This window comes from Nitrosopumilus sp. b1 (assembly GCF_014078545.1).
In the GTDB taxonomy this organism is placed as follows: Archaea; Thermoproteota; Nitrososphaeria; order Nitrososphaerales; family Nitrosopumilaceae; genus PXYB01.
This window is the reverse complement of record NZ_MU078719.1, coordinates 56,535-114,205: the sequence shown is the minus strand read 5'-3', so window position 1 is coordinate 114,205 and position 57,671 is coordinate 56,535. Positions and strand designations below refer to the sequence as shown.

Annotated in this window: 57 protein-coding genes (2 of these 57 cut by a window edge); 14 read left to right on the top strand and 43 right to left on the bottom strand. The window is 36.0% G+C overall.

From position 1 onward, the window contains the following. From C6988_RS05490 to C6988_RS05420, 16 genes are all read right to left on the bottom strand, one after another. On the bottom strand, positions 1-726 hold the 5' portion of the coding sequence (locus tag C6988_RS05490; RefSeq protein WP_182134054.1) for a peptidase. 630 nt of this gene lie to the left of the window's left edge; 726 of the gene's 1,356 nt are visible here — the first part of the coding sequence; the start codon lies at positions 724-726; its stop codon lies off the left edge, out of view. 1 nt (position 727) lies between these two features. Continuing rightward, positions 728-1,435: an LON peptidase substrate-binding domain-containing protein gene (locus tag C6988_RS05485; protein ID WP_182134053.1), complete on the bottom strand. Its 708-nt coding sequence runs from the start codon at positions 1,433-1,435 to the stop codon at positions 728-730. A gap of 40 nt (positions 1,436-1,475) precedes the next feature. Continuing rightward, a complete protein-coding gene (locus C6988_RS05480; protein WP_182134052.1) occupies positions 1,476-3,323 on the bottom strand; it encodes a YncE family protein in 1,848 nt (615 codons plus the stop codon). Positions 3,324-3,546: 223 nt separating this feature from the next. Then, positions 3,547-3,927 (bottom strand): response regulator, encoded by a 381-nt coding sequence (locus C6988_RS05475; protein ID WP_182134051.1) that lies wholly within the window; start codon positions 3,925-3,927, stop codon positions 3,547-3,549. Beyond that, positions 3,920-4,051 (bottom strand): hypothetical protein, encoded by a 132-nt coding sequence (locus C6988_RS11180; RefSeq protein WP_255464273.1) that lies wholly within the window; start codon positions 4,049-4,051, stop codon positions 3,920-3,922. Before C6988_RS11180 ends, C6988_RS05475 begins: the two co-directional genes overlap by 8 nt. A 2-nt stretch (positions 4,052-4,053) precedes the next feature. Continuing rightward, the gene (locus tag C6988_RS05470) at positions 4,054-4,887 is read right to left on the bottom strand and encodes a CheR family methyltransferase (RefSeq protein WP_182134050.1); all 834 of its coding nucleotides are present in this window, start codon (positions 4,885-4,887) and stop codon (positions 4,054-4,056) included. Next, on the bottom strand, positions 4,881-5,588 hold the full coding sequence (locus C6988_RS05465; protein WP_182134049.1) for a chemotaxis protein CheC: 708 nt from the start codon (positions 5,586-5,588) through the stop codon (positions 4,881-4,883). The genes C6988_RS05470 and C6988_RS05465 overlap by 7 nt, the downstream gene beginning before the upstream one ends. Positions 5,589-5,598: 10 nt before the next feature. Next, entirely contained in the window at positions 5,599-7,146 is a 1,548-nt protein-coding gene (locus C6988_RS05460) for a chemotaxis protein CheA (RefSeq protein WP_182134048.1), read from the bottom strand. Next, positions 7,133-8,215, bottom strand: a complete 1,083-nt coding sequence (gene cheB, locus C6988_RS05455; protein WP_255464271.1) for a chemotaxis-specific protein-glutamate methyltransferase CheB — start codon at positions 8,213-8,215, stop codon at positions 7,133-7,135. The genes C6988_RS05460 and cheB overlap by 14 nt, the downstream gene beginning before the upstream one ends. A 166-nt stretch (positions 8,216-8,381) precedes the next feature. Beyond that, complete coding sequence (locus tag C6988_RS05450) at positions 8,382-9,101, bottom strand: chemotaxis protein CheW (RefSeq protein ID WP_182134046.1); 720 nt, start codon at positions 9,099-9,101, stop codon at positions 8,382-8,384. Beyond that, a complete protein-coding gene (locus C6988_RS05445; protein ID WP_182134045.1) occupies positions 9,098-10,465 on the bottom strand; it encodes a methyl-accepting chemotaxis protein in 1,368 nt (455 codons plus the stop codon). Before C6988_RS05445 ends, C6988_RS05450 begins: the two co-directional genes overlap by 4 nt. A gap of 87 nt (positions 10,466-10,552) precedes the next feature. After that, positions 10,553-11,620, bottom strand: coding sequence for a cache domain-containing protein (locus C6988_RS05440; RefSeq protein ID WP_182134044.1), 1,068 nt, complete (start codon positions 11,618-11,620; stop codon positions 10,553-10,555). An 84-nt stretch (positions 11,621-11,704) separates the two neighbouring features. After that, positions 11,705-12,838, bottom strand: coding sequence for a methyl-accepting chemotaxis protein (locus C6988_RS05435; protein WP_182134043.1), 1,134 nt, complete (start codon positions 12,836-12,838; stop codon positions 11,705-11,707). Between the two features lie 71 nt (positions 12,839-12,909). Next, positions 12,910-14,406 (bottom strand): flagellar assembly protein FlaJ, encoded by a 1,497-nt coding sequence (locus tag C6988_RS05430; RefSeq protein WP_255464270.1) that lies wholly within the window; start codon positions 14,404-14,406, stop codon positions 12,910-12,912. Beyond that, complete coding sequence (locus C6988_RS05425) at positions 14,406-16,079, bottom strand: type II/IV secretion system ATPase subunit (RefSeq protein WP_182134042.1); 1,674 nt, start codon at positions 16,077-16,079, stop codon at positions 14,406-14,408. Before C6988_RS05425 ends, C6988_RS05430 begins: the two co-directional genes overlap by 1 nt. A gap of 32 nt (positions 16,080-16,111) precedes the next feature. After that, a complete protein-coding gene (locus C6988_RS05420; RefSeq protein ID WP_182134041.1) occupies positions 16,112-16,813 on the bottom strand; it encodes an ATPase domain-containing protein in 702 nt (233 codons plus the stop codon). A gap of 199 nt (positions 16,814-17,012) precedes the next feature. Between C6988_RS05420 and C6988_RS05415 the strand changes: the two genes are divergently transcribed. After that, positions 17,013-19,214, top strand: coding sequence for a hypothetical protein (locus C6988_RS05415; RefSeq protein WP_182134040.1), 2,202 nt, complete (start codon positions 17,013-17,015; stop codon positions 19,212-19,214). A 23-nt stretch (positions 19,215-19,237) separates the two neighbouring features. On the opposite strand, the gene C6988_RS05410 is transcribed toward C6988_RS05415, so the two are convergent. From C6988_RS05410 to C6988_RS05375, 8 genes are all read right to left on the bottom strand, one after another. After that, positions 19,238-19,753: a hypothetical protein gene (locus tag C6988_RS05410; protein WP_182134039.1), complete on the bottom strand. Its 516-nt coding sequence runs from the start codon at positions 19,751-19,753 to the stop codon at positions 19,238-19,240. Between the two features lie 18 nt (positions 19,754-19,771). After that, positions 19,772-20,251 (bottom strand): flagellin, encoded by a 480-nt coding sequence (locus C6988_RS05405; RefSeq protein WP_182134038.1) that lies wholly within the window; start codon positions 20,249-20,251, stop codon positions 19,772-19,774. Next, on the bottom strand, positions 20,252-21,550 hold the full coding sequence (locus tag C6988_RS05400; RefSeq protein WP_182134037.1) for a hypothetical protein: 1,299 nt from the start codon (positions 21,548-21,550) through the stop codon (positions 20,252-20,254). Positions 21,551-21,567: 17 nt separating this feature from the next. After that, positions 21,568-22,287 carry an archaellin/type IV pilin N-terminal domain-containing protein gene (locus C6988_RS05395; protein ID WP_182134036.1) on the bottom strand — a complete coding sequence of 240 codons (720 nt, stop codon included), beginning with the start codon at positions 22,285-22,287 and terminating at the stop codon, positions 21,568-21,570. Positions 22,288-22,358: 71 nt separating this feature from the next. Next, on the bottom strand, positions 22,359-23,108 hold the full coding sequence (locus C6988_RS05390; protein WP_182134035.1) for a hypothetical protein: 750 nt from the start codon (positions 23,106-23,108) through the stop codon (positions 22,359-22,361). An 82-nt stretch (positions 23,109-23,190) separates the two neighbouring features. Beyond that, positions 23,191-23,874, bottom strand: a complete 684-nt coding sequence (locus C6988_RS05385) for an archaellin/type IV pilin N-terminal domain-containing protein (protein WP_182134034.1) — start codon at positions 23,872-23,874, stop codon at positions 23,191-23,193. Positions 23,875-24,014: 140 nt separating this feature from the next. After that, positions 24,015-24,737, bottom strand: coding sequence for an archaellin/type IV pilin N-terminal domain-containing protein (locus C6988_RS05380; RefSeq protein ID WP_182134033.1), 723 nt, complete (start codon positions 24,735-24,737; stop codon positions 24,015-24,017). 159 nt (positions 24,738-24,896) lie between these two features. Then, entirely contained in the window at positions 24,897-25,592 is a 696-nt protein-coding gene (locus C6988_RS05375) for an archaellin/type IV pilin N-terminal domain-containing protein (protein WP_182134032.1), read from the bottom strand. Between the two features lie 249 nt (positions 25,593-25,841). Here C6988_RS05375 and C6988_RS05370 point away from each other — a divergent pair, with 249 nt between their 5' ends. After that, positions 25,842-26,651 (top strand): TrmB family transcriptional regulator, encoded by an 810-nt coding sequence (locus C6988_RS05370; RefSeq protein ID WP_182134031.1) that lies wholly within the window; start codon positions 25,842-25,844, stop codon positions 26,649-26,651. Positions 26,652-26,654: 3 nt separating this feature from the next. On the opposite strand, the gene C6988_RS05365 is transcribed toward C6988_RS05370, so the two are convergent. Beyond that, positions 26,655-30,314, bottom strand: a complete 3,660-nt coding sequence (locus C6988_RS05365; RefSeq protein ID WP_182134030.1) for a tetratricopeptide repeat protein — start codon at positions 30,312-30,314, stop codon at positions 26,655-26,657. Between the two features lie 99 nt (positions 30,315-30,413). On the opposite strand from C6988_RS05365, the gene C6988_RS05360 reads away from it, so the two are divergent. The 3 genes from C6988_RS05360 (at position 30,414) to C6988_RS05350 (ending at position 34,846) form a co-directional block, all read left to right on the top strand. After that, entirely contained in the window at positions 30,414-32,783 is a 2,370-nt protein-coding gene (locus C6988_RS05360; RefSeq protein WP_182134029.1) for an Ig-like domain-containing protein, read from the top strand. 153 nt (positions 32,784-32,936) lie between these two features. Then, entirely contained in the window at positions 32,937-33,839 is a 903-nt protein-coding gene (locus tag C6988_RS05355; RefSeq protein WP_182134028.1) for a hypothetical protein, read from the top strand. Continuing rightward, positions 33,839-34,846 (top strand): matrixin family metalloprotease, encoded by a 1,008-nt coding sequence (locus C6988_RS05350; protein WP_255464268.1) that lies wholly within the window; start codon positions 33,839-33,841, stop codon positions 34,844-34,846. The genes C6988_RS05355 and C6988_RS05350 overlap by 1 nt, the downstream gene beginning before the upstream one ends. A 1-nt stretch (position 34,847) precedes the next feature. Here C6988_RS05350 and pyrB read toward each other — a convergent pair whose 3' ends face one another. After that, positions 34,848-35,777 carry an aspartate carbamoyltransferase gene (gene pyrB / locus C6988_RS05345; protein ID WP_182134027.1) on the bottom strand — a complete coding sequence of 310 codons (930 nt, stop codon included), beginning with the start codon at positions 35,775-35,777 and terminating at the stop codon, positions 34,848-34,850. Positions 35,778-35,818: 41 nt separating this feature from the next. Between pyrB and pyrI the strand changes: the two genes are divergently transcribed. Then, positions 35,819-36,280, top strand: a complete 462-nt coding sequence (gene pyrI / locus C6988_RS05340) for an aspartate carbamoyltransferase regulatory subunit (RefSeq protein WP_182134026.1) — start codon at positions 35,819-35,821, stop codon at positions 36,278-36,280. Positions 36,281-36,312: 32 nt separating this feature from the next. On the opposite strand, the gene C6988_RS05335 is transcribed toward pyrI, so the two are convergent. From C6988_RS05335 to C6988_RS05315, 6 genes are read right to left on the bottom strand one after another with little or no spacing between them, the layout of a single operon-like run. Next, positions 36,313-36,624 (bottom strand): ATP synthase subunit C, encoded by a 312-nt coding sequence (locus C6988_RS05335; RefSeq protein ID WP_182134025.1) that lies wholly within the window; start codon positions 36,622-36,624, stop codon positions 36,313-36,315. Between the two features lie 52 nt (positions 36,625-36,676). After that, a complete protein-coding gene (locus C6988_RS11175) occupies positions 36,677-36,808 on the bottom strand; it encodes a hypothetical protein (RefSeq protein ID WP_255464267.1) in 132 nt (43 codons plus the stop codon). Further along, complete coding sequence (locus C6988_RS05330; RefSeq protein ID WP_182134024.1) at positions 36,808-37,440, bottom strand: V-type ATP synthase subunit D; 633 nt, start codon at positions 37,438-37,440, stop codon at positions 36,808-36,810. Before C6988_RS05330 ends, C6988_RS11175 begins: the two co-directional genes overlap by 1 nt. A 2-nt stretch (positions 37,441-37,442) precedes the next feature. Further along, positions 37,443-38,828, bottom strand: a complete 1,386-nt coding sequence (locus C6988_RS05325) for a V-type ATP synthase subunit B (RefSeq protein WP_182134023.1) — start codon at positions 38,826-38,828, stop codon at positions 37,443-37,445. Continuing rightward, positions 38,825-40,603, bottom strand: a complete 1,779-nt coding sequence (locus tag C6988_RS05320; protein ID WP_182134022.1) for a V-type ATP synthase subunit A — start codon at positions 40,601-40,603, stop codon at positions 38,825-38,827. Before C6988_RS05320 ends, C6988_RS05325 begins: the two co-directional genes overlap by 4 nt. Position 40,604: 1 nt before the next feature. After that, positions 40,605-41,204, bottom strand: a complete 600-nt coding sequence (locus C6988_RS05315; protein ID WP_182134021.1) for a V-type ATP synthase subunit E — start codon at positions 41,202-41,204, stop codon at positions 40,605-40,607. On the opposite strand from C6988_RS05315, the gene C6988_RS05310 reads away from it, so the two are divergent. Further along, positions 41,198-43,399 carry a V-type ATP synthase subunit I gene (locus C6988_RS05310; RefSeq protein ID WP_255464264.1) on the top strand — a complete coding sequence of 734 codons (2,202 nt, stop codon included), beginning with the start codon at positions 41,198-41,200 and terminating at the stop codon, positions 43,397-43,399. The genes C6988_RS05315 and C6988_RS05310 overlap by 7 nt on opposite strands. Here C6988_RS05310 and C6988_RS05305 read toward each other — a convergent pair. Together C6988_RS05305 and C6988_RS05300 are read right to left on the bottom strand one after the other, a co-directional pair. Next, a complete protein-coding gene (locus tag C6988_RS05305) occupies positions 43,396-44,175 on the bottom strand; it encodes a sulfurtransferase (RefSeq protein WP_342752366.1) in 780 nt (259 codons plus the stop codon). The two genes, C6988_RS05310 and C6988_RS05305, sit on opposite strands and share 4 nt — an antisense overlap. Before the next feature lie 62 nt (positions 44,176-44,237). Next, positions 44,238-45,800, bottom strand: a complete 1,563-nt coding sequence (locus tag C6988_RS05300; RefSeq protein ID WP_182134020.1) for an ammonium transporter — start codon at positions 45,798-45,800, stop codon at positions 44,238-44,240. A 131-nt stretch (positions 45,801-45,931) separates the two neighbouring features. Here C6988_RS05300 and C6988_RS05295 point away from each other — a divergent pair, with 131 nt between their 5' ends. Genes C6988_RS05295 through C6988_RS05280 form a run of 4 tightly spaced genes read left to right on the top strand, consistent with a single transcriptional unit; the run spans position 45,932 to position 48,609 of the window. Next, positions 45,932-46,591, top strand: coding sequence for a hypothetical protein (locus tag C6988_RS05295; protein WP_182134019.1), 660 nt, complete (start codon positions 45,932-45,934; stop codon positions 46,589-46,591). 51 nt (positions 46,592-46,642) lie between these two features. Then, the gene (locus C6988_RS05290; protein WP_182134018.1) at positions 46,643-47,680 is read left to right on the top strand and encodes a V0D/AC39 family V-type ATPase subunit; all 1,038 of its coding nucleotides are present in this window, start codon (positions 46,643-46,645) and stop codon (positions 47,678-47,680) included. 13 nt (positions 47,681-47,693) lie between these two features. Further along, complete coding sequence (locus tag C6988_RS05285; protein ID WP_182134017.1) at positions 47,694-47,930, top strand: hypothetical protein; 237 nt, start codon at positions 47,694-47,696, stop codon at positions 47,928-47,930. A gap of 34 nt (positions 47,931-47,964) precedes the next feature. After that, positions 47,965-48,609 carry a CRISPR-associated protein Cas4 gene (locus C6988_RS05280; RefSeq protein ID WP_182134016.1) on the top strand — a complete coding sequence of 215 codons (645 nt, stop codon included), beginning with the start codon at positions 47,965-47,967 and terminating at the stop codon, positions 48,607-48,609. A gap of 230 nt (positions 48,610-48,839) precedes the next feature. On the opposite strand, the gene C6988_RS05275 is transcribed toward C6988_RS05280, so the two are convergent. Beyond that, positions 48,840-49,415, bottom strand: a complete 576-nt coding sequence (locus tag C6988_RS05275; protein ID WP_182134015.1) for a V-type ATP synthase subunit I domain-containing protein — start codon at positions 49,413-49,415, stop codon at positions 48,840-48,842. A 99-nt stretch (positions 49,416-49,514) separates the two neighbouring features. Then, positions 49,515-50,060: a hypothetical protein gene (locus tag C6988_RS05270; protein WP_182134014.1), complete on the bottom strand. Its 546-nt coding sequence runs from the start codon at positions 50,058-50,060 to the stop codon at positions 49,515-49,517. Between the two features lie 71 nt (positions 50,061-50,131). Between C6988_RS05270 and C6988_RS05265 the strand changes: the two genes are divergently transcribed. Beyond that, complete coding sequence (locus C6988_RS05265) at positions 50,132-50,488, top strand: hypothetical protein (RefSeq protein WP_182134013.1); 357 nt, start codon at positions 50,132-50,134, stop codon at positions 50,486-50,488. On the opposite strand, the gene pyrH is transcribed toward C6988_RS05265, so the two are convergent. Genes pyrH through tmk form a run of 3 tightly spaced genes read right to left on the bottom strand, consistent with a single transcriptional unit; the run spans position 50,489 to position 52,994 of the window. Then, positions 50,489-51,175, bottom strand: a complete 687-nt coding sequence (pyrH, locus tag C6988_RS05260) for a UMP kinase (RefSeq protein WP_182134012.1) — start codon at positions 51,173-51,175, stop codon at positions 50,489-50,491. Further along, positions 51,172-52,416, bottom strand: a complete 1,245-nt coding sequence (locus C6988_RS05255; protein ID WP_182134011.1) for an HD domain-containing protein — start codon at positions 52,414-52,416, stop codon at positions 51,172-51,174. The genes pyrH and C6988_RS05255 overlap by 4 nt, the downstream gene beginning before the upstream one ends. After that, entirely contained in the window at positions 52,413-52,994 is a 582-nt protein-coding gene (gene tmk / locus C6988_RS05250; RefSeq protein ID WP_182134010.1) for a dTMP kinase, read from the bottom strand. Before tmk ends, C6988_RS05255 begins: the two co-directional genes overlap by 4 nt. 162 nt (positions 52,995-53,156) lie before the next feature. On the opposite strand from tmk, the gene C6988_RS05245 reads away from it, so the two are divergent. Together C6988_RS05245 and hsp14 are read left to right on the top strand one after the other, a co-directional pair. Further along, positions 53,157-53,501, top strand: coding sequence for a CxxC-x17-CxxC domain-containing protein (locus tag C6988_RS05245; RefSeq protein ID WP_182134009.1), 345 nt, complete (start codon positions 53,157-53,159; stop codon positions 53,499-53,501). 59 nt (positions 53,502-53,560) lie between these two features. Continuing rightward, complete coding sequence (gene hsp14 / locus C6988_RS05240; protein ID WP_220463411.1) at positions 53,561-53,950, top strand: archaeal heat shock protein Hsp14; 390 nt, start codon at positions 53,561-53,563, stop codon at positions 53,948-53,950. Position 53,951: 1 nt separating this feature from the next. Here hsp14 and C6988_RS05235 read toward each other — a convergent pair whose 3' ends face one another. The 4 genes in view from C6988_RS05235 to C6988_RS05220 are tightly spaced (at most 32 nt apart) and all read right to left on the bottom strand, a layout consistent with a single transcriptional unit that may run on beyond the window. After that, complete coding sequence (locus C6988_RS05235) at positions 53,952-55,511, bottom strand: ABC1 kinase family protein (RefSeq protein ID WP_182134008.1); 1,560 nt, start codon at positions 55,509-55,511, stop codon at positions 53,952-53,954. Next, positions 55,504-55,893, bottom strand: coding sequence for a hypothetical protein (locus C6988_RS05230; RefSeq protein ID WP_182134007.1), 390 nt, complete (start codon positions 55,891-55,893; stop codon positions 55,504-55,506). Before C6988_RS05230 ends, C6988_RS05235 begins: the two co-directional genes overlap by 8 nt. 32 nt (positions 55,894-55,925) lie before the next feature. Beyond that, positions 55,926-57,221: a COG1361 S-layer family protein gene (locus C6988_RS05225; protein WP_182134006.1), complete on the bottom strand. Its 1,296-nt coding sequence runs from the start codon at positions 57,219-57,221 to the stop codon at positions 55,926-55,928. After that, a protein-coding gene (locus C6988_RS05220; protein ID WP_182134005.1) for an ABC transporter ATP-binding protein crosses the window boundary here: on the bottom strand, positions 57,221-57,671 show its 3' portion. The gene runs 224 nt beyond the window's last position; only the last 451 of its 675 coding nucleotides appear in the window; the start codon falls outside the window, past its right edge — the gene reads right to left on this strand; the stop codon is at positions 57,221-57,223. Before C6988_RS05220 ends, C6988_RS05225 begins: the two co-directional genes overlap by 1 nt.

Genomic DNA, 57,671 nt, shown 5'->3' with positions numbered 1-57,671 from the left:
AAAATCCTTTGGAAAGTGAACTTCTTCATGAACTACAGGAATGTGTGAGATGGCACTATCACTCCAGTCAAAGGGCATCTCAAACTCTACTAGGTCGTTTTCAGGCTCGTATCTGAATTCAGTGATGCTATCAAAGTATGATTTCATCCTAAAATTTACGTCATTACCGTTACTGTCCTTTTGTGGATGAGTACTTACTTCTATGACACTAACATCTGCAGAATAGGTCTTTTCATTTTCAATGATATTTGTTGGCTCATCAATTGTTCTAATCTCAATCTCAAATTGGTATAATCCTCCTGACTCGAATACTGGACCGCTAATGGTGACAGGCTGTGAGTCTGTACCATGCCATGCACCCAAAAGAGAATCCTGGTTTCCAGTAATTTTGATATTTTCATCATCTGTAGGATTTAGAATTATAGTTGACACACCATTTGGTGCAAAGAAATAATTTCGAAAAATCATTTCATCGTCATGAAATAGTCCTACGAGAAACGTAACATTTTGAGCAGGTTCCTTACTTTTTTGATCGATTGCAGTGATTGTTAGTTGTGCATCTTTCTCAGGATCAAAATCAGTTGGCATTTCTATAGTAATTGATAATTTCTTGTCAGCAATTGTCACATCAGAGATTGTATCTAGTCCAAATCCATGACCAAACACTTGTGGTACTAGTGGAAAAAGTACTATTGACACTGCTAAAAGAGTAATGAATTGATTCAAGCTATCGCCTCTGGAATAGCTCTTTTACCTTTTGTATTAAATCATTCAGATTGTCTGTCTCAAGAAGCGGTTGTAATTCGTTGGGACTTGCAGCACCCAATGCGGCAAGTGAGTATACATAATCAATTGTCGGTATTTCAGATATCAAACTGTATTTTACCAAAATTTGATCAAGATCAAACGGGTTTAGAACACGTGGCAGTGCTTGCAAGATGATCTTTTCTTTCCACAACTCCACTAGTTCCTTCCACTGATCAAGCTTTATCGTTTCAGTTATCTCTGGAATCATTTGGATCTCAGCGCGGATGTAGAGTTTTTCATTGATTCCAATTTTTTCATGTAATTGTCCCATTCTCTCTAATCCTTCTTCGGAGTTTGGATCATAGTCATATGGTAGTGATACTGCAGGCTCGATTATCTTTCTAATCTTGAACTTGCCCCTTCCTACTGTCTCTATGGAAAGATGTCTTCCTGCAATGTCAATGTCTTGGCATTTTGTGATCTTTGCTATGGTTCCAATGCTATGTGGTGCCTGCCATCCCTGAATTTTTGCAGAGTCATCAATCAAGCATACGCCAAATTGACCATCGCCTAGCATGCAGTCATCTACTAGCTGCTTGTATCGCGGCTCAAAAATTCTAAGCGGTAATTCCTGACCAGGAAATAGTACTAGATCTAATGGAAATATCGGAATAGTCTTGATGCTCAATACTCACATTATCAATTCATTGGATATATGACTGTCAGTTTTAGGAGCCAGGATACCCCATGGCACACAGTGGCAGTGAAGACGCCCAGAGATTAAAGAGGTTATCCATGTTGTTAAAGTCTAAATTCTTCTTAAATGCATCAAGGCTGCAATCAATTGAGACATCTTTTAGATCAGACTCTGCAATGTCTCCACCTGAATAGTGAACGGCAATTATCTTTGGCCAGAGCGGCACCTCATCAGGGTTGAGCTGTCCTCCTGAATCATTTTCTTCAAACTCATTGAATAGCGCTATAGCCACTGCATCAATGTCTAGTTCTGCACCATTGAACATCTCATCATTATAGATCAAGCCGTTTAGTACATCCGCCAACACCAAGGAATCAACGCTTTGATTCAGCTCAAGATTATCTAGAATATTTTTTATTGTATCAGGTTTGATTTGATTGTTAATGTCAACTTTTTCCAAGATCACTCCAAGTGTAACAGGATCAATTTTTTCATAGCTAAGTAGGATCTCCTCTAATGAAGAAAAGATTGCCTCAGAGTCGATGTTTTCATTATTAGATAGATTTTGTAATATTGCGTCAATTTTTTCAGTATTGATGACATTTTGAGAATCAAGATTATCAAAGATTTCCTCAAATGCCTCTGCATCAATTTCAATACCAAAATCACGTTTTTCAATGATACGTGATAACGTCTGAGAGTCAATGTTACCAAATCCATTTGTTACTCCCCGTACTATTGATACCAGAGTTTGGTCATCTGTGTCATAATGTAAGGCAGTATTTTCAAGAATCTGATACAGTATATCTGAATCAAGATTATGGTTTGATTGTATTTGGTTTAAGATTCGAAGCAAGGCATCAACATCAATTGAGGTTGAAGGTCCTTCTACCATCGATATTGAATTTGAAAAGAGATTAGTCATGTAGACCTGATTTGTAAATGGGTTTACGGCAATTCCTCTAGGAGCAATATCTGTCTGAATTACATTGGATATCTTATTTGTTTGACCATCAATGACTGAAATTGTGCCAGTATTCTCATTTGCAACAAATATGGAATCTGTCAGTGGATTTACAGCAATTCCCCATATGCCTGAGCCAACTACAATAGAATTCTCAATTTTATTGAGGTTTCCATCGATTATGGTAACTTTATCGGAATCCCATCCGGTAACGTAAACTTTGTTTGTAAATGAGTTTACATCAACTCCCCATGGTCCCGTGTTAACCGTTATTTCTTGAATTTTTGTATTTGTATTTCCATCAATGACTGTCATAGTATTGGACAAACTGTTTGCAACATATACAATGTTGGTATTAGTATTGACTGTAATTCCCCATGAACCACTACCAACTGGAATTGTTTTTACAACTTGATTTGTACTTGCATCAATTACCGAGACAGTGTTTGAGAAGAGGTTTGTTGTGTAAACAAAGTTTGTGTTAGGATTAATCGTAATTGCCCACGGGCCACTTTGTACTGGAATGGTTGCCACAACATTGTTTGTTAGGCCATCAATTACTGATACAGAATCGGTAAATCTTTGTGTTACATAGACTAGATTGTTGTATGGGTTTACCGCTACTCTTGCGGCTCCTCCTGTAAGTAGTCCTCCATCTAATTCAACTGTATCTTGAACAGTGTTTGTTTGCCCATCAATTACTGAAATTGTATCTGAAACATAATTTGCAACATAAACTGTATTTGTGTAATGGTTGATTCCAAGACCACGCGGTCCTTCACCAACATTTACTCCAGCATTCTCACCAGATGCATCCATGAATACAAAGTAAGAACCAGAAATTGTTGCAGTGATTCCAGCGATAACTAAAAGAATTACAGTTCTTTCAGAAAAGCCACTAGTATTACTGGCCAAAAACTTTCCTCCAGTGCACGCTGGAAGAAAGTTTTACAGTGATTAGAAATTCTAAGACACAATAATGTGTCAATTCCATACTGCCTTCTCGATAAATAGAGTACCCCTCCATCATGCCCAATTGCCCTGAACGGGCTTATTCTATAAAATATCAGGCATATTTACCAAGTTTTTAGATCCAATTTGGCACATACAAAGGATTCAAGGGTCCTTTTGGTATTGATTATCTCTGTCTTAGAACTTTGTTTAGAACCAATGGTACTGCAGAACGATCAAATGGTTTTACAACATAATCCCTTGCCCCAAGACGCATAGCATCCTGGACAATGTCTTTTTGTTCAACAGAGGTCACCATGACTATTTTTGCTGCTGGATTTATCTTCATTATTGCACGCAAAGCTTGAATGCCGTCTGCTCTTGGCATGTTTACATCCATTGTAACAAGATCAGGTTTGTGTTGTTGGTATGCTTTGACACCTTCAACTCCATCACCTGCTTCTAAGATCTCCCCTGCCAAACCGTTCTTTTTTACAATATCTTTGAGTAATGTTCGCATAAATGATGCGTCATCAACTATGAGAAACTTAGGAGCACGGCTACTCATGGTACAATCCTCGCATTACTTTTGTTCCTGAATTAAAGTAATATCCCTGAGTATGTCCAGAGCGAACATACATTTTGAAAAAATTCATAAACGAATTTTTTGGAATTTTTGAAAACATAGTCAAGTTCAAGATAAATCCTCCTTTGCTTTGGTGTAAATTCGCTCCCTTGGATATAATGGAAGAAATAGACTAGTACCGATGGTCCCTAGCATAGATTCATCCATTCCTAAAATCAAATGCCCATCTTGTTTCAATGATTTATGGAATTTTTTGAATAATAATTCTTGAGCGTCGCGACTATAGTAGATTAGTAAATTTCTACACATAATAAGATCCATTGAATCAATGTCAACGGAACTTACATCCCCTACAATAAAATCAACATTTTGTTTTATAACATCTCTTACTTGGTAGAGTTCATCATCTAATTTTTGAAAGTATTTAGGAAATAGTTCAGTCGGAATGTTACTAAGACTTTTTGGATCATATTTTCCAGTCTCTGCAATACTAATTGAGACCCTATTCATATCAGTAGAGGTAATTTTGAAATGAATTTTTTTGGCTCCAATTGCTTCATTGAGCATTATTGCAAGGCTGTATGGTTCTTGACCTGTTGCACATCCTGCACTCCAAACTCGAATGGTTTCGTTGACACCAATTTTTTGAATCATTGATGGAAGAATGTTTGCGCGAAAAGTTTCCCATACGTTTGGATCTCTGAAGCATTTTGTTACATTGATTGATAAGGAGTTGTATAGGTTAAGTGGCTCTAGAGGATCCTCATCTAACAGTCTGGCATATTCTGAGCCTTCTCTAACTCCCTTGAGCTGCATTCTTGCATTAATTCTCCTTGATATGAAGGGTATTTTGAAATCAGAGAGATCAATGCCCACATTATCCTTCATGATATTCCTGATCAGAGAGATCTCTTTTTCAGAAAAAGTGACATTAGCTAACATGATTTTTCCTCCTTTAAGGCATCCTCTACAAGTGAATCAAGCTCAGAGTTTTGGCCTCCAATAAAATATTCTTCCTCGTGTTTTTCTACAGAATTTTTAGAATTTTGGTGTTTTAGTAATTCCCGTATATGAAGAATATCCTGCAAGATCATCATGTGAATTTTTATTCCGCTTTCTTCTCCCACAAACTCTGCATCGGTAATCACTACAGTATCAATTTGGTTTGCGATGTTTTTTGCACAGACGCTCACCAATGATGGAAGTTCTCCTTTTGCAAAATCAGGTGTGGATAACTCTACTCTAAATCCTGTGCAACTTGACATTGCATTAAAAAATGAGCCAGTCATGATGTTTGCCACCTCTTGTATTGCAGACGTACTTAGGTCATCTAGCTCATCGATTGGCTGATCAAGGAGTTTTGCGGCAATTTTTTTTGCATGTTTTATCTTGATTGTATAACAAATTTCAATGTGTGTGTCGCCCTTTCCGTTGAGGCTAATTCCGCACATCTTTATCTCATCACCAGGAATTTTAGTCTCTTTTATGTTACAAATTCCATCATCAAGTATCTTCACTTTGTGAAAAATTGATTCTGAAAATAAGGTGGATAATGCAGAAGAGGTCTTTGCTGTGATGTATTCATTGAATGTATTTTCTAGTTTTGTAATTTCATCTGGCTCTAGTTTTGTTAACTGCGTCAAGAAAAAGCTCCTATACTAATAATGCTGGATCTAAAATTAGTGCAACACGTCCATCAGGCAATATGGTAGCATTAGTAAATGAATCAGAAGAACTAGAAGTATCAGTTAAGCGCTTTACAACTATCTCTTGCTTTTTATCAAAGGAGTCAACTACCAAGCCGTATGGCTTTCCATTTTTGTTTATTATAACAACAGTAAGAGTTTCTTTAGTCGTGTTTTCATCATTTTGAATTCCTAATAATGTTGCAACGTTAACCAATGGTACCACATCATCTCGTAGCTGGAAGACATTCATTCCATGAACGCTTTGAATTTTCTCACGTGGAATTTTGACAGTGGTTGTAATGCTAGATAGTGGTAGAACATATTTTTGATTTGAGACATTTACAAGTAATCCTCCCATTATTGATACGCTCAGTGGAATGGTGAGTGTCATGCATGTGCCCTTTCCCTCCTCTGTCGTAATTTTCACACTGCCTCCAACCTCTTCTACCTGCCTAATCACAACATCCATGCCAACGCCCCTGCCTGAGATATCGGTGACTTCTTTTGCAGTTGATAGTCCAGGTGTTCCTAGTAACGCAATTGCCTCCTCCTTACTCATGGATTTTGCATCTTTAGCAGAAATCAGACCATTCTCTATGGCCTTATTTTTGAGACGCTCAAGATTAATTCCTCTACCGTCATCTTGTATCTTAATCTCAATCTGATCACCTACTCTGGATGCAGTCAATGAGATAGTCCCGGAAGGGGGTTTGCCAGCTGCGGTTCTTTCAGATGGGGTTTCAAGTCCGTGATCGACGCAGTTTCGAAGTATGTGCAATAGTGGATCAGTAATTGAATCCAAAATTGTTCTATCAAGCTCAATGCCTCCACTTTTCATGTCTAGCTCAATTTCTTTGCCTAGAGATTTTGAGGTGTCACGGACAAGTCTAGTAAAACGACTAAAGATTTGATCAATTGGTACTAATCTAATCTTCATCGATTGATATTGTAAATCAGTGATGAGCCTATCAAGCTCCATCATTATCTGTCGCGATTCTTCTGAGTGATTTTGGTTTACAATTTTCTCCATACGCATTTTTGATATGACTAGTTCACCAACTAGATTTACCAGCGAATCAAGATCTGACATTTTGACACGAATTGTAGGGGATTTGCTTGATACAGAATCTGTTGATGCTATGTTTTGTGCAGAGTCAGGATTTTCAAGCATGTTAAGATATGGAGCAAGATCTGCCTTTTTGTTCTCATCAGAGATGAATTGTTGAAGCAAATCAACACATTTGAAGAGTGCACTAGCAAGATTTTGAGTGAGTTTTGATTTTCCTTTTCTAATATTATCAAAAATATTTTCAATGTTTTTGCATAGTTCACGAGTTTGATCATACCCCATAGTAGCTGCCATTCCTTTGATAGTATGCGCTGAGCGAAAAATTAGATCTAAATGCTCTCTAACGTTAGGTTCTTCTTCAAGCTTTAGCAAGGCATCATTGATAATTTCCACATGCTCTAGTGCTTCAGATACATACATTTCACGATAGTTATTTTCTGACAAGTTTTTCCACTCCTTGACAAATTGCGTTAGGTATTTTTTCAGTAGAGAGTGATTGATCAACTGCATTAAGATCAGCTGCTGCTTTGGGCATTCCATAGACTACAGCAGAAGTACTATTTTGTGCGATAGTGTTTCCCCCACGTTTCTTTATCGCCTTCATCCCAAAACCTCCATCGTGTCCCATTCCTGTCAGTAAGACTCCAAGGGTGTTTGTACCAAATACTTCAGATGCTGAGACCATAGTCATATTCACCGAAGGTCGAACGCCAAACCTCTTTGGTCCCGTGATGAGCTTTACTCTCCTGCTTGGTTCAACAATCATGTGATAGTCGCCAGGTGCAACCAAAACTACTCCATTTCTAATCAAGTCATCATCTTTTGCTTCATATACAGATAGAGAGGAGCAATCATCCAGTCGCTTTGCAAATTGAGTAGTGAATCCCTTGGGCATGTGTTGAACAACAAGAATTCCTGCATTGATATCCTCAGGCAGTGCACTGATGATTGATTGGACTACTTTTGGACCTCCCGTAGAAGAGCCAATTACTATAACCCTTTCAGCAGCGTCTGCAGTGATAATTGCTTTTTGTTTTGGTTTGAGTTTAGTAATATTTTGAGAGATTAATTGAATTGGATCAGACTTTGAAGCAATCTCTATCTTAGAGATCAAAGAAGATTTTAGCTCATTCATGTTTAGTGATGGGGTTTGTGGAATGGGAACAAAATCCAGTGCCCCGTTTTCAAGTGCATCTAAAACTACCTTTGCTCCATCCTGTGAAAAACTGCTAACAATGATTATTGGAACCAATTTGTTTTGCTTAACAACTTCTTCGATGAAGGTAAGACCATCCATTTTTGGCATTTCCAAATCTAATAAGATTACATCTGGTTTGGATGAATCAAGTCTTCGTAGTGCTTCTGCGCCATCTTTGGAAGTATTTGTAACTTTAATTTTTTCATGAGATATTAAATCAATAAGAAGTTGCGTCATGTATCGTGAATCATTGACAACCCATACGTTGATCTGGTTTTCAACAGACTTTGTCATCATGATATCATTATCCCCCAAGTTGGTAATCCATAGGATTTGTTCAATAGATAGAATCTAGTATGCAGTTCTACGTGAACGCCTAACATCAATTATCTTTTGAATATTTTGATATATTGTCAAGTATGTTCGCCGTGATCATACATTTTAAAAAAATTCTTAATGTATAGAATGTTTTGGGAAATGTCTAGGAACGCAATGTGCCAGAAAAGATTTTTTCTGATTCTTGGTCAACTCGTGTCTGAAAATCAGCGGTTGTATCAGCTTCTTCATTACGGATAATTTCAGCAGGAGGTGTTCCACTGGCATCTTCCTCAAAAACAGATTTTAACTCATCTGGTATATCGTCAGCGATCTCTTCAGTTTTAGTTTCATTTTGAATGATTTCCTTTTTTACTTCGAGTTTTGGCTCTTTAGGCTCACTTTTTGGTATTTCTACATCAGCCGCATCCCGAATTAGAGGTATAACGTCAATTAATACGAGTAATTTCTGATTGGTTTTTGCAATTCCTTTCACATAGTTATACGAATCAAATGCTCCTGGGGGTGGTGCACCTATATCATTTGATGAAATTCTTAGAACTTGATCTACGTCATCAACAAGCAGTCCATAAAGCGAATCATGCACATCAGCTACCAAAATTCTTTGTTTGGATGATGATAAGATTTCAGTTGTTCCAAAGCCTAGTTTATTTTTTACATCAATAACTGGAATTATCAAACCACGTAAATTCATTATTCCTCTTACATAGGATTTGGCCTTTGGAATCTTTGTGATTTCTTCTAAGGTACGAATTTCTTTTACTTGTTCAATTGGAATTGCATAATCTTCTTTTTTATTATTAGTGCTATTGATTAGAGAAAATGTTACTACTTGAATGGAATCAGTAGTGATTTGCTGGGTCAATTCTCATCGTCTCCTAATGTATCACTTGCAAGTTGATCAAATTCACTTTTTGTGTTTGTCTTGTCTTTTTTCTTTGAGAAGAGTTTTGTCATCAAACCATTTTTAGTCTCAATAATTTGCTCTTGAGGAGCAAGATTTTGTGATTTTTCTAACTCGTGAATTGGTAAGTCAGATGGGGATTCCTCAAAATTACCAGACAGCTTGAATTTACTTACTTTATTTTCTAGCTCTTCTGCTAGTGTGGCTGTACTCTGACTAGAGTGTGATATCTCTGCAGTGGCAGTAGTTTGCTGATCAACAGCAGCGGAAGCCTGATCTGTGGCAGATGCATTCTCTTCAGCAACTGCAGCAACTTCTGCTACCTTATTTCCAATCTCTACAAGTGCCTTTAGTGACATATCAACTACTTCCCTTCCTTCCTCAATTTCTTGAGCACTGGAATCAATTCCTTTAACAGTATGCTGTATTTGTTCTTGAATTTCTCTAATTAGGTTATCAATCTCTTCTGAGGATTTTGCAGATCCTTCTGCTAGTCTTCTTACTTCATCTGCGACTACTGCAAATCCACGTCCAGACTCACCTGCTCTGGCAGCTTCAATTGCTGCATTTAATGCAAGAAGGTTGGTTTTCTCTGCAATGTCACGAATTGTTTCTACGACTGTAGTAATTTTTGCACTCTTATCAGCCAGACTTTTTACTTTTTCAGAAGATTGATTTGTTAGTTCTATAATTCTTGACATTTTATCTGCTGCAGAAGAACCATCTGCTGAATTTGTATTTCTAACATTCTCTACAATTGCTTTAGCGCTTGCTAATTCAAGTGCTTGTGTTTGTGAACCACTTGCAATTTGCTGTACAGTAGCTGCGACTTCTTCAACACTGGAATTTAGCTCCTCAGTGGCAGCAGCAGATTCTCTAGAATCAGAAGCAACCTTGATTGCAGTTTCACGTACGTCTGTAACAAGATTTCTCAAGTTCTCAGACATTGAGTGTAAAGCATTTGTTAATTCACCAAGCTCATCTTTGGATTTTGATTGTGAAATCATTACTGTAAGATCTCCTTCACTAATCTTTTTGACAGCATTAGCAGCTTCTATGATTGGATTAGTCAGTTTTCTAGCAAACAAAAATGAGTATCCATTTACTCCTACTGCAATTGATGCAAGACTAATTTGTATAATTATTACACTTTGAATTGTCTGCTCAATTTGAATTTGAGTGATTGCACCGTCATGTAGTTGCTGTCCCAAGTTTATGAATTGAGAAATTGCAAAACCGCTTGCCAATAGTGCAGCGGTAAGTAAAATACAGTTTATGATGAATAGTTTCTTTTTAACACTAAACTTGGTACTTCCTTTAGCCAACGTAATTTTAGATTTTTTTTCGTGCCAATAACCCTAGAGATGTTTGCATTGAACAAACATTTTGAAAAAAATTATTAATTTACTACTTTAAGCCATCTCTTGAATAATTAAAGAATGCCAGCCTGTTGAATATCCCTCAAATCCAGGAGAGATGGCATGACCCATACAGAATGTTTTACCATCAATTTTTTTAGTGATAAAATTTTTTTTCATCTTAAAGACTTCGTCTAATCCATCAAATTGTATTCGATCTTCAAGAATTTTATTTTGAGTATCAGCAAAAACTATTCCTTCCTTATTGACTATACACACACGTGTACGTGGTTTATCATCTTCATTGATTGTCGTATCATTGACAATTTTTTGAGCCAATCCTGTCCAGTTAAAGACAGTTCCCAGCACTCCAATGAATGGTTGATTGGTATCTCCATTTGAGTGAACTTTACAAGAGAAAGTAATAATATTTTGATTATTTATTGGAGGCGAGTTATGAACAGATTCAAAGCCAAATTCATCACCATTTTTAGTCTTTATTGCATTTTTGAACCATGGTCTTTCAGAAATATTTCGTCCCTTTAGATTAAACTGTGGATTGCCATTTGCGATAATGTTTCCATCTGCATCTGCTAGAATTAAGTCATGATAAATTGAATAATACTTTAAAATTGTATTTAGACGTCCTGATACAAAATTTATTGCTTCAGGAGTTTTATCAGTTAGTGCATTAACTACACTTTTTTCTGTAGCCCACCACCTAACATCGGCTGTTCGCTCATAGAGATTTCTATCAATTAGATCAATGTTTGTTAATGCAAGATTTGCAAGTCTATTGCCTCGTACACTAGCTGCTTGAGTTGTAAGAATTTCTTCAAGCTCTACAATATTTGTTTGACTGTTGTTATTCATTTTTTTTGTGATTCTTGCAGTTTCATTTGATAGCTCACCCATGTGTTCTGCTACAACACCAAATCCTTTTCCTGCATCACCAGCACTGCTTGCTTCAATTGCTGCATTAAGTGCCAAAATGTGTGTCTCTTCATTAATGTCTTGAATTTTTTTAATAGCATTATCCATCTCGCTTGACATTGTGTTTACAAGCTTGGATATGCTTTCCAAAGTAACATTCTTAGAGTTTTCATATACTGATTTTTGCACAATTTTTCAACTCTAAATTAAGTAATTTGCTTGTGTGCGTTTATGATGAACAGATTGATTTCATAAAATATGACTAAATTCTGATTAGTTATTTGATATATCCTGTATTATTACAGAATGCCATCCAGAGGCATACGTCTCATATCCATGAGATAACCCATGGCAGACTAGTTGTTCTTCTCCCCTTTGGGATATTTTTACGAATCCCTGTTTTTTAGCGAATAAATCATTCATTTTAGGAATGCTAAATTTATCAAGGATTCTATTTTGGGTATCTGCAAGAATTGTACCATTTTCATCAACTATACAAACACGGGTTTTTTCCTTTTCATCTTGGTTAATTGGAGTTCCATTTACTACTTGCTGGGCCAAACCATCCCAGTTGAATACGGCGGCCAACACACCTATTGCTGGCCTGTTTGGATCACCATTTTCATGTACCTTGCAGGAAAATGTCATGGTGTGGGATCCACTAGTTGATGATCTATGAACAGATTGGAATCCGTATTCACTACCATTTGAAGTCTTTAATGCAGTTTGAAACCATTGTTTTGAGGCAAAGTTTTGGTTTGAGATATCAAATTTGTCGGCTTGGGCATTTGTAATAACATTTCCTTCAAGATCAACTAGAACAAGATCATAGTATACAGTATAGGATTTTAGAATTGTACCCAGTCTATGTTGCGCTTCTTGAATGGATTCTTTGGTTTTACTCAGCAATGCAATTCCAAAGATGTTATCTGTAGCCCACCACCTAACATCGGCTGTTCTTTCATAGAGATTTCTATCAATTAAATCAATGTTTGTTAATGCAAGATCTGCTAATCTATTTCCTGTAATGTTTACTGATTGCTCTTCAATAATTTTTCCAAGCTCACTCATCTTTGAGATTGTCTCTTTTCGCATCTTTTCTACTGCCTCTTTTGTTTTTGTAGCTAAAACATCAATTGATTCAGCAACGACTTGAAATCCTTTTCCAGCATCACCTGTTCTGCTTGCTTCAATTAATGCATTAATTGCTAAAAATTCTGTTTTTTTGTTTATGGTGTTTATTGTGTCAAGTGCCTTTTCAGTATCATGACTCATCAGCTTTGTAATCTCAATAACTCTATCAAGTGATGTATTCTTTGTCTCAGAATTTGGACTCTCATCAATATTCTCATCCAGTGAGTCTATAGTGATTTTTTCTTCAGTGGTAGTTTTCTGTATAGAATCCACGTTTTTTATACAAAGAAATTACTATTCGTACATGTGGGTGTTCATATCATACGATCATATTATGAATTCTCTTACGGGACAGTCTCATCCACAAAGTCAAGAATGTGGGTCTCAAGAAAGTCAGCCAGCATAAAGTTCATCACAAATGATACTATGGCACCAAGTACTGCAAGTATTGCAATGTTGTAAAATACTGTCTTGTACAATCCTCCTTGTGCAACTTTGATTGCTACTGCGCTTAGAACTGATGTCATGATAATCATTACAGGCATCATTGCTGCCATAAATTCTGGATCAATTGGGGTTAATTGGAATGTGCTGTTTGATACATCAACTGTGTTGATTAGCTCAAAGAATATCTCAGTTAATTTGTTCATGAGTCCAAATACTGCAAGTGTCAAGATATGAAGTACCACTACAACTGTCTCAAATGTTTTAGCAGTCTGAGATCTCTTTGCACGAAGCTCATTCATCTTTAGTGTGATATCTGCAACAACGTTTCCTGTCTCATTCATGTCACCACCCTTATCCATTGCAGTGGATATCACTTGGTTTCCATTGGCAATGATTTCGCTTCCCGCATCTCTGGACAATAACTCAAAGCCTAACTTTTGATCAATTCTGTTTTTGATTCTGTTCTTAAATCCGATTACATGTTTTTGTAGTGGTCCAAAGTCACTTCGTAGTACAGCATCAAGTGCCTGACCCATTGAACCTACTGTAGCATAAATTTCTCCAAAGTGTCTTATAAATTCCGGATAGGCTTGGTTTAGCTCCTTTATCTGAGACTCCATCTTCTTTGCCTTTAATCCCGGAATGATTAGTGGTGCAACTGCAGCACCTACCGCCAGAGTATTAGGAAAATCAGGAATCATGAATAAGACAATCCCAATTCCTGCACCGACTCCTGCCATCATGTATACACGTAGTCTAAACTTTAGATCATCATCTGCTGTTGCATATGCAAGCTTGTCTCTAGGGAACATCATGTACATCAAAAATACAAAGACAGTCATGCTGATAGATACTCCAATTAATGACGATAACAGAATGTCTTCGGCATCATTTGAGCCCATCAACATTGTCATGATAGAGTTTGCAGATACCATAAAGGCTGCAGTAGACATTAAGGTATAGAACATCTCCAAGAAGAGTTTCTGAGTCTCTAGCTTTCGTTCATAAATTATTTCAAAGTTCATAATGGCTGACTTTACTTCAGCATGAAAGAATGTCTTTAGATCATCACCTAGCCTTACTACCTGTGCAAGTTTGACTAGGATTTGCTTTAATTGAATCTCATTATTTTGTGCAACCTTGTTTGCAATCATCTCAAGGGATTTTGATAAGCCGTATGACCACCCCACACCAAGACGAAACGTGTCCATGAATGCTTGAGAGAACTTTCCGTATCCACTCTTTGATGCAGTCTTTATCATATCTACAGATTCTACCTCACCAGTTGAGATGGAGTAGAGAAACGCCATAAAGTAGACAAACTTTTCATCAATTGCTTCTGCGCCACCACCTGTTGCAAGTTTGTTAATCAGGGGAAATTTTGCTAGCTCCATTATAGAGTGTCAAGCTCCTTGTAGAATGCTTCAAGTCCGATTTCTCTACAGTGTGAAATAGAATCAAAGACGTCATAATAGTTGAAGATCTTCTTTTCCATCATTCGCTCCAAAATTTTTGCTCGAAGTTCTAGCTCATCGTAAAGTTTTCCCTCATCTTTTCTTGACATTCCTCGTTTGTGCAAAACATGAGATATGAATAGTGCACTGCTTCCTTTTCCCTTGAATTTTACCTCGTCTGTTCCAGGATCCCATGAGAATGAAGGAATGAACATGATGTTTCCACCATCGGGATTATACCCAAGGATCTCATTAATTGATAGAACACGTCTTACTCTTTTGCCACCTGGTCCCTGCACTGCACCTTGGAACAGTGCAATGTTTAGGTTCTCCATGTGAGTCTTTGGAATGTTGATTGGATCATTTGAAAGTCTTTGAATCAGTGCAACCATGTTTGCTGCGTGGAATGTACTGATTACAGGGTGACCTGTCTGCATGGCTTGAAACGCAATGTTGCCTTCTGCGCCTCTAATTTCTCCGACCAGGATATAGTTAGGCCTCTGTCTCAAGGCAGCCTTTAACAAGTCAAACATTGTCACACTGGATGAAGGACTACCAGTGTCACGGGTAGCTTCTGTAATCCAGTTAGAATGTGGCAGTGTAAGTTCTGGTGTATCTTCAATTGTTACTACTTTCCAGTTTGATGGGATAAATGCAGTAAGTGCCATCAGAGTCGTAGTTTTACCTGATGCAGTTTCTCCGTTGATAAAGACACTCATTCCTTCACTGAGCATCATCCACATGTATGCTGCCTCTCTAAAGTCAAGTGCCTTTGATGTAAGTACTTGAATAATGGATAGTGGCGTACTTGCAAACTTTCTGATTGTGGCATTTGTTCCCTTTCTGCTGATGTCTTTTCCAAACACAATGTTAATTCTGGAGCCATCAGGCAACACAGAGTCTACAACAGGTTTTGCATGGGACACGGTCTTTCCAAATTGCTCTGACATGCTGATGATAAGCTCATCAATTTCTTCAACACCTAAGAATAATGGAGACTTTAGTGCTCCAAAGGACTTGTGAATGACGTAAACGTTTCCTGCACCAATAATTGAGATATCTTCAAGGTTTGGATCAGAGAGAAACGGATCTAATAGACCAGTTCCCGCACGTTTTTGTAAAAAGTGATACTTTAGAGAATTCCACTTGCTCTTTTCAACTGGTAGTGTCTTTAGCTTGTAAACATCACCGACTTTTTCATAATCTACTGGACCATCTTGGACAGATACTGCCTTGTCAAGGTAATTTTCAACCATGTTGAATCGCTCTGTAATCTCAACTGGGGGATCCAAGGAACCGGATTGGACTGCAAACAGCTTGTCTGCCATCTCCATTAGTTTTCTTTCTGGTGGCGGAGGCTCTATTATGACATACTCGAGGTATCCATCATCTGAAGTAGTATGTGGATTAATGTGAATAAATGCCTGCTCTGATATTGGATACATCAGGTTTGGCTCTTTCAGTTTTTTGTGTTCAGGCTTTAGTGTATCTGTAAAGAGTGGTAGTGGGTTTCCCCTAGCAGAGTAGCTGTCGATGTAATCCAAAAGATGTGGCGTCTTTTTTAGAACTTCAGAGAAATTTTTGTCCTTAACTTGAGAGAAATCAAATGCCATCTCTTACTCCTCCATAATTTTGCAAGCACACCTCAAGCGTTTGCCATTGAGATTGGTACGATCTTTATTCCAAATGTCATATCAACCTCAAAGGCAAAGCCGGATTCTGATGCGTCTTTTGAACCTATTAGCTTGATAACTTTTAGAGTCTTGACGTCCTTTCCTGCAACGTTTGTTGAGCCTAGCTGCAAGTAACAGTCGACACTTCCCTTGACCCTTTGTGCAATATCAGCTGGAATATCATCGGGATGAGTTGTGATAATAACGGACATTCCATTTGCAACGAGATACTTGCATTGTGTGAAAAAGTCTAGGATCTGGCTGGCATCTGCAAAGACAGTAAGTAAAGTTAGTGAATCAATTACAACACAGTTTGTTTCCTTAAAGCTGTTTCCAATGTATTTTCCTATAACTGGTAAAAGAAATGCGGATTGCTCCTTTGTCCATTTTACACCATACATGTGAAGAGGAAGAATGGTTAGTCTGTTTTGTAAAAATGCATTAGAGAAATTAAATGTAATAGACTTCATGTTCTCGATGTATTCTTTGACAGTGTTTTCTGTGATACACAAAACATTTTTTTTGGCATCTAAAATTCCTTTCATGAATTGTGCAGTCATTGCACTCTTTCCTGTTCCATGTCCACCCTCAAGAATCATCAAACAAGGAAATGGCACTCCACCGCCTATGGCCCTATCTACTTCTTCGTTTCCACATGGAATAATCTGCGTCATGTATCGTCACATCCATTCTTTAAATTACAAATTATACAATCTAGATCCATTACTATCACAACAGGATTGAGTGGGAAAATCGATATAAGATACTGTTTGGCTTTTTTGAACGAATCTTTAGGGTTGTGTCATTCTAAGCTTGTACGAATCGGACAGGCGATGTGATTTGATTTGTTAATTCAAGGTATAATGATATCAAATGGGTTTAGGAATTGCCATAGCTGGTAGCATATCTGTTACCGTTGCTTTTTTTGCAATTATAGTAATAGTTGGTAATGGTGAAGAAATAATCGAAATTAGTGATGCAAAAACTGACATCAATAAAGCTCAAAACATTTTTGGAAAGACTCTTCTGCAGATTTCTAGTCTTACAGCAGAGGCAGGGAATGATCTGTTCACATTTTATCTTACAAATGGGGGTTCAGAGAGGATCTGGAATTATGAAGATTTTAGTTTTATAATTACGTATGATGCTGACGTTGGTGGCACTACAACAAGATTAAGTGAGGTCTTTACATTTTCAGAACCAGATTCCTTTTATGGGGATTCAGATCCGGATGTCGCAAGACCAATAGCAGATAACAGAACTGGAGGTTGGACTGCAACACCCCTGTATCAAAAGATAGATGAATCCACGAGAAGTGATGCAGATTATATCTCATCACCTGGTTCGACAGGAACACCTACCAACGACGTTGAAGTTGAGCTAAGCGGTATAACAGACCCCGAATCTGGTTATGGGCACCTTCTTCGTTATACGTACCAAGCCCCTCCACTTGACGATAACAAAGGGATTTTGGGGTATGGGGAGCTGGCAGCCTTATTCCCAAAGTATCGTGAATATGATGGTAGTAGTTTTGGTTCTGAGGCAGATTCGAGTGCGCCAATAATCAATAACATTCAGTGGGCAGTTGTAAAGGCATCTCCAGCAACTACTGAGAAAGTAATGGCAACAATTTCTGTTACAACAAATTTGCTAACCGTACAGACATGGAATGGTGCAGTTTGGACTACAAATTGGACTACAAACCTAGCAGCTAGTGACACCAGGGTATTTGATATTGCTTACGAGGATCAATCAAATGATGTCATAGTAGTGTTTGGTGACGGCTCAAACCAGTTAAAGTTTAGGAAGAGAGTCAGTGGAATCTGGGATGCTTCAAACGGAAATGCAGGTACTGTTTTTGCTGTTGGTGAATTACCCAAGTGGGTTGTTGCTAAAAGCAAACCAGATTCTAATGAGATTTTTGTTGGGATACTAACAGATGATACACTACTTCATGCAATGCGATGGAATTCTTCAAATGCTTGGGACAATCAAACTACTACTGCAACGGCACCTCATGATAGAGATTATCAATGTTTTGACATTGCATTTGAGAGGGCATCAGGTGATGCATTTTTGATATGGGGAGATAATAATAAACAACTCTACTATCAGGAATTTACCACGAGCTGGAACACAGAAGCTATAGCGTATACATTACTAAATGATGATGTAAGATGGGTTTCAGCAGGATACAATCCGGAATCTGACTCATCAGAGATTGCAGTAGGAATGCTTCAGCGTGATAATGAGTTGGAATTTGGTGCTTGGGATGGAAGCGTATGGGAAACTCGCCCTGCAAGTATAGCAGGGGTTAGTGACAATAGGGGAATTAGCGTGGATTTTGAGAAAAGTACTGGGGATGCATTGTTTTCATTTGCAACGGATGCAAACAAGCAGCAATTATCGTGGAGAACTTGGTCTGATGCCAGCGGTTTTAGCTCGGTAACAACTGAGACTGGAAGTACTAACGATATTAGATTTCTCCAGTTGAGGGCAGATCCATTATCTAATAGGATGATGGCGCTATATTCAGACTCCAACAGTGATCTGTTTCACAGGGTTTGGAATGGTTCGAGTTGGTCAGCCCTAGGCACCGCATTAGAGAATTCCCTATCATCATCTAATGATAGAGAACCATTCATGTTTGCTTGGCATGAGGTTCCCATTACAACGCTAACGGTGCAGCTAAGACAAGGGGAGACCGTTATAGCCTCATGGAACGAAGAAAACGTCATTGGAACAGAACCCTTTGTTCAAAAGACAAGAACTCTTTCTACAACCCAGGCGGACTCTATTACAAACTATACAGATTTGAGAGTCAGGTATGTGGTTACCGGAAACCAAATAGATTGGTCATGGGCAGAATTTGTAATTACATTATTCACTGGTGATGCAAACGAATGGGGAATCAGGGGCATTGGAGATGACGGTTTGGATCCAAGAATACTAAACCCTGGAGAATCTGCTGAAGTGATTGGTAGACTCCCATACCCACCAGTTACAGGTGGATTTTTCCAAGCTACAGTGATAAGTGATAGTGGAAAAGTTACAAGTGATTCAATCACGGTCTAAAACATTTTAAAAATTAAACAAATTTAGTTTGTTGTGGACTTTGATGTTGATACACCGTTATTTGTAGAGATAATTACAGCAACCAAACCAGTATCGGTATTCTCAGATAAAGTACTACGCAAATTCATAGCCTCACCCTGATTCAGTATGCTTGGATCAAGCAGATCATTTGTAAACGAATTGATACACCAGTTTCCAGCAGATGGATCACCTGAACACGTTCCAGAGTATGTTAGCTGTTCGGTTCGTAAACCTGATGATGTACCATTGTACGTAATGAATAGATCAAAATTTGCAAAATCCCATAGTTTCTCACTGCCAGGGTTGCTTACAGTGAAAGTGACAAGTGCAGAATCGGCTGAGCTAGAAAGTGAGGATACAGCTATTCCAGTATTGTAAATTTTTGTTTCAATCTCAGAAATATCTGTAGATGCATCCTGTACTACTGAAGTAGTACCCACTATCCCTGGTACGGTCAATAAGACTGCGATTAGTGCAACCATGATAATTCCACCTGATATTGCATTACTTAGTCCCAATTGATTATCACCAATCCATTAAGGAATTGAAAAAATATACTCATCAGAAACGCCCTGTGGAGTAATCACTCGTACCTCATATGTTGTGGATTTTGCCAAGCTGTCCTCATCTAGTTGTAGCTCCAAGGTATCCATCTGTTGCCATACTGCAGGACTTGGAATTCCACCGTTGATCTCCCAAGTTTCATCAACATCACCAACGGTGTATGCAAATCTTTGTACTGCATTCACTGGACCAAAGTATACATCAATTTTATCAAGACTAGTGATAGGGTTTTTACCAATGTTTTTCACCCAGACTTCAGCATCATTATCTGTAGAGTTTGCAACATAGATAATCTTGATTTTTGTTAATAACTTATCCTTTTGAGCTTCTGATGTTTGTGTGATGGAAGACTCAAAGACACCAATCTGGGACAGTACCACCCCTGCAACAGAGCCTGCAACAATAACTGATGCGATAATTAGAATTGCCTCACCAATTAGTCCTGATGCCATTTAATCATCCTCCTCGTCTCTTGATTCTAGTAATTTTTTGTAATGAGCATCTGCCTGTTTGTCATTGATTCCAACTATTTTTGCAAACTTGTATAGCTGAATTAGGGTATCCTCTACATTCATGCCAGATTTTTTGAGCATGTCGATTATATTATAAATTGTATTTTCGTCTTCGTCTTTTAGTCCCATGAGCTTGCACTGCTCAATTAATAGATCAATACAGTCATCACCGTTTTCTTTTAGCATCTCACCAGCTAGCTCCACTATTGACATTAGATTGCTAACGCTAAGTGTACCAGAAAATAGTGGCTTCATGACAGAGTCCATAGGGTTATCAAGGTCTGTTCCTTTTTCGATACTCTCCATCTCAGTTGTCTTTGGTTTTACCTGTGGGGAAATCTGTGATGCTTGTTCTGTAACTGGTGCAGGAACAGGTGCAGGTTGGGGTACAGATACTGGTGCCTGAGATGCAGGTTGTGGTATAGGGGCTTGTGATACTGTTTGTTCTGGCGCTCGGTTTTGTTGTCGTAACGGCAAGGATGGGTCTGATAGATTCTTGAGATCGATTGATTCAAAGTATTTTCTCATAAAGTTTAGAGGATTTGCAATTTCGGCCTGAAATGCCTTCATGTCAGTTAGTGTTCCCTCAAAGGATTCAGTCAAGCTATCAACGTTTTCTTTAGTAATCTTCATGTCTTCTTTGATCTTGTTTAGGTCTTTTTTGAAGGAAGAGAGATCCTTTTCGACTGGCTCGAATTTTTGGTCAATCATGTCTCGTATGGTATCCTCGTTTAATCCAGAGATGGAGCCACCTGAGGTGACTATATCTGCAGATACAGTACTTGAATTTGATTCTCCGCCTCCTAGCAAGGCATCAAGTTCAGCATTTGGTCCGCCGACTGATGCAGGCTCTAGTGTTACGCCTTCAGAGTTTCCAGCCATCACGCCTGTAGAATCCTGCTGCACTCCTTGTTGGGTTGATTCACCGGAATCGTCTCCGCCAATAATTTCATTAAGCAAGTCCTCACCTGACTTGTTCTCAGTCTTTTTTGCCTTTGGTTTAGCTGTTTTCATTCCACGATTCATGAACTTTGGTAATCCAATCAGTACACCAGCTATTGCTGCAACAGGTGCAACAAAGTATGTCAGGGAATAATTTGGGTTAAACAAAAATTCTGGAAATAGCTCATAGAGAACTAGAGTATAAGTTCCGGCTATACTTGTTACAAGAAAAATTCTAAAACTTTGCGTTAGGTTGTTTAGAAAAGAAAAAGAAAAAGAAATGCTTGGAGTGTGCATTTTATCACTCCTTATTTCTATCCGAGATCCACCACTGAAGTTGTAATTGATGGTACTTGTCGTTCTATGGTCAATGATGCACCAGTTGGCAAGATGATTTCTGCTCTGATAGTATCTAATGCAGATGGTCTATCATTCTTTGCATATACGATTGCCAATACTGCATGTTCACCTTGATCTAAGATGTCGTTATTGTTACTGTTTACAGTCCAATAGATGAATGCACATGTCTCATTTGGATTATCACCAGCAGTGTCATATGGATCATTTGTACAATATCCTGCGGTTGCAGCATCATCAACTGCTTCACGTAATTGATACCATTCACCATTGTCGTTTGGATCGCCATCTCCGTCTGTGTTGACAGTTAATGTATCTTGGTAGATATCATCATATGTGATAGAGTTACTAAGATACTTTACTGATGCAGTTCCTGGTGCCAGATTAACTGATTCACCACCACTAGCTATTTTTAGAGGTACAGCAGTGACGTTTAGTTTTGCATCAGTTATATGTCCTGATCCAATTACTTTACCTGCAACTTCTAAGCTGCTAGATGCTTCACCAAGACTTGATATGATTGTGGTTTTGGCTTTTTGTGTTGTGGAGAAACCCATGTTGAGAACTACAAAGGCCAAAGCTGCTGCGACAATTACAAATGCAATCATAACTATTGCAGACTCTACACCAATGACTCCTCTGTGGGTATGTCCGTGTCCTTTTCTAATAAGGTTCATTGAAATGTATTGATGGTATCAGGGTATATCCTAGAGTGTGTTCGAGATGATCGGACATGAAAAATTTGAACCTATAGTTCTTTAATTCTTTTTAAAATTTCAATTCCATTATTTTGCAGAATTTTTTCTGGATAGCAATTCAACATGTATCCATTATCAATTTTGTAAAACTCATAACCATTACAGTCCCAATCACTCATGAATTGAGAGTTATCAAACTCCCAATCAAATCCATTTTTTATGTTACTATCAGGGAAACCAGGTCCTTGTTGAAGAGTCATGACATTAGATTCATAATCAACTGATATTCGAGAACTTAGTGAATTTGGATAGAGATAGATAACATTTGGATGAGTAGTAATTGCATTAAACTCATTTTCAGTGACGTACTCATTATGGAGTAAGATAACCTTCTCAAATTGGCTTAGAATATCAGGATTTTTATCAAGATCAATGTCATTTATTATGTTATATCCCAGAAATTCCAAGACTGAAAATGCAGTACCGCTTGATGCATAACGCTTCTCAAAGAATGGCTGAATTTCTGTACTAGTACATTCGGCACATCTGTTTTGGTAAAAATCATGAATTCCTCCCCATTCATAGGCACTTTGGGTGAAAATTGGGTAGATAACGACAGTATTTTCACTGGCCTTTAATTCCTCATAATTTTTATGATATTTAGTCTCAAACATTACATCTTTTTTTGAATTCTCAGAGTACGATACCACTTTATTTTCAGAGTTTATGCTAATGAAAATAATTCCAATAAACATGGTAATAGTAATACTAAGAATTATGGCATTTAGGTGTGAATTCATAATTAGCTTTGGTATTTCATAATAAAAACAAAGTTATGTTCAGTTTGAAATTTTGAAAAAGCAAGAAAAAGGAGTGTTGCTCCTATCCTAGGTCTACAACATCATGTGTTACATTTGGAACTAATCTCTCAATTGTCAATGGAGCACCTGTTGGGACAATAATCTCTGCTCTTATGGTATCAAGAGGTCCTGGTCTTTCGTCAGCACCATGGACTATAGCCATTATAGCATGTTCACCTTGATCAATGATGAAATTATTATTTCTGTTGACAGCCCAGTATAAGATTGAAGTTGTTTGTCCTGGATTAGCAGTATCATTGACAGGATTGCTTCGTAGTAAACTTTGGCTTACAGCAACTTGCATAGCTTGTGTTAGGTTAACGTAGTTACCTGTTTGTAATGTTCCATTGTATATATTATCATATTCAATGGAATTACTTAGATACTTTACAGCTGTTAATTGTAGATTCATATTTACAGAATCACCACCTGAAGCAATTTTTAGAGGTACTGCAGTAACATTCATCAATGAAGCAGTAACGTCTCCAGAACCAGTAACTTTACCTGCAATTTCTAAGCTGCTGGATGCCTCTTCAAGACTTGCAATGATTGCAGTCTTTGCTCGTTGAGTAGTTGAGAAACCCATGTTGAGAACTACAAAGGCCAAAGCTGCTGCTACAATTACAAATGCAATCATAACTATTGCAGACTCTACACCAATGACTCCTCTGTGGGTATGTCCGTGTCCTTTTCTAACAAGTTTCATTGAAATATAATTATCAAGTATGAGTATATCCTGTTGTATGTACTACTTGAACAGACATTTTTGAAAAAATCGAGAGTGTAAAATAAATCAAAATAATATAGAATGCGTATAAGAAAAATAAAAAAAGGTAATTGAATTACCTAACCAAGATCGGTTACTAGGTGTGTCAGTGTTGGAATATCTCTTTCAACAGTTAGAGATGCACCAGTTGCAAGAATAACTTCTACTCTCATTTTATCAAGAGAGGTTGGTCGTTCTTCAGTTGATTCATCACTGTCCCATCCAATTGCCAAAACTGCATGTTCACCCTCATCTAGGATTGCATTTTGAGTTCCTCTAGAAACACTCCAGTATGTGAAAGCGTATGTTCCAGTGGTTAATCCACCATCAACTGGATTTTGTCCTGCAACCAATTCTGATAATGCTGTAATACCAGCATCAAAACCACCTTCTAAACTTGAGGCAGTAGCAGTTGTTATTGCTCCAATATAGATATCATCATACTCAATAGAGTTACTGAGATATTTTACCTGAGTGTAAGATTCCTCAAGATTTACTGCATCACCACCGGAAGCAATTCTAAGGGGAATTCCTGTTGCATTAAGATAGGGAGTTGAGCAACCTTGTGCTGTTTCTGTACAAGCTATTCCCATTACTTTACCTGCAACTTCTAAGCTGCTAGATGCTTCACTTAAACCAGATATGATTGTGGTTTTGGCTTTTTGTGTTGTGGAGAAACCCATGTTGAGAACTACAAAGGCCAAAGCTGCTGCTACAATTACAAATGCAATCATAACTATTGCAGACTCTACACCAATGACTCCTCTGTGGGTATGTCCGTGTCCTTTTCTAATAAGGTTCATTGAAATGTATTGATGGTATCAGGGTATATCCTAGAGTGTGTTCGAGATGATCGGACATTTGTGTTTTCTATTGTTACAATAGTTGTGAAAAGAATTTTTTAGAATTTAGAATAAATAAAAAAGATAGTATTTAGTGATTATTTACATAATCACGGTTTTCTATCCTAGATCTACAACAGTGTTGGTAATGCTTGGAACATCTCTTTCAATTGTGAGAGGTGCTCCTGTTGGTAGGAGAATTTCTGCTCTTATTCGATCTAATGCAGATGGTCTGTCATCTGGACCAGCCTGATCAAATGCAATCGATAAAACTGCATGTTCACCTTCATCTAAGATTTGATTACCTGCACCGACAGTCCAGTAGAATATTGCTTTTGTAGCACCTGACCAAGTGCCGTTGACTGGATTATCTGGTACAACTGTTCCGAAATGTCTCAAAGCTAATTCCCATCCTTCGGTGACATTTGCAGCGTTTGTAGATGTGCTTGCAGTACCTACTAATATGTTATCATATTCTACAGTATTACTTAGATACTTTACACTGGCAGTTGTATTTTGCAAGTTAACTGAATCACCACCAGAAGCGATTTTTAATGGTACAGAAATTACTTCCAGTTGTCCTGTTACAACGTTACCTATACCAGTAACTTTACCAGCAATTTCCAAGCTGCTAGATGCTTCATTTAGTCCTGAAATGATGGATGTTTTTGCTTTTTGTGTTGTAGCGAAACCCATGTTGAGAACTACAAAGGCCAAAGCTGCTGCTACAATCACAAATGCAATCATAACTATTGCAGACTCTACACCAATGACTCCTCTGTGGGTATGTCCGTGTCCTTTTCTAATAAGGTTCATTGAAATGTATTAATGGTGTCAGGGTATATCCTAGAGTGTGTTCGAGATGATCGGACATTGACATGATTTTTCTAATAATAAAAATACAAATTAATTAAAAATCAAAAAATCACATAGTCAGATGTTCGTTTAGTCCATACAGACAAGAGCTCAAATTATTTTACACAATGGAATCTATATGGAAATTTTACGATTAAACAAAATGATCCTACATAAATACATCAAAGTTGTCTTAGGTGAATACACACAATGAATGTTAATGAAGAATTAGTAAATTCATTATCAAATTTTGGGCTAGAAGAACCAGATGCAGTGATGTATCTAGGACTACTTCAAATGGGTTCAGTTACAGTAGGAAGTATGTCATCAAAATTAGAAATTGATAGAGGTAAGGCTTATCGTGCTCTTAATAGACTCCGTAACTTAGGATTAGTATCTACTACATTTTCTAATCCTACAATATGTCAGGCAGTAAATCCAGAAGACGCACTAAGTATCATGATCCAAAAAAGAGAAGATGAGATCACAACGATGCAAAAACTGGCAAAAAAAATTGCAAACGATTTGAAACATGTATCAAAGGAAAATTCAACTAATGAGGTATCATCATTTTCAATCATACAAGGCAGATCAAATATCTATGCAAGGATTGGAAAATTAATTCAGGTTTCTACTAATTCATTGTTTATCGTAACAACTGTGGAAGATGTTTTACGAATGTATCATACATCAATTCCTGAAAAAATTGCCTTGTGTAAAAACAAAGGAATCGAGGTGAAACTGCTAACAGATACTAAAAGTGATAATTTACTACCTTTAATTGCCAGATTGAATGCTACTGAGACAAGAGTTGGTAAACTTCCATCAAAGAGTAGAATAATTGTTGAAAAAGACACTCAACTAATCATGTCAGGCTCAATTAAAGAATCAATGGATTTGAATGATGAAAGTGATTCCATACTGTATACAAATTCATCAGAGATGGTAAGTAACATGCATAGTTTGTGCAATCATCTCTGGAAGAAATCAAAGCCTTTAGAAGTATTAATGAAGAAATAAAAATTAAATTTTTAGTATATTTTTGAATTGATAATTACTTTGTAATTCTGCAAAGTCTGATTCTTTCATAATAATTTCTTTGTAGATGGGATCTATGGTGATGATCTTTTTGAGTAGAGTTATAGAGTCTACAATATTTCCAAGTTTTACCAATAGTTTAGATTTTTCATACATTGCAGGAATGTTTGTTGGTTCTACATTTAGAATTTTATCAAAGCACTCTATAGATTTTTCATACTTGCATAATGAAGATAATGCTCTAGCTTTTGATGATAAAATTTCAATACTTTTTGGATTGGTTAGTAACGCCTTATCATAGAAAGTTATAGATTCTAATGTCTTTCCAGTTCTTATGCAAATTTGTCCCTTGGTAAATAATGCCTTTGAATGATTAGGATTTGAAATTAGTATTTTTTCTAAGAATGCATTTGCAGAGTCATATTTCCCTAGTATCGATAGCGTCTTTCCCATGAAAAGCAACGCCTCTTGATTAAATGGTTCAATTTTGAGCACGTTTTGGAATATTTCTATAGATTCTTCATACTGACCAGTCTCTAAAATTGTAATGCCTTTTTGAAGAAGTGCAGGTGTATATGATGGATTTTGTTTTAAAATTTGTTCATAACAGAATAGCCCTTCATGATACTTTTCTAATTTTGTAAGGCATATTCCCTTTTGAAGTAGGGATTTTTCATCCTGGGGTATTTTATCAAGAATTTTATCAAAGCAGGAAAGTGCTTCTATATTTTTTCCAAGATTCTTTAATGAACATCCTTTGTGAAATAATGCATCATAATGATTTGGAATTATTTCTAATACTTTATCAAATAGGGATACTGCTTGAAATAGTTTTGATATTTGTTCTAGGCATAATCCTTTTTGGTATAATGCATTGATATTTTGAGGCTTTGTAGATAGTACTTTGTCTGCATATGAAATAGATTCTGAGATAAGACCAAGATTCATCAAGGCAAGTGATTTTTTGCATAAAGTTTCAATGTCATTTGGTTTAATCTCTAATATTTTATCAAAACAGGATATTGAATCTTCAAACTTTTTTTGCTTTAGTAAGATTACTCCTTTATGGAATAATGCAGGTGTATATTTTTTATCAAGAAATAGAACTTTATCAAAATAAATTAACGCACTATTATGATTAGCCAATTTTTCAAAAATTAGACCCTTATGATATAATGCACCTACATTGTCAGAATTTATTAAAATAATTCTATCAAAAGTGCTTAATGCATTTTGGTAATCTGAAAGTAAGTAGTATGAATTTCCTTTTTGGTATAGAGCTTCAATATGATTTGGTTTAATTTTGAGTGCCTTATCAAATATTGATATAGCATCTGCATGAGTACCAAGCTTTGATAGCAATTTTCCTTTTTGAAGTAGTGCGTCAAAGTAATTTGGATTAATTTCTAATACTGAATTATAACATTGAAGTGCATCCTTATACCTTTCAGTGAGTAACATGATTTTTCCTTTTTGAAGTAATGCATCAAAGTAATTTGGATTAATTTCTAATACATTCTCATAAAATACAAGTGCCTCATTAAATTTCCCCAAAGATGATAATGAATTTCCTTTTTGGTATAAGGCTTCGATATGATTTGGTTTAATTTTTAGTGCCTTATCAAATATTGATAGAGCATCTGCATGAGTACCAAGCTTTGATAGCAATTTTCCTTTTTGAAGTAGTGCGTCAAAGTAATTTGGATTAATTTCCAGTGCTTTGTTTAAGGAAGATATTGCATCAGAATTCTGATTTAACCCAGAATAACATAATCCAACATTATACAATAAGAGAGAATTATCAGGCATAATTTCCAAGGCACGCATAAATGAAGAATATGCCTGCTGGAAATTCTCCATTGATAACAGAAGCATTCCCTTTTGAAGTAGTGCGTCAAAGTAATTTGGATTAATTTCCAGTGCTTTGTTTAAGGAAGATATTGCATCAGAATGATTATTTGAGAATGCAAAAGATAATCCTCTTTTATAGAAAACCTCGGCACTTTTGCAGTTATTGAGAATTGCCTTATCAAAGTATTCTATGGCTTCTTTGTGTTTTTCAAGTGATGCAAGGACAATTCCTTTGTATAGCAAAGAATCAAAATTTGTTGGGTTAATTGCTAGTGACTTGTCGATATAGAATAATGATTTTTCTAAATCTTGTATATGCAAAAAGATTTTTGCAGTATCAAGAATTATTTTGAACTTCTTCGGATTCTGTGCTAATGCCTTTTCAAAGGATTCAAGGGCTTGAGAATAATTATGAAGGTTACTTAGTGATTGGGCTTTTATCACAAGGCTCTCATAATGATTTGATTTAATCTTGAGTGCCTTATCGGCAAAATTTACAGAATCTTGGTATTTTCCTAATTTTTGTAGTGATTTGGCTTTACACCACAAAGTATCAAAATGATTTGGTATTTGCTCCAGAATTTGATCATAGTTCACAATTGATTCTTCATACCTTTCAAGAAATGAGAGTGTTCTACCCTTTCCAAATAAGGCTTCTATGTGAATTGGATTTTGTTGTAAGACATGATCGTATGCTTTCAATGAACTCTCATAGTCACCTAAGTTGAAGCATAAGTCGCCTTTTGCAAGATATGCATCAGTTAGGGTAAATTCAAGATCTATTGCAGTGTTGAATTGAGTCAGGGCTTCTGAAAAGTTGCCTATCTTTGATAGACATTTTCCTTTATAGTAATAAGACAATGCATATTCTGGATTAAATTTTAATGATTTTTCCATGAAAGATAAAGCAAGTTGAGTTTTTCCAAGATTATACAAACACAGTCCTTTGTTGAATAAAGATCCAAAATGGTTAGAATCTATAGCAAGTGTTTTGTCAAATTGAGTTATTGAATCGTTAAATTTCTCTAGCTTTCTAAGTACAATGCCTTTGTTAAAAATTGCATCAAAATAATTTGGTTCAATTTCTAGTACTTTTTCAAAGCAGACAAGTGCGTTTTGGTTTTTATCCAATTCCAATAAACATAAGCCTTTTTGGAATATTGTTTGAAAGTTGGATGGTTGAAGGCTTAGGCCTTGATCAAAAAATGAGAGAGCCTCGGTGAATTTTCCAAGCTCTTTGAGTGCCATACCCTTGTTAAATAGTAAATCAAAATTGTTAGGATCAATTTTGAGTGTTTGATCATAACAAGAGATAGCTTCTTCGTGTTTTGAAACTGTGGTAAGCGAATTACCTTTACAATAAATTGCCTCAAAGTATTTTGGATTAATAGCTAATACCTTATCATAACAAGAGATAGCTTTATCATGTTTTCCTAATTTAGCAAGAGTAAGACCTTCATTGAATAGTGGTTCTAAGAATTTTGAATCAAATTTTTGTGCAGACTGATAAAATGAAAGTGCTTTATCATGGGAACCTGAATAATAATGATAATTTCCAAGTAAAGTTTCTAGTTTTTTATTTGAAACTGTTTTATTTCTTAATTTTGGGTTTTTGCCAAGTAAGTTTTCTCGGATTTTTATCATGCTATCAATTTTTATTTTTTTGTCTGTTGCTAATGTAAAAGAATCATCTGGAATTAATTCTAGAGAAATTTCCTGTTCTTCTAACAATCGTTCAAGAACTCCATTCATTAATTGAAGCTGATTTTCAATTACCCCTGTGTCTGAAACCATTACATCCAGTTTAATTCATAAGAAAATTTCTAATATCGTAGTATCTGTTCAGAAAATCCAAACACTGTGTTATATGAGTAATTTATCCCTAAAATATGTTTGAAGGCAGGATTAGTACTAGTATTTGCTATTGTAATTAGTATAATTTCTACACTGGAGTATGCTTTAGCTGCAGAAATGGAATTTGATACAAGATTTATTCCACCTAAAATTGTTGAAGGTTCAGAAGCAAAGATTCTAGTTTATACAACACAGGATGGTAGTGTATTTCCAAAAAAAATAGAAAATTTGCGAGCGGTGAGTCTTGATGCATCCATAGTAAAAGTGACTGATGTAAATTCAGATACTGGAAGTTTTGTTTCAGAGATCACTGTTAAAGCATACAAGGCTGGAAAAACAACCATCACACTTGTTGCGCCAGGTTTTTCTCCCATTGAAGTCCCAATAGAAATTTTTGGAAATAAATTTAGTCAAACGCAGCTTTTGATTAAAACAACTCCAGAAGAATATTCATTAGATGGACTAACCAAAGGATACGTTTCAGTACAACTTGCAGATGAGGATGGATTTCCTGTGCTAGCAAAACAAGATACGATAGTATCACTTAGCTCATCGGATAACAACATAATTTCGATTTTACAACCCGAAGTAATAATTAAAGAAGGGCAGAATCATGTGATTACACAGTTTGAGATTATTGGTTCTGGAGATGCAGACATTTATGCTTCATCTCTTGGAATGAAACCAAAAAGTATTGAAATTAACATTGATGATGAAGAGGATTTAGATATTGCTCTGCATGTATTTCCTAAAACAATCAACACCCATACAGCATCAAAGGGACACATTATTGCGCAATTAGAGAGAGGAGGCCAACCAGTTATTGCTAAAGAGAATATCAGGGTGGATTTACGAATTACAAATGATGATTACACCACAAAGACAAACCTAAGTGATGATCTTTACAATTCGATTAAGACAGTCGGATATTTTGAGATAAAAAAGGGAATGTATTGGGGATATACTACATTTACAACTCTTAGTGGAATTGAAGATACATACGATATTTCAATCTCTGCAAAAAAGCCACTAGTAGTCAAGACAGAGACATTTGATACAAAAAATCTTGAATTGTTTGATGAAAAAATAGTAAAAATTGAAACATTACCAATTTTGGCTACTGGAGAAAGAGAATTAATTGGAATTATGTATCTAGAGGATGAAGGCGGAAATCCTATCAAAGCAAGTAAGGATATTCATGTTTTGATTGATTCAGCTGATGAGACTTTTCTTCAAGTTGAAAGCGTAGTATTACGTAAAGGAGATGGATCAGTTCCAATTTATGCAAAGGTAGGAACAAGCGTTCCAGAAAAAATTGAAATTTTCCCTAGAATTGAAGAAGCAGATATCATTTCTCCAACAGTTTTTGGCCCAAATAAGAAATCGCTAGATTTGAAAGTAGAGCCACTGGTTGATAAAATAATTTCCGGTAGTAAATTCCCTATCGCATTGTACTTAGTAGATGGTGATGATGTTCCAGGATTCCCAGAAAACTCAGAATTGTTTGTTTCACCAAGTGAATATGTATCAGTGGAAAAAAGAACAATTAACAAAGGAGAAAAAATTGCAATCATTAATGGAGAATCTTTGAAAGAAGGAGATGACGATATACAATTTAAGATTAAAAATTATGCAGAAACAATTAACATCGATAGTGTTTCAAGTAGTATATCAGAAGTAGAGCTTGTACATTCTGATGTAATATTTTCTGGTACAAATGATGTGTTTTCAGTCCAGATTCTAAATGATGCTGGCTCTCCAGTATTTGCAAGCAAGGATGTAGAGATTCAATTTGTATTGAAAGATGAATCATTACTAGAGATTCCAGACTCTGTTACTATCAAGAAAGGAGAATATTATAGCCTATTTGATGTTGCAGCAAAAGCTAGTGGAGAAACCGAATTATCAGTTCTTACAGACGGATTACCAATTGAAACATATGATATTGAGATTACATCACTAGAACCAACATTAGAATTAGCAGTACCTGGTATTATTGAAGGCGAAGAATCATTTTCTGCAACATTGAAAGTGACTCATGATGATAATCCATTATCAGATATGAGTGTAAAATGGAATGTAGAGGGGGGTTTAGTTACAAATGCTTCCCCTACAACAGGTTCTACAGGTGAGGCGTTGTTATTTGTTTTAGGGCAATCAAAGACAAACATCAAGATTTCAGCTGATGTATCTGGTTCATGGTACTCTCCAGTAAGTATTACAAAAACCGTCAAAGTGAATTCAACTAATGATTCAGAGTTTATGGCCTTTGGTGAAGAATCAGAATCATCAGAATATACTCAATTTGAAGTATTTGGTTTTGATCCAGTATTAATTTTAGTTCCAGCTGCAATCGGAATTGGTGGATTTATGCTAAAAAAGAAAGGCATGTTACAGATTAGACAATAGTTAAAACAAAAAAATTGATCGTTTGTTTTAAACAAAGAAAATAAAAAAATCATTTGAAAGATTAATTTATCAAAATGAAAAAATCGTGTGTCCACACTGAACACCAAATTGGATATCAACAATATTTCAACAGTAAATTTGGGTTAAAGAGCTGTGAAGGAAAAAAGGATTTGGAAATCAAACTTTGGAAGTATTCTATCAAAACAAGATACTAGCTCTCTCTTAGCATTTAATTCATCATACACTGGCAAACCAATTGAATTCAATGATTGTTTGTATAATGATCTGCTTCCATATGAGCTAAATTCATCTCCAGTATCCATCTTAATGGGAGATGACAATTTGTGGATAGCAGCATCAATGCTATCGAGAATATCAGATACTGCAAATAATATCGTAGTCATGGAAAAAGAATTTCCTGTTGGTATAATCGGATACAAAGAGATCATCAGATCAATTTTGAAGAATCCTACAAATGATGTATTCAATCATACAACTGCTAAAAAAATTATGAATCGAGAATTTTATTTGGATAATAGGAAAGTAAAATTAAAAACAATTTTACATCAGATGAATAAGACAACAAAAACTTTTTCGATCATTCAAAATTCACAATATGACTTCTCTGCAGTATCCATTCGAGAAATTCTTGAAATTGGTTCAATGTGTAATTCTGAAATCATAGCATCAGAGGAACCATCTAGAAGATTAGTAAAAATATCTAGAGATAATTCTGTAAAAGAAGTTTTAGATTTACTCTCAAAAAACGAAGTAGAATTTGTAATATTAGATAATGATTCGTTAATTCTTGATGCAAGAACCATCCTAGAAAAGATTACAACGGATCTAAACTTCCTTGAGGATGAAGATAACTTTCTAAATTTGAATGCGAGTATTTTTCAATTCCACACTCCAAAATTAATTCCCGAAAAATTATCATTTGCTGAACTTTGTAAAGTAATGCTTGATATGCGGTACCCATATCTTGCTACAAAAAATCGAATTTGGACTCCTGCTGACGTTCTAGATGTTTTAACAAAAGGAATCGAAAAATAATGTCAACAAAAATTTTCCAAAACAAAAAATCAGATTCAATTGGTAAACTAAAAAATCATCTAGAATTAATGAAAAAAGAGCTTGATGATACACACAAACAAATTTCTACTCTGAAAAAATCAAATGAAATTTCTGACTGGGAAAAAATTGATCATGTCAATGGTAAATCAATTAGTGACTTAAAGCAATACGAAGAAAAGCTCACAAAAGAAATTAATGCAACAAAAAAAGAAATAAAATCTCGTTCTAAGGTTCTCTTACTAACCGAAGTATCGATTCTTCCTGTTGTGTTTTTGCTATTGATAATTTCTGGAGTTGGTCCTGATTTAGTAAACAATACACTACAAGAAAGTAATTCATTCAAATCAAGATACTTCGTGGAAAATTTACGAGGAGACACCCTGGATACATGGAAGTCATGGAGGTTAATTGGCACTACTATGAATGTCAACATAATAGCTCCTAGTAATATTCCCCAAGAAAAAGTAGAGATTGTAAAGAATGCAATTAATTCCATGGAAGCAATAGAGATTGATGATTCCTTGACGCATAAAGGACCAAAAGGTAGCTATTCCAAGTATTATGTTGGTTGGAAAGGCGCATTAAATGACATTCAAAATCAAATAGTATCTACAGAGTATCAAATTCCTCTTGACTTTAACGTAATGGGGTCAAATGGTGGAGAGGGTGACATTGTGATTACATTGTCAAGTTTACGAGATGTCGACGGATACTCTGGATACACTAAATCAATTGTAGAGGGAAATGAAATTCTAAAATCTTTCATAACAATTTATGATACTGGTAATCTCGACGAAGAGGAATTATCCACTATTACTAGACATGAATTTGGTCATGCACTTGGATTAGGTCACTCAACAGCACCTGAAGATCTAATGGCGCCAACTATCGATATGACTTATCCATATATCTCTGAATGCAATGCTGCAGCTTTAGTAGAATTGTACAATGGAGGTCAGGATACTCAGGTTGTTTGTGAAAAATAATCTAAAAACCATTTTCATTTAGGATTAGTCCCAGTAATGCAGCTCTGGTGTATTTACCAAATTTGGCCTGCTGGAAATATTTTGCTTGAGGCGTCTTGTCAACCTCAGTAGAGATTTCATCTAATCTTGGTAGAGGATGCATGATTATTGCATCATCCTTCATTTTCTTGAGAAGGTCTAATCCTATTACATAACTTCCCTTGACTTTGATGTATTCTTCTTCATCAGGGAATCGTTCTTTTTGGATTCTAGTAACATATACCACATCAAGTTCATCAATTACATCCTCAAGGTTTGTTGTTTCAGAGAAATCCAATCGTTTCTTTATTTCATATACAGAGTCGGAACGAATTTTGAGCGGTTCTGGTGAGATAAGACTCACGTTTACATCGTAATTTCCTAAACCTTGTAGTAAAGAGTAAACAGTTCTTCCATATTTTAGATCTCCAACTATTCCAATTTTTAGACCATCGATCTTTTTCTTTATGTTTTTTATCGTATACAAATCCTGTATAGCTTGAGTAGGATGCTCTTCTGTTCCACTTCCAGCATTGATTATTGGTTCTGATGAAATTTCAGCTGCAAAACGGCTGGAGCCATCCAAGGAATGTCTCAAGACCAAAACATCGGAATAGATTGACATTATTTTTACCGTATCTGCAAGACTTTCACCTTTTTGTGTAGAAGATGATGTAACATCTGCTATTCCAAGTGATGTCCCGCCTACTGAGGCCATAGCTGCTTCAAAACTCAGTCTAGTTCTAGTACTTGGTTCAAAAAACAAATATCCCAAAGTTTTACCACGGGCGATTTCCCGTCTTTGATTTGGATCTAAATTAATGACTTTATCCGTTGCCTTGAAGATAGTCTCTAATTTTTGTTTATCTAGATCGCGAATTGAAATGATGTCTTTTTGAAAAAAATCATTCATTCTTTCAATCATATATACAGGTGACTATACAAAGTATTCTGATGCAAGAGTCTGAACTGATCGTAAGAAGAATACGTGAAGGTACAGTAATAGATCATATTGACGAAGGTAAAGGCCTTCGTGTTTTAAACGCCCTAGACATAGATGGAAAAGATGGAAGTCTAATTACCATTGCATTAAATGTTCCAAGTGGAAAATTTAAGAAAAAAGACATAATCAAAGTTGAAAACCGATTTCTTCGAGACGATGATACAAACAAGCTAGCTGTTATTGCCCCTAAAGCAACTGTAAACATCATTAAAAATTTCAAGCTGGTTGAAAAACGAAGAGTCTCACTACCAAATGAGATAGGTAGAATTTTCCGATGCTCAAATCCAGATTGCATCACAAACAGTACTGAGCACATAGAATCAGTAATGCAGGTAATTGATAGAGATGGTTTGGTTCTAAAATGCAGATACTGTAGTAGAATTTTAGATGTGAATAAACTAAAATATAATTAATTTTAAAAAATTCTTTTTAGAATGTTTCTGGTCTATTGACCGAGAATAATGAACATCATTACTATACCGTAGATTGCAATGGATTCTACCATACCTACAAAGATGAATACTTTAGATTGTAGAGCTGGATTTTCACTGATTACAGCAAGACCTGCTGCACCTACTTGACCCAAACCAATTCCTGCACCAAATGCTGCAAGACCAAATGCTAGACCTGCACCTAGAATTTTTAATGAGTCAGAACTTCCACTTGCAGTCTCGCCTTCTGCTGCATATGCCAATCCAGTAAAACCTACTGCTGACAATGCAAGAGATGCTATAAGAAGAGTTGCAATTTGTTTCATTTATGACTCTGCTCCAAAATTTCCATATTTAAATCATGATAATGTTTTCTAATCAAACCCGATCTAGTGTCTTTTTTTTGAAAGAGTTTAATTCGCTTTTTACATTCTTTGAATGTTGTTCAAAATCTTGCTCTAGAATTTTTTTAGAATTTTCGACTAGTGATTTAATTTCTTCTTTTGCCATTATTTTCTCTTCTCCATGGCAGCCTTTACTTTTTTTAACTTTGCGAATTCTTCCCTTTCTCTCTCTTCTAATGTTGCCAAAATGAATTTGATTCTTTGGTGATATTGTGGAATAATTACGTTTTCTAAGGCGTTAAGCAGTTTTTGGGTCTTTTCAAGTGCCTTTGCCAAGCTAAAGATAGAGTTCTCATATTCGGCAGCCTTGCAAATCTTAGGGAGCAAAACTTTGATTTGTTTTGATGCTCGATCTATTGAAGAGTTTGTATCGGCAAATCCATAAGGTACTGATTTTGTATCTTTTTCAGTTACAGTGAGAGCAGGAATTTTTACATCTACAACTCGTCTGATATTTACTTCAACTTCCATTACTGCAGGAGTTGATTGTGCAACTGAATCTACAGTGGATGTACCTAGAGAAAGATATGCCTCGTTCACAGATTTGTAAATGTCTTGTAATGGATCCCAAATTCCTCCTCGAGCCTTTGAGGCCTCAACAATCATCTCTTCGATATTTTTTAGCAAAACTTTACGCTTGTCGTCAAGAATTTTCTGCACCATAGTGGCAACTTGGCTTGAGCGTTTGTATTTTAGTAACTCGATTTTTGTTGCAGCTACGTTCTGCCCAAATGACATTCTTAGCTACCCTTGTAATGCTGTTCTACAAATTTGTCTTTTACTTTTGTAAGTTCGTTCTTTGGAAGATTGGAAACAACTTTCCAGAGAATTCCCAGTGTCTCTTCAATAGTTCTATTCTCATCAATATCTTGAGATAAGAATTCTTTTTCAAAAACATCACCTACATCCATATACTTTAAGTCAATCTCAGTAAGACCTGCTTTTCCTACAATACCAGCTAATGCTCGCACCTCTTGTGCTCTGGAATATGCATCATAGTTTTGGTTAGAAATTTCTTGGTGATCATCTCTAGTTCTACCTTCACCAATTCCGTCTTTCATTAATCTACTGAGGCTCATCAAAATGTTGACTGGAGGATAAACTCCTTGACGGAAAAGATCTCTACCTAATACAATTTGGCCTTCAGTGATATAACCAGTAAGATCTGGAATTGGATGAGTAATATCATCAGATGGCATTGATAAGATTGGAACTTGTGTCACACTGCCTTTTCTTCCTACTAGTCTTCCTGCTCGTTCATAGATTGTAGATAGGTCAGTGTATAGATATCCTGGGTATCCTTTTCTACCAGGAACTTCTTCTCTTGCTGCACTAATTTCTCTTAATGCCTCTGCATAGTTTGTCATGTCAGTAAGAATGACAAGTACATGCATTCCTAGATCAAATGCTAGATATTCTGCAACGGTAAGTGCTACACGAGGAGTGATAATCCTTTCAATAGCTGGATCATCTGCAAGATTAAGGAATAGAACACTTCGTTTGAGTGCACCTGATTCTTCTAAACTTCGTTTGAAATATTCTGCTTCACTATACTGCACTCCAATTGCTGCAAAGACTACTGCAAAGTCTTCTTCTGTTCCAACAACAGATGCTTGACGTGCAATTTGAGCTGCTAAAATATTATGTGACATACCAGAGCCTGAAAAGATTGGAAGTTTTTGTCCTCTGACAAGAGTAATCATTCCATCAATTACTGAAACACCAGTTTGGATAAAGTCCTTAGGATATTCTCTTTGTTCTGGGTTCATTGGTTCGCCATTTACGTCAATGAACTTGTCAGCAATTGGTTCTGGAAGACCGTCTTTTGGTCTGCCTAATCCATCAAATACTCTACCAAGTACTTCTTTTGATACTGGCATCTCCATGACTTTGCCAACAAACTTTGCATTAGTACCTGAAACTGATAATCCTGTAGTGCCTTCAAAGACTTGAACTATTGCTTGATGATTTCCAACTTCTAATACCTTACCCAATCTTCGTTCCCCTTCACTGGTTTCAATTTCTACTAGTTCATCAAAAGCAGCGTTTTCTACATCATCAACAATTACTAGTGGACCTTTGATTTCAGCAATTTTGCTGTATTGAACTCCGCCTTCGACTGTCAATTTGTAACCTTCACTCCTGAAATACTTTTGAATTGTTCATCCATTGATTGGAAAAGCTGATCTAGTTTTGGAATTTCATCATCTTTGATTTCCATTCTAGCTTTAAGCATTGATGAAATAATTGGCATTGAACGAATATCAGCTAGTGATGCTCCTTCCTTGAGTGCCTGTTGACCATGTTTGTAAAAGTCTACTAGTAATTTGAGTAACTTTACTTGTTTCTCAGGACTACAGTAAGTGTCAACATCATCAAAAGAGTTCTGTTGGAGGATTCCAATCTTGATCATCCTTGCAACTTCTAAAATTAATTTTTCCTCATCTGGTAAGGCCTCTGGACCAAGTAATCTTACAATTTCTTTTAGTGTATCCTCTCTTTGTAAAACGCCATAGGCTTCACTTCTAAGACTAAGCCATTCATCACTAACATTTTGTCCCCACCATTTGGCAATGTCAGCCAGATATCCAGAGTAGCTGTTCATCCAGTTAATTGATGGGTAGTGTCTAGAGTATGCAAGTTTAGCATCAAGAGCCCAGAAAGTTTTGATAAATCTCATGGTGTGAGTGGTAACTGGTTCTGTAAAGTCACCACCGGAAGGAGATACTGCGCCAACAAGAGTTACTGAGCCATCTCTATCAGGACTGCCTTTTGCTCTTACTCTACCAGCTCTTTCATAAAATTCTGCTAATCTTGATGCAAGATATGATGGATAGCCTTCTTCTGCAGGCATCTCTTCTAATCTACCACTCATCTCACGGAGAGCTTCGGCCCATCTACTAGTTGAATCTGCTACAAGTACAACATCTTTTCCCATATCTCTATAGTACTCTGCAATGGTGACACCAGTGTAGATGCTTGCTTCTCTTGCTGCTACTGGCATGTTACTGGTGTTTGCAACAAGAACAGTTCTATCCATTAATGGTTTTCCAGTTCGAGGATCTTTTAGGTGTGGGAATTCAACAAGAACTTCGGTCATTTCGTTTCCACGTTCACCGCATCCAATGTAAACTACAACTTGAGAATCAGCCCATTTTGCTATTTGGTGTAATGTAACTGTCTTTCCAGTTCCAAATGCTCCTGGAATTGAACCTGTTCCTCCTTTTGCAATAGGGAAGAATGTATCAATAACTCTTTGACCGGTAAGTAATGGAACTGTAGGATCATATCGTACTTTGTAAGGACGTGGTTGTCGTACAGGCCATTTATGATACATTTTGATTGGAGACGAACTACCATCTTTTTCTGCAGTTGCTATTTCTGTCTCTAGATCATAATCACCTTCACTTACGATATTTGTAATCTTTCCACCAGAATGATTTGGTGGAACCATTATACTATGATCGATAAGATCAGTTTCTTTTACAACACCAATGATATTTCCAGGTTCAACTTCATCCCCTACTTTGACACTTGGAACAAAATGATATTTCTTTGTCATATCTACTGGTGTAGTAGTGATTCCACGTCCAATGAATGAGCCTGATTTTTTTGATAATTCTTTTAGTGGTCGCTGGATTCCATCATAGATTTGTCCTATGATTCCCGGTCCCAGTAAAACGCTTAATGGGTTACCTGTACCAACTACAGGTTCTCCTGGTTTTAGTCCACTAGTAGATTCGTATACTTGAATAAATGCAACATCGCCTGTTAAACGAATAACTTCACCGATTAGTTTTGAATTTCCAACAGATACAGTCTCATACATTTTTGCATCAGACATTCCATCTGCTTTTACTGCCGGTCCACTAACCCAAACAATTCTACCTTTTGCTACCAAATTAATTACCTAATCCAAATTGGGTTGCAATTTCTTTCCTTATTAAAGGCTTCATACGTTCAAGTCTTGCGTTTAGTGTATTATCAAATGTCATAGCTCCATTTTTGGATTTGACTTTAATTCCTCCAAGACAGCTGATAGATTCTGGAGCTAATTGTGCCCCTGAAAATTTTGGCAGAATTTTTTGTATGATCTCTTTATCTGTTGAATTTGAGTAAACTGTAATTTCAGAAGTTCCAAGAATTTTGGTTGATTCTTCGATTAATTTTGTGATTAACTGAGTATAATTTTCATCTCTCTTTGTGTTTTTAATTTGATCTGTGGCTTTAGCAAAGGCTCTTTCAATGGCTTCCTCGACAAGGACGATTTGCTTGTTTCTCATTTCTAGATCAGAGCTTCCTACGATCTGTTTTTCTAATTTTTCTGCCTCTTTTTTGCCGTCATTGATAATCTTATCATACTCTTGCTGTAATTTTGGTACAGAGTCGTCAAGGGTTTTCTTTGAGGATTCTAGTGATTCTTTGAGCCCAGTTATGGCATCATTTTCTGTACGATCAAGGATTTTGTCAATAGTTCGTTCTAGGGAAGAAGCTAATGCCAACGAAGTGCGGTCGTTCCTCAATGGATTTTAATGTTTGGAAGATTCCGCTACGATTCAGAAAGATATTAAAATCTATTAAAAAACACAGATATGACTTGGTAGTTGCCGATCTTAAATTAGGTACTGTTATTCTTCCAAGATCAGAATCTCCACAAGCAATTTCTAGACTAACTGAATTTGAGTGGTTTCAAAAGATTGATTCAGAAAGTGATCTGGTAACTCCAGAAATTGATGACCTACTACTAGAAGCACAGAAACTATTCCAGTCAGTAGATGATGTTGTAAAAGGTCTTGATGTTCCTTTACGGGTTGGCATTTTAGAGATTCTCTTCAAGGGAACTGTAATCAAAAAGAAGGATCTTGAGATTAACGAAATTGAATCCATGATAGAAGACTTGGAGAAAAAAGCTCCAAGTGTAATTGACAAACCAACAAAACTTTTGGAAGAAGCATCCACGACTAAGAGATCCATAGAAGAGTATACATCATTAAGAGACACTCTTGATATGGTAAAAAAGCTCCAGATTGATCTTTCAGGCTTTGGATTAATGAAATATTTTTACACCAATCTATTTGTGATAAACTCTGCAGATTACAATGAGATAGTGAGAACATTAGAAGGAATTTTAATTCAGAAATATGATTTGGGTAGTAAAGAGAAATCTGCAGTTCTAGTAATTGCAGATACCCAAGAAACTGATAAAGTCCTAAAAGTATTTCGTAGTTTTAACGCAAATCCATTTGTAATCCCAGAAGGTATGCCTCAAGTTCCCAGTGAGGCTTTTTCTCTAGCAGTATCAAAGATCAAAGAGCTCACCGAGAAACAAAAATCTATCACCAAAGAAATAATGAAGATCAAGAAGAGCATTAGACAGGAGTTACTAGCATTACATGAAGCCGCATTTGTTGCAAAAGATGTGTTAGAAACCTTACGAAAACCAGCAGGGACGAAAAATTTTGCAGTGATTAGAGGATACATTCCAAGTAAAATGGAAAAGAAGTTTACTGAAAGTACAAAGCAGTGGGCATCTATAGTAGAAGATGTCAAGGATCCAAAATTAATTCAAGATTCGCCAACATTATTTGATAATAAAAAGTTTGTAAAGACTTTTGAAGTAATTACAGAAAGTCAGGGAATTCCAAAGAAAGGTGAGTCTGATCCTACACCAATGATTGCCTTGATGTGGCCAATCTTTTATGGAATAATGTTTGCAGACCTTGGACATGGGCTTTTGCTAATGGGTATGGGACTCCTGTTCAAAGTCAAAGGACAGGGAACGCTCTCAAAGTGGGGAATGTTGATTGCAATATCTGGTGCATCAGCTGCAATTGCAGGAGTAGGAGCTGGTGAAATGTTTGGTTATCATATTGATCATATGACACCGTTTGAGTCGCTGTTAGAAGAAGGTGGACCACTCCATTCAATTTCATGGCTAGTTGGAATTCTTAGCGTTGCAGAGTTAACGTTTGACCAAGTAATCAATATTCTAAAAGTATCAATCTTCCTTGGCATCATTCATCTTGTATGGGCAATGGTACTTAGAGTGAAAAGGTTAGCCCAGAAAGGACAAAAGTTTGTCATGGCAATGGAAGCAATTCCAAACATTGCATTGTATGGTGGAATTGTAGTAATTATGATGTGTGCTATTGGTTCCCAATATGATGTAATGAACATGTATTCAAAAGTTCATGATGAACCTGTCCCTTGGGTTACAGTGTTTCTTGGTGATTGGGCGCAAGTTTGGATAATTACCAGAATTGCAGTAGTCATAGTAATTGGTTCAATGGTTATGATGATGATTGGTGGAGTTTTACATGCTAAACATCATCCAGAAGAGGGAGGTAGTGCAGCAAATGTGGTAATGGAAGTTTTACTTGGAAAGACTGTCGAAAGTTTGGCTCACACAATTAGTTATGCAAGACTTGGAATTATGTTACTTGTACATGCAGCGCTTTTGCTTACTGTGAATAATGCATTTAGCTCACTTGGAGGAGCAGAATCTGCTGGAGCTTGGGCAATGATCATTGGAGGAAACCTAGGAATCATGATGATTGAGGGATTGATTGTGTATATACAGTCACTCAGATTGCACTTGTATGAATTCTTTACAAAGTGGTATGATGGTGGAGCAAAACCATTCAGACAAGTAAGACCAGAGTTAATCTATAATCAATTTAATTGGAAAAAACACTAACAGATAGGAAGTTCTAGTTTATTTCCCCATTCACCCCAAGATCCCAAGTAGACTTTGACATTTTGATATCCAAGTTGTTTTAGTGCAAGAAATGTATTAGCTGCTCTGTACGCACCTTGACAATATGTTACAATTGTTGAATCTTTTGGAATTTCATAAAGAGTGCTGAGTTCTTTGGAATTTTTCATCTTTCCATTGGTGTCGATATTCATATTCCAATCAATGTTGATTGCATTAGGAATATGGCCTCCTCGTGCAGCTCGAATCAATGTTCCATCGAATTCTTCTTTGGAGCGCACATCAATAATTGTCAAGTTTTCCAGGTTTTCTTGTAGAAACTCAAATCCCACTAGTACATCGGGATTTATTTTTGCCTTAAATTTTGAAGGCTTGAATGGATTAATTTTTGTATCAATTGGTTGATCCTCTAATTTCCATTTTTTGAATCCTCCATCTAGCATGAAAGTTTGAGTATGGGAAAAATAGTTCATTATCCAAACTCCCCTAGCTGCCAGCATTCCTGAAATATCATCATAGAATACAATTTTTTTCTCATAGGTAATTCCAACAAAAGAAAAAATTTTTTCCATTTGAGATGTAAATGCTTCAATGCCAGTTCTTGATGAATCTAGCCAGTGAAGTGAAAAGAGATCAAGATTAACAGCATTTGGTATATGTCCTTCAGAATATTCTTTGAATGATCTAGCGTCAATGATCAAAAGATCTTTTTCGTCAATAATTTTTTCAAGTTCTTTTGTATCTAGGAATATGGACATAATTCTATACATCTAGTTTTTGGTAATTGAATAATAAAAAGGAAAAAGAATTGTTTGGAATTTTATTCGTTGACGTATGCTCGTTCACCGTGCTGGGCAAGATCAAGACCAATCTCCTCTTCTTTTGGAGTTACTCTGATTCCGCCTGGCCATACTGCGTCCATGACTTTGAGAATCACAATTGTGACACCAAATGCATATCCGATTGATATGGCTGCACCGATAATGCTGATAGCCTGTTGTTCCATTCCTTCTGGTGTACCTGTCCATGCACCAATACCGTCTCCAGTATCCCATATGTGTGGACTAGCTAGTGTTCCTGTCAAGATTGCGCCTGTAAGACCACCCATTCCGTGTACTCCCCATACATCGAGTGCGTCATCCCACTTGCGTGAGTTCTTGAATGCAACACAGCCATAACAGATAGTTCCTGCGGCAATTCCTATGATAATAGATGCCATTGGTCCTACCCAACCAGAAGCTGGTGTAATTGCTACCAATCCTGCAACGGCTCCTGTAGCTGCACCGACAATGCTTGGTTTACCTGTATGTGCCCAAGCCATTAATGTCCATGTGACTGCTGCAACACCTGTAGCTGTATTTGTTACAACCCAAGCGCTAACAGTGATTCCGTCTACCATTACTTCACTTCCTGCGTTGAAACCAAACCATCCGAACCATAGAATGGATGCACCAAGTACAACCATTGGAACGTTGTGTGGTTCCATTGGAACTTTACCATAACCAAGTCTTCGACCTAGTAGTAAGGCTCCAGCTAAAGCAGAGAATCCAGAAGAAATGTGTACGACAGTACCACCTGCAAAGTCAAGTGCGTAACTTGGCGACAATTCAGGATCTAAGTCAATTGCTCCTCCGCCAATGTATCCGCCACCCCATACCCAGTGGGCAATAGGATCGTAGACAAATGTACCCCATAAGAGTACAAATATGACTAGAGCACTGAATTTGATTCTGTCAATTAGACCACCAACAATTAGTGCTGGGGTGATAATTGCGAATGTGCCTTGGAATGCCATGAATAGTTGATGTGGAACAGTACCTGGCCAATCTTGACTACAGATCTCGTCCTCATGGAATACTTGCATCTGGTACGCTGCAGACCATGTATCAGTACAAGGTCCAGGAGTACCTAATGGTGCATAAGCTGAAACCATGTTTAATCCTGCATAGTCTAGGCTACCCATGAACATGTTTGCATCACTATCTGATGGACCAAATGCCAAAGAGTATCCGAAGACAACCCATTGGAATGCCATAAGACCCATGATAACAAAAGTCATGCCGATAACATTGACTGCGTTCTTTGATCTTGCAAGACCGCCATAGAAGAATGCTACACCTGGAGTCATGAATAATACCATTGATGAAGCCATCAGCATCCATGCTGTATCACCTGTATCAATTCTACAGGGCAACATGTTGCCTTCGCCGTCATCAAACCAGCATTCATTTGGATTTCCAGTGTAAATTCCACTAGTTCCTAGTACATAGCCATCCATTCCGTCTGTAACTTGTTGTGCAAATGCCTGTGACATTGCACCTGTTGCAGTTACGGCTACCGCTGCCACAAGTAATAGAGCATACTTGTGGTTCCTAGAATTCATTAAAGAGCATCGGATTTGAAAATTATATAAGCATTGAGATGTGTAAAGTTCAAAAAGCGTAAATTATTATATTTTAGGAAATAGCGATACTAACATAAATTTTAAAAATTATGTTATAATACAGATTGAAGATGAAGAAAAATCCCAGATTATCCATATTTGATACATTCAAGACAAAGAGCACAGAACTAACTGGAGAAGCCAACAGGCAAAGGGCAATTATAGTAACCTTAGCAACAATGCCAAGTCCTGCAGATAGGACGAGGACTGCACTCTCTCAAAAGATTGCTCAGGAAAATGGAATTATTTGGAAGAATATCTATTCTGGAATATTTCGTGATTTAGATGAGATTCTGATGCCATTAGAGATTGTAGAAGAAGATGGGAGGTTGCCCTTAAAGCGTGGTCCAAAGGCTCTTCAAGAAAAAGGAATTCCTTACTACAGATTATCCAAAAAAGGAATGTTGGTAGCTTTGTCCTTAGATGAGATTATCGGCAGAGATGTACTGTTTGAGCATTTTTTCTCTATTCTTGACAAGCAAGAACAGGAAGCAATAATGATGCTCAAAGAAATTTCAAAATTTGCCCCAAGATTTTGTTATTCATTTATTGAAAAATATGTCAGAGGATTTTGTAATGGAGAATTGGAATTAGTACCATTTTCGATTTCCAATCTTAAAAAGACTTCAGATGAGACAATATTAACCCAAAAAGAATTCTTAGAGGGATTCCTGAAACTTTCAAAGTCTGGAAAAGAAGATGTGATTAATTTCCTAAACCAGCTTACTTGAATCTAAAGTTTCACCAAACATTAAAATCAGTTACTCATAGAGAAGCAGAAGATGGCATCTCAGAAGGTCTATGCTTCGGTAAAGTCTTACAGCCAAAGAGGTAAGCTTTTATCAAAACCCGATCTGCAGACTTTGGCAGAATCACGAGATTTAGATGAATTACTCACACGAATTAAAAATACAATTTATGCTGATGCCGTAACTGATGTCTCAAAACCATTCACATCTGAAAAAATTGAAAATGCACTAAGAAGTCATCTTGCTGATACTCATTATTCTATTGCAAAGACTGCAGGAGATTCTGATATTTTAGATGCTTATTATCTAAAATTTCTAATTTGGAATCTAAAGCTTATTCTAAAAGGAAAGATTCTAGGTCAGACTCAAGAGGAGATTGAACCGCGTCTAAATCTTCACGCAGAAGAATTGATTAAACAACGAGATATCATCATTAAAGCACTTGTAGCTAAAGACATTGAAGAGACAGTTGCTAGCCTAAATACAATGCAGCATGGTGAAGAAATTGCAAAAGCTATCTCAATATATAATGAGAAAAAGAATCTCCAAGTAATTGATACATATTTTGATAAAATTTTGTTTCAACAATTAGGCAGGGCAATTAAGAACACAAGAAACAGAGATGTTATTCGACTTGTTGGAATGGATGTAGACTTTTACAATTTACTTAGTGTACTCAGGGGAAAGTTTTGGGGATTAGAAGAGCAACAAATCCAGGATCTTTTAGCTGCACATACTCCAAGTATTCCAAAAGAAATGCTAAACAAGATTATTGCATCAGCTACCATCAAAGATGCATTTGCTGAATTATCATCAACAAGATACAAAGATCTTATCCCTCAGACAGAAAATGAGATGGATGCAATTGCTGAATTTGAGAGAAACTTTGAGATTGCCATTTGTAAGGCAGCTAGTAGTTCTTTTACAAAGATGTTTAATTTTGCAACTATTATTGGAATCACAAAGTTAACTGCTTATGAAGTAAGAAACTTAGGTGCAATTGCCTATGCAGTTGAACAGAAAATCCCTGTAGAAACCACCATGTCAAAACTCATTTTAAAAGATCTTTGATTCTAGGATTATAATGATTAAATTTCATAAAAAGAAAAAAGACATTTCAACTGATGTAGTCATCAATACAATTTGGGTGAGTGCTTTTATGGCAATAATTTTTGCATTGCCGCCTTTAGGTTTGTTTTTGGGGATTTATTTTACAACAGGAAATATCATTCTTGGAGCCATTATCGGATTTGGAGTCCACTTTGTAATTTTGGCCTTTTCTTCTAGAATTTCAAAATTTCTCACAGATGTAATGAGCTAATTTATAAGAACATGAAATGTGTAGCGGATCTACCATGATGGGAGATAGAGATTACAGAAGTTTCATTACAAATGCCATAGAATCAATTAGCAAGGAAATTGAGATAAAAATTGATTCTAAGGATTTTACAACAATCCATCTTCATGAGGTAGTTAGGTGTCTTAGACGTTCTTACTATGATAGAATAGACCCCGTAGCTGAACAAAGGACTGGTTTTAATGAACTAACTAGTGGTCTTTTAAGAAAATTGCATTATGGGGCAGAATCTAAAGATTTTGAAATTGACAAGGTAAAACTGCGAGGACAGGCAGATATGATAGTAGATGATGCCATCATCCTATTTAGATCCGCCGAGGAGTTGTATGAAAATCCCCAAAGTGAGGATATTTTGTTCTTGAATGCATTAATGTGGATTTACAACAAAATGGACGGAATAATCATTTACATCACTGGTGACAGAAAAGAGGTCTCATTTTCGATAACAAGAAACAACAAAATGTTCGAAGAGGTTGTAAGAAGGGTTCGAGTATTAACTGACCTTTTAAAAGAGAAAAAGGTTCCAATCTTAGAACCCTCTAAAAATTGTACATCTTGCCAATATTATGAAAGATGTTACATAAAGCAGAAACTTGCTAAACAGTTTACAATAGCCGATCTAGTTGGTTTTAACAAAGATTAAGAAAAATATTGTAAAAGGAATTATCCTTCTAATCTAATGGTTCTGGATGTCCTTTTCCACGGAGAGCAAATGTCACTACTGCTAATGCTATTGCAACTCCAACTGCTGAGCCAAATGCGGCCATTGATGCTTCTGCCATTTGAAGAGAGGTCTCTGGCGAATCATATATAACTTTGCCAAAAAAATTTTCTTATAAACAAATAATCATAATTTTTGATTTTTATGATACATTATGCATTTTGTGACCTTAATTGCTCAAGGGTTGCTTCAAGATCAATTATCTCCTCATTAAACAACTCAACCATTTCTTTGAGCAATATTTTTTGCTGTTGTGATTCTCTTTTTTCTGCCTTAAGACGATTGATTATTTTTTCAAGATTAACGATCTTTTCGTTTAATGAATTAGTTAGTTCAAGAAGAAATCCCTCATATTGTTTTAGTATATTTGAAAAAGATGAATTAGATAAGGGGTTTTGATCTTCAGTGTTAACGAATTCTTCTAATCTTGTTTTAAGAATTTTTAATTTTTTTTCTGTCTCTGATAGTTTATTCAAATTTGTCGAAATCGTTTGATTTTCTGATTTGCCATCATTAGAAGAAGATTCAAGTCTTTCAAGTTCATCACTCATATAATTAGTCATTTTTTCTACAAATAGGCCCTGTTTTCGAGCTTCTTTTTGTTCAGTTTCTACATCTTCTCTTTCTTTTTCTAATTCAGTGATTTCTTTACGAAGAGTACGAGTAAGTTCTAATAGAAATTCTTCGTTTTGGATTAAATTTCTAAGTGAATAAGTACCCGCTAACATAATATCGCTCCTTGAAATAATGATTTTTTGCCATTATTTCTTGGCTTAAAAAAGATAGAAAATCTAATGTCTGTCCAAAGTGAACGAACCTATGAAAGGTTATTTTTCAAATTCAAAAGTTATTTCGTTTTCTCCTCCACTAGTCATGGAGCTGAGATTAAAGTTGGCTTCTCCTAGAATTTTCCATTTGGCAGAGTTATTTGATAATGCTTCCCATAGTTCAGGAGAATTACCAGAATTTTTTATTGTTGCCTTGTCTGAAAGTATCAGTGAAGTATCACTTAACAGAGTAAAATAGTTTGAAGATGTAACCATTCCCTCCGGTCTTTCACCTATTTCACCAATATGTATTCGTGTCCCATTTTCAAAAAGTTGGTATTTTAGCAACTGAAGAATAACAGATTTGTAGTTTGGATTGGTAATCTTAAATGAGACTTCTATAGTGGCTGCTCGTTCATTTACTTCAATAATAGAAATATCATCAAGTTCAATTGAAATAGGAATGACTTGTCGATTAGTTTCCCCGGAAAAAAATAAGCCATCATCAGATACATCATTTATAAAATTTTGACCAGAAAATGCTACAACTGCGATTACAACTGCAAATACTCCAACGGCTGCACCTACAAAAATCTTGGGGTTCATTTTTTAAAAATATAATTTACATATCTTAAATGTTGAGATAATTATTATACTAATGCTAACATTTCAGAGTAATGCAGTATTTTCAGGCAGTGCAAAAAGGAAAAACCATTGCAAGTAAATCACAGATGAAATTATTTGAAATCGCGGGATTTGCTATGCTTACTCTAACAACTAAAAAAATTGATGGAAAGTTCTTCCCTGTCGGAGAAGAAGATTTTGCTGCAGTAATAAAGACACATGATGGTTTTGTAGCAATTTTAGTAGATAAAGACGGGTACACAAAAGCCCAATCAAAACCATTAGAAGAAAAAGAAGCATTAGATATTTTTAAAAAAATGAAAGATGCAGGAATTGATGAATTTGTTGGAAATGAAGTAGAGATTTGGACAGAGAGATATCCTACTATTCATAATAATTTAGACAAATGATTATTTTTTAGATGGCAAAATTATTTCGGTACCCACCGAATTTCCCTTAATAGCTTTTTCGAGGGTTTTGATATCTGCTTTTACTATTCTAGTTTTAATTTTTGAGCGCTCAATAATTTTTAGAGCTACGATATCCATTAGATCGTATCCTCCCGCTACAGAGTCCTCATGGACTAACATGTTACGGAGATTCTTTAGTTCAATTCTTTTGAATTTTTTAGCTTTTTTATTCTTATTTGGATCAGAATCATAAACTCCATCCACATCTGTAGCATTAAGAAATTCAGTGGCATTGATTTTTTCGGCAATTAGTGCTGCAGTACCATTAGTACTTTGACCAGGGTGGAGACCTCCTGTGACAACAATTGCCTCGCTATCTACAGCATGACGAATTTCTTGAAGTGTAGTAGGTGGATGAGGATATGCCTTGTGTTTTAATGCATAAATTAGCAGTTTTGCATTTAATCGAGAAATTTCTATTCCTAATTCATCAAGTGTAGATTCATCTGCTCCTGATGAACGAGCATGAGTAATGTAATGTCTTGCTATATGTCCTCCACCAGCTACAATGATGGGCTGACAAAATTTACTAATTTTGACTAGGAATGAAGCATAATCTTTCAGTATTTTCACATTGTCCATGCCAAATACGCGACCAGACAATTTGATTACAATTCGTTTTTTCATTCTAAGTTACCAAGGATTGAATTTGCGGCCATTTCAACTTTTTTTCTAAAATTGGGTGCTGTATACACTCTCAGTATATTCATAAAGCCAGACATTGTTGACACAAGTGGAATTTTTGATATTGGTATCTCAGTGGCAGTTTTGTTTTGAGATTCGTTAGTTATTAGAATAATTGATTTTGATTCTTTCTTTGATGGAGCCAAAGGAATTGAGGGAGTGATTGAGCTATCAACGAATATTTCATCCTCATTTACTTTGGATTTTCTGGCTAAGTTTTGTTTAATCTCTGAAATTTTGATTTTTTGTAAATTACTTTTACTTGTCAGAATACGCTCAAAGACGCATTTTAGTAATTTTCTATCCTGATAATTTTGAGCAAGTTTCTTAGCACGCTTTAGATTAGAGTTTTTTTCTGGGAGTGATAATAATTTAGATATAATATATTCATCAGTAAGTTTGAGATAGTCATCAATTTTTAATGAAGTCAGTCCAAGTTCATTATCTGCCTGACGAAGAGCTTCAACAATCATAACTTCCGCAGATCGAACGGTTTTATGAAAATAAACTGCCTTGAACATTTGATGTCTTGAATGTAACATAGATTCAAATGAATACAGGGCTGAGCGTTCAAGTGCCAATTTTTTTTGGTATACATCCAAAGATTGAGTTATTCTGTTATGATCTATTTTTGCATGTTCTGCACCAGTGAAATATCCATCTCGTAGTAGGTAATCCATCATATCAGCACTTAACGCCCCAGAAATTATTTCGTTCATGAATTGTAATTTAGAATCTCCAAATGCTAATTGTGCAAGAAAATTTTTATCAAAACCAGATTTTGATAATGTGTCACCTATTGACGTTTTTAAAATAATTTCTCTCCCTATCTCCTCATGAGTGATTTTTGATTTTTCTTTCATTACCTCTTCAAAAAGATGTGAGAAAGGACCATGGCCTATATCATGTAGTAGGGCAGCGAGTCTTAGATTTTGAATATCAGATTGTTTTAGAATGTTTTTTTCTGATAGTGCAATTCCTGCTTTTCCTGCTATATGCAGTACACCAAGTGAATGCTCAAATCTTGTGTGCTGTGCCCCCGGATATGTCAGATGTGCTCCCGATAATTGCCTAATCCTACGAAGTCGCTGAAAAATTGGATTATCGATAATTTGTAATTCAGTATTATTTATTCTAATAAAATCATGTATGGGATCTATGATATCAAGGAAATTATTTTTCATATTCGTAGTTTTTTACTAAATAACTTCATAATTTCCAAATGGACTTCTTGACGTGATTGAGATGCATTAACAATTTTCCAATTTTTCTTTTTTGCTATACTTCTGTATGCTTTAGAAATTTTTTGTGAGAATAGCTTATTTTTTTCAAATTGATCTCGGTTTGACTTTTTTCTGCTAAAGGAGATGGATTGTGATACATCCAATACAACAACAAGATCTGCCTTAGGTAATCCTTCATCTAATTTTTCTAACCACGAAGGATTCATGCCATTTACTACCCCGTATACAAGATTTGATTGATAATATCTATTCATGATTAAAACTGAGTTTTTTTCTTGAGCTTTTTTTATTTCGTTTACTTTTTCCCACCTGTTTGCTGCTAGTAGGCAATGAATTACTTGTGGAGGAAATTTCCTATGACCGGAAAGATATTTTTTAATTTCTTTTCCTATTGGGGTTGTATAATCAGGAAAGCTAAAAAGTTTAGTTTTAATTCGGTTTTTTTGAAGTTTTTTCTGCAATAGTAAGGATTGAGTTTTTTTGCCTGCTTGATCACCACCTTCTATAACAATTATCATAATTTGATAATTCTAGAAATTTATTGATTAAAAATCTATCAAGGAAGAATTCTTTTTGAAATAATCTTTATTTTTTAGCATTTAGAATGAATTGCCTCAAGGAAGCACAATTTTCATACCATAGTTTAATTAGAAGTCAATTTCACCAGTCAGTAGAAAAATTTGCCTTTTGATCAAGAAAGAGAAATGTTTACTGCTACCTGTGGAGACTGTGGTAATGAATGTCAAATTCCATTCAAGCCAAAAGACGACAGACCAGTTTATTGTAGAGAATGTTTCCAAAATCACAAACCACAACGAAGTGGAGGATCTAGATTTGGTAGGGGTTCAAGCTATGGAAGAAATGACAGGGGATCTAGATTTAGAGGTTCAAGAGGAGACAGACCCAGAGAAATGTTTACTGCTACCTGTGGAGACTGTGGTAATGAATGTCAAATTCCATTCAAGCCAAAAGACGACAGACCAGTTTATTGTAGAGAATGTTTCCAAAATCACAAACAAAACTAGTGTTTTTACTCGTAGAATAACTCTAAAATTTATAACATAATTTAATCATCATAATCAAAATGGATTTTGTAAAGTCTATGACAAAAGATATGATGAAAGAGATAGGAAATAAATCAAGAGAGTTTTATGAATTTGTTCTACCGCCAGTAGATATGATGATAGAGCAAGATAAGCTAATTTTACAAGTTGATTTACCGGGATTTGAAAAAAATGGTATCAGATTGAGACTAAATGGAAATATTTTATCAATTAATGCAGAAAAAAAACCTCAAGAAGAAACTATCAAAGTTATCTGCAGTCAAAGACCAAAGATAATTGATAAAAAAATTCGTCTTCCAATTATCATCAAAGAGGGTGAAGAAAAAATCACATCAGCCAGATATGATAATGGAGTACTAAATATCGTAATACCAGTAACAAAATCTGGAAAAGATATTCAAATAGAATAGATTATTTTTTCCTAAGCAAGATTGAGATAGTCATAATTATTAATGAACCAATCATTCCCACAGAAGCTAAGGCTTCATTTGTTGAATAGATCATTGCAGAGCCTAAAAATATTGCAGATGAAATTATGCTTCCTGGTAATAGTATAGTAGATTTTGGTTTTGTATTAAGTTGAATAGATCTATTTTCATCAATGAATTTTTTTAATTCTGGTGCAATTGAGATTGTAGCATCAATTGATTTTGCAAATCTAGTAAAAGAGTATTTTAACTCTTCAATATACGCGTCACGAATCAAGTGTTCATCTTCTAAAATATTTTTTAAGATCTTGACGAATTTAAAATCTACTTGATGAGTTTTGTATATTCCTTCTATAATAGAAGCCATTCTCATATACAGTGCCAAGTGTTTTGGTAACATAAATGGAAATCTACTCATTGTTTTATTTGCAATTTCCATTAACCCTTTGACTTCCATTTCGTCAGGTTTTTTGCCATGCATTGCCTGGACAGATAATTCTATGGCACGCTCAATTACTGATCTGTTATAATCTGGCATGAGCATTCCAAGTTCACTCATTGCATTTACCGTTCTTGGAGGATCTTTTTCCACCAGTGCAAGATAAAGGCGAACAAGGCGTTTTCTAGTATCATTATCAAGTCGTCCAACCATACCATAATCATATAGAATCAATTTTCCTTCATTTGTTACAGAAATATTTCCTGGATGTGGATCTGCATGAAAAATAGAATGGCGTAAAAGCATTGTAAAGAATACTTTGTGAACATCGATGACTAGTTTCTGTCTGTCAATTCCTTTTTCATCGAGGCCTTCAATATTGGTAATTTTGATACCAGGAATATACTCCATGGTAAGCACATTTTTTGAAGAATAATCATCGTAAACGGATGGTACTATGACGTTTCCGTTCTTCTCCATATTTTTTTTAATTTGTTTGAGATTTTCAGATTCAATTGTGTAATCCATCTCTTCATGAATGGTTTCAATAAACTGTGATAACATTGCTTTAGCAGAAAATCTCAGATTAGGATCAACAAATTTGAGAGCTAAAGGCAGTATTTTTTTTAATACCTTAAGGTCCTCTTCGACAACTTTTTCAATTCCGGGACGTTTTACTTTGACAACAACTTTTTGATTATCAATATTTGCAAGATATACCTGTCCTAATGATGCACCTGAGATTGCCGTTTGGTCAATACTGGAAAATTTTTTTTCAAGAGGACCAAAATCTTTTTCGATTATAGGTTTTACTTTCTCAAATGATTCTGCAGGAACATCATCTTGTAATTTTGAAAGTTCTTGCATGTATGGTTGTGGAAGTATATCTGCACGAGAAGATAACCATTGGCCTAGTTTGATGTACACGGGTCCAAGTGTAAGAAATGTATCAAGAACTTTTCGTGCGTTTCTTCTATATTTTTCAAGATCAACATCTTTACCTTCTTGCTTTACCCATTTTCTACGATCACTGCGCAGTGCAATTATTGATGGTAATAATTTTATGAGTACGTGGATAGTTCGTAGAGTTGATAATTTACCCACCCTTGAGTTGCTTAATTTTTTTTGTCAAAGAATAACCAAGGTATCCAAAAAGTAATGATGAACCCAAACCAGAAATTTTTGAAAGGTTTTTGGAATTTGTTTTTTTGAAAATACTTGTGCCTACTTGATAACCTCCAATTGCTGCACATGTTAAACCTATTATGACTTCGGGAGCATCATAGAACAGATGCCCTAGTGGATCCTTTCTTGGATCAATTTTATCAGTGTGAACTAGAAATTTATCATCGTATTCCCGTATATGCAAATTACCATATCGGTATTGTCTGTTTGCACCCTTTTTTTGTCCAAGATTAGTTTCTTCAGCGTTTTCTAGCATGAATTGCCTAATCTCTTTTGGGACTTCAATTTCATCCCTGTACATGAAGCATGTAGCTTCACGTATCGAATATAATCTTAGCTTGCCTTAATTTCTGATTGGTGCTTTCTTTTACGTTTGAAATAAAAAAAGATAGCAATTGCTGCAATTATTGGAATAATAATTAATTGTAAGACATCTGGGTTATCATCATTTTTTTCTGGTGCAGTTAGAAAAATTGTTGTATCATGATTCAGAAAGTGCTCTTCTCTTGTATCATCCTTGTATCGAAGTGTAACACGAATTTCATGCTCCCCAAATTTTGGCTCCCCCTCAAACTCAATCGGCACATTGAACGGTACTGGTGAATCTATTTCTATTTCATCAATGAATTGTGTTTTCTTTTGTATGTTTGATTCGCCTAGCGGTTCAATTGTAACAAAACCAAAAACAGCATCTTCATTTCCTTCATTGATTATTTCTCCAATGATTGTTTGCTGCCCTGATAGATCTATGACGTCTACATCATAAATGGTAATATCAATTAATCCTTTAATGAAAAAATCTACTATTCTAAAGATTTGAGTCTTGTCACCCTGTGCATTGTAATATGTAATGGTCATTGGTGCTCGAAGTGTGTCACCCTTGAGACTTTTTGGGACATAGATGTCTGCTTCTAAATATTTTTTATCGCCGGCATTAATTTGTCCAACATCCCAATTAGTATTTAGAACTACAACGTTTTCAATATTTGTAATTGACTGTGCAGTTGATGCTATTTCACTCTGTGTATTTGTTAATTCAATGTCTACTGCAGAAACTGGTGCTGTTCCATCATTAGAAATTTCGATTACTACATGGTTTTTAGTTAATGATGTAAGAAAGGGTTCCAATGCACGCATATTGATTATGCTATCTCCAGTAACTTTAGATTGAAATTCAAAGAAGGCATTTCTTTCTCCAGATTCACGCAGTCTAGAATAATCTACTTTAACGGTTGCAGGAAATTGACCGATTTTTACATGTTCACCTACATTGACAAAAAATGTCAAATGGAAGTTTTGCCCTGCCAATGAATTTGTTTCTGCATCAGCAGCTATTACAGAATTTGACCCAGATGCAGCTGAAAATCCTAATGGTAATGACAATTGACCCCTAATTCCAGTAATATCTTGTGTTCCAACATTGGCAAAGACTACTGTAAAAGGTACGTTGTCATCACCGGGGTTGACTTCAATTTTTTCATCAATTGTACCAAAGTATGAATCGAGATATTTTACATCGCCAAATTTCCTTTCAAATGGGGAATCTCCTGAGCCAGTTTGACTGAAAGCCTCAGAGAAAACAAGTGAGCCAAGAATTATCGGAAGCAAAAGTAATGATAGTTGATTCATTAGGCAACAGCCTCCATTGTTGGTTCTTCCCCTTCAAATGCTCGCCCGTCTTTGATTGTGATTATCCGATCAACTTCTCCGAATTGATGTCGATCATGGGTAACAATGATGAATGTATGGCCTAATTTCTTTGCAATAGACTTCATTAACTGAACTATTGTATTTGCAGTAACAGAGTCAAGATTTCCTGTTGGTTCATCAGCTAAAACTATGGACGGGTTGTTTACCATTCCTCTTGCTATGGCTGCACGCTGGGCTTGTCCACCTGATATTTTATTTGCTCTCTTGTAGATTTGATCCTCCATTCCTACAGCTATGAGGAGATCTTTTGCATCTTTTTCAGCAGAACCGTTTGTTGAACCAATTTGTCTTGGTAATAACACATTTTCATATACTGTCAGATCGGAAATCAGATTTGAGAATTGAAAGATGAATCCTAGCTTTTGATTT

Coding starts and splice junctions, on each gene's coding strand:
- C6988_RS05310 (WP_255464264.1), top strand. CDS start 41,198: ATGCCAACGAAGTGCGGTCGTTCCTCAATGGATTTTAATGTTTGGAAG.
- pyrI (WP_182134026.1), top strand. CDS start 35,819: ATGCAAGAGTCTGAACTGATCGTAAGAAGAATACGTGAAGGTACAGTA.
- C6988_RS05390 (WP_182134035.1), bottom strand. CDS start 23,108: ATGAATTCACACCTAAATGCCATAATTCTTAGTATTACTATTACCATG.
- C6988_RS05280 (WP_182134016.1), top strand. CDS start 47,965: ATGATGGGAGATAGAGATTACAGAAGTTTCATTACAAATGCCATAGAA.
- C6988_RS05265 (WP_182134013.1), top strand. CDS start 50,132: ATGCAGTATTTTCAGGCAGTGCAAAAAGGAAAAACCATTGCAAGTAAA.
- C6988_RS05425 (WP_182134042.1), bottom strand. CDS start 16,079: ATGGCATTTGATTTCTCTCAAGTTAAGGACAAAAATTTCTCTGAAGTT.
- C6988_RS05350 (WP_255464268.1), top strand. CDS start 33,839: ATGTCAACAAAAATTTTCCAAAACAAAAAATCAGATTCAATTGGTAAA.
- C6988_RS05305 (WP_342752366.1), bottom strand. CDS start 44,175: ATGTCCATATTCCTAGATACAAAAGAACTTGAAAAAATTATTGACGAA.
- C6988_RS05290 (WP_182134018.1), top strand. CDS start 46,643: ATGGCATCTCAGAAGGTCTATGCTTCGGTAAAGTCTTACAGCCAAAGA.
- tmk (WP_182134010.1), bottom strand. CDS start 52,994: ATGATAATTGTTATAGAAGGTGGTGATCAAGCAGGCAAAAAAACTCAA.
- C6988_RS05475 (WP_182134051.1), bottom strand. CDS start 3,927: ATGAGTAGCCGTGCTCCTAAGTTTCTCATAGTTGATGACGCATCATTT.
- C6988_RS05470 (WP_182134050.1), bottom strand. CDS start 4,887: ATGTTAGCTAATGTCACTTTTTCTGAAAAAGAGATCTCTCTGATCAGG.
- C6988_RS05415 (WP_182134040.1), top strand. CDS start 17,013: ATGGGTTTAGGAATTGCCATAGCTGGTAGCATATCTGTTACCGTTGCT.
- C6988_RS05430 (WP_255464270.1), bottom strand. CDS start 14,406: ATGGAGCTAGCAAAATTTCCCCTGATTAACAAACTTGCAACAGGTGGT.
- C6988_RS05300 (WP_182134020.1), bottom strand. CDS start 45,800: ATGAATTCTAGGAACCACAAGTATGCTCTATTACTTGTGGCAGCGGTA.
- C6988_RS05380 (WP_182134033.1), bottom strand. CDS start 24,737: ATGAACCTTATTAGAAAAGGACACGGACATACCCACAGAGGAGTCATT.
- C6988_RS11175 (WP_255464267.1), bottom strand. CDS start 36,808: ATGGCAAAAGAAGAAATTAAATCACTAGTCGAAAATTCTAAAAAAATT.
- C6988_RS05395 (WP_182134036.1), bottom strand. CDS start 22,287: ATGAACCTTATTAGAAAAGGACACGGACATACCCACAGAGGAGTCATT.
- C6988_RS05295 (WP_182134019.1), top strand. CDS start 45,932: ATGAAGAAAAATCCCAGATTATCCATATTTGATACATTCAAGACAAAG.
- hsp14 (WP_220463411.1), top strand. CDS start 53,561: ATGGATTTTGTAAAGTCTATGACAAAAGATATGATGAAAGAGATAGGA.
- C6988_RS05275 (WP_182134015.1), bottom strand. CDS start 49,415: ATGTTAGCGGGTACTTATTCACTTAGAAATTTAATCCAAAACGAAGAA.
- C6988_RS05405 (WP_182134038.1), bottom strand. CDS start 20,251: ATGGCATCAGGACTAATTGGTGAGGCAATTCTAATTATCGCATCAGTT.
- C6988_RS05400 (WP_182134037.1), bottom strand. CDS start 21,550: ATGCACACTCCAAGCATTTCTTTTTCTTTTTCTTTTCTAAACAACCTA.
- C6988_RS05375 (WP_182134032.1), bottom strand. CDS start 25,592: ATGAACCTTATTAGAAAAGGACACGGACATACCCACAGAGGAGTCATT.
- C6988_RS05365 (WP_182134030.1), bottom strand. CDS start 30,314: ATGGTTTCAGACACAGGGGTAATTGAAAATCAGCTTCAATTAATGAAT.
- C6988_RS05230 (WP_182134007.1), bottom strand. CDS start 55,893: ATGTACAGGGATGAAATTGAAGTCCCAAAAGAGATTAGGCAATTCATG.
- C6988_RS05285 (WP_182134017.1), top strand. CDS start 47,694: ATGATTAAATTTCATAAAAAGAAAAAAGACATTTCAACTGATGTAGTC.
- C6988_RS05420 (WP_182134041.1), bottom strand. CDS start 16,813: ATGACGCAGATTATTCCATGTGGAAACGAAGAAGTAGATAGGGCCATA.
- C6988_RS05255 (WP_182134011.1), bottom strand. CDS start 52,416: ATGAAAAATAATTTCCTTGATATCATAGATCCCATACATGATTTTATT.
- C6988_RS05370 (WP_182134031.1), top strand. CDS start 25,842: ATGAATGTTAATGAAGAATTAGTAAATTCATTATCAAATTTTGGGCTA.
- C6988_RS05335 (WP_182134025.1), bottom strand. CDS start 36,624: ATGAAACAAATTGCAACTCTTCTTATAGCATCTCTTGCATTGTCAGCA.
- C6988_RS05225 (WP_182134006.1), bottom strand. CDS start 57,221: ATGAATCAACTATCATTACTTTTGCTTCCGATAATTCTTGGCTCACTT.
- pyrB (WP_182134027.1), bottom strand. CDS start 35,777: ATGAATGATTTTTTTCAAAAAGACATCATTTCAATTCGCGATCTAGAT.
- C6988_RS05385 (WP_182134034.1), bottom strand. CDS start 23,874: ATGAAACTTGTTAGAAAAGGACACGGACATACCCACAGAGGAGTCATT.
- C6988_RS05330 (WP_182134024.1), bottom strand. CDS start 37,440: ATGTCATTTGGGCAGAACGTAGCTGCAACAAAAATCGAGTTACTAAAA.
- C6988_RS05270 (WP_182134014.1), bottom strand. CDS start 50,060: ATGAACCCCAAGATTTTTGTAGGTGCAGCCGTTGGAGTATTTGCAGTT.
- pyrH (WP_182134012.1), bottom strand. CDS start 51,175: ATGAAAAAACGAATTGTAATCAAATTGTCTGGTCGCGTATTTGGCATG.